The organism is Arthrobacter sp. MYb23 (assembly GCF_002979775.1).
Classification (GTDB): domain Bacteria; phylum Actinomycetota; class Actinomycetes; order Actinomycetales; family Micrococcaceae; genus Arthrobacter.
Genome location: NZ_PCPR01000025.1, coordinates 1 through 55,049 on the forward strand (window position 1 = coordinate 1; position 55,049 = coordinate 55,049).

A 55,049-nucleotide genomic window follows, 5' to 3' on the forward strand; every position below is an offset into this window, starting at 1 on the left:
CGTACTCCGCAACCTGACCAGCCAGCTCAAGAGCAGCCTCGGTAGTGAGCAAATCAATAGCAACCTGGAGTTTCATGATGGTGTCGCCTTTCAGTAAGAAGTGAGGTTCCTCATCAATCGTCCCTAAGCGGACGGGCAGGGGTAACGCTGTTTTTGGATGGTTGGAACTACCCTTTCGGACTGGGAAGCGTGAGGGCGTGGAGGCCAGTTCCCTGGATGTCATCCTGCCCACCCGAAAGGGTGGTGATAACCATCCTGAATTAGCGTTCCGCATCCTTGGCCCTGGAACGACGATGGATGGGTAGCCCCTGGATCATCCCGGAAGGCCGCTGAACAGACCCGCCCCTCCACTGGAAAGGTAGCTCCATGCAAACCTCAGATCCGTATCTTGCTGAGTGGATGGGCCGGGAGGCCCTGGCCGAAGCCATGATTCCGGTGATCGGCCGGCTCTACCGCGAATACAACGTGGTGACCACCATCCACGGACGCAGCCTGGTCAACAAGTCCACCATGAGCATCCTTAAGGCCCACCGTTTCGCCCGCCGGATCAGCAAGGAAGAGCTGCTTCTGGATGAGACCGCGCCGCTTCTGGAGGCCTTGACAAGGCTCCAGCTCGGTTCAGCCACCATAGACATCGCCCGGCTGAACCAGAAATTCAAGGAAGAGGGCAACGGAGCCGACCTTGAGGAATTCCTTCGTTCTGAACTGGCCGGAGTGGTGGGCAAGAGCGTGAGCGGTTACGGCGGGAGCACCGACGTCGTGCTTTATGGCTTTGGCCGGATCGGCCGCCTGCTGACCCGTATTCTCGTGGAACAAGCAGGTGGGGGCCACGGGCTGCGGCTTCGCGCGATCGTGGTCCGCAAGGGCGCGGACCACGATCTCACCAAACGCGCCAGCCTGCTGCGGCGAGATTCAGTCCATGGGTCCTTCGAAGGGTCCATCAAGGTGGATGCGGCGGCCAACACGATCACTGCCAACGGTGTACGGATCCAGGTCATTTATTCGGACAACCCCGCCACGATCGACTACACCGCGTTCGGAATCAAGGACGCCCTGATTGTTGACAACACAGGCCGCTGGCGGGACGCCGATGGCCTGTCTCAGCATCTCCTGAGCAAGGGGGCGGCCCGTGTTTTGCTGACTGCACCGGGCAAGGGCGATTTGAAGAACATCGTGCATGGCATCAACCACAGCAGCATCAACGACGCCGACAAGATTGTGACCGCGGCTTCCTGTACAACGAACGCCATCTCACCTGTCCTGCAAGCCATCAACGACAAGTACGGCATTATTCACGGCCACGTGGAAACGGTGCACTCGTTCACGAACGACCAGAACCTGATCGACAACTTCCACAAGGGTGACCGCCGGGGCAGGTCCGCTGCACTCAACATGGTGATCACTGAGACGGGCGCCGCCAAGGCTGTGGCCAAAGCCCTTCCTGAGTTGGAGGGAAAGCTCACCGGCAGCTCCATCCGTGTGCCCACTCCCGACGTTTCGATGGCCATCCTGAACCTGAACTTGGAAAACGACACCACCAAGGATGAGGTCAATACGTACCTGCGGGAGATGGCGCTGCACTCGGTCCTGCGGCAGCAGATCGATTACATGGATTCGCCGGAGGTGGTGTCCACCGATTTCGTGGGCTCCCGGCACACCGGAATTGTTGACGGCCTCGCCACCATTTCCAACGGCAAAAACCTGGTGCTGTACGTCTGGTACGACAACGAATTTGGCTACAGCTGCCAGGTGGTCCGCGTGATGGAGGAGATGGCCGGCGTGAACCGTCCGTCGTTCCCGGCAGCAAATGTGGTTGAGGAAGCCATGTCGGTGCTTGCTGCCGTGGGTTCCTGACCGTCACTTCCAGGCCTAACAAAGCGAGCTGAAGCATGAAAATTGGGATCCTTACCAGTGGCGGAGATTGCCCGGGACTGAACGCCGTCATCCGCGGCGCGGTTCTGAAGGGCATCGCCATCAAAGGCCATGAATTCGTCGGATTCCGCGACGGTTGGCGCGGGGTTGTCCAGGGTGACGTCATGGACATACCGCGCACCATGGTGCGCGGTATTGCCAAGCAGGGCGGTACTATCCTGGGCACCTCGCGCACCAACCCTTTTGAGAATGGTGGCGGCCCGGACGTCATCAAGGACAACCTGGATCGTCTGGGGATTGACGCGATCATCGCAATCGGCGGCGAAGGCACCCTTGCGGCTGCCAAGCGCCTCACTGATGCCGGGCTCAAAATTGTGGGCGTGCCCAAGACCGTGGATAACGACCTCGACGCTACGGACTACAGCTTCGGCTTCGACACGGCCGTCCACATCGCGACCGAGGCCATCGATCGCCTCCGGACCACCGGCGAATCCCATCACCGCTGCATGATTGCCGAGGTAATGGGACGGCACGTCGGATGGATCGCACTGCATGCCGGCATGGCTGCCGGAGCCCACGCCATCCTGATTCCCGAGCAGAAGGTCAGTATTGAGCAAGTGGCCCAATGGGTGAAGGAAGCTCACGCCCGCGGGCGGGCACCGCTTGTTGTAGTGGCGGAGGGCTTCGTTCCGGAACACATGGACTCCCCGCACTCGGAGCGTGGCCTTGACACTTTTGGCCGGCCCAGGATGGGTGGCATCGCGGACCAACTGGCACCAGAGCTGGAAGCCCGGACCGGCATCGAGACCCGGACCACGATCCTTGGCCACGTGCAGCGCGGAGGTGTGCCCACTGCCTACGATCGGGTTCTGGCAACCCGCCTTGGCATGGCCGCTGTCCACTCGGTAGCGGAGGGGCGCTGGGGCACCATGGTGGGGCTCAAGGGAACGGATATTGAGCAGGTGGATTTCCAAGAGGCCCTCGGGAAACTCAAAGTGGTCCCCCAGCGCCGGTACGACGAAGCCGCCGTCCTGTTCGGGTGAGCTGCCCCGCGCCAGCTGAGGCCACCCATGGCGCAGAAGATTCCATAAGCGCACTATGGGGGGATGAACGCCTACTCTGCGGATGGCTCGGCCCGGGGCGGTTCCGCTCGCTTCGGGGCCGGCCCGCACCCGTGGAGCCGTTATGTGGCTTTGGGCGACTCGTTCACGGAAGGTTTGGGTGATCCCGAACCGCGGAGCCCAGGCGGCCTCCGAGGCTGGGCGGACCGTGTAGCGGAAGAATTGAGCACTGGTCACGAAGATTTCGCCTACGCCAATCTGGCTGTCAGCGGAAAGCTGCTCCACCAAATACTCGACGAGCAGGTGGGCCCGGCAATCGAGCTGCACCCTGATCTGATCACCCTCAACGCCGGGGGAAACGACATCCTCTTCCACAGGAGCGATCCGGACAAACTCGCCCTCGAACTGGACGCGGGTGTGGAACGGCTGGCAGCTACCGGTGCGACCATCCTGCTCTTTGCCGGGCCGGACTTTGGCGCTACCCCTGTGCTGGGGTTAGCCCGCGGGAAGGTGGCCATCTTCAACGAGAACATGCGGGTCATTGCGGCCCGGCATGATGCCCTGATCGCCGATCTCTGGGCATTGCGCCAGCTCACGGACCCCCGCATGTGGAATGCGGACCGGCTGCACTTTTCCCCGCTTGGCCAGCACACCATCGCCATCATGGTGCTCGATGCACTCAACGTCCCACATTCCCTGGAGCCGTTGACTCCGAAGGCCCTGCCCGAGCGGAACTGGCGTGAGGCACGCACGGGCGACATAATCTGGGCCCGGGAACATCTTTTTCCGTGGGTGGTGCGCCGCTTGACGCAGCGAAACGCCGACGACGGGCGGCACGCAAAGCGGCCAGAGCCCGGGCCCGTATTCGGAGCAAGTATGCCTCCGGGGGCATATGTTGGCCGCGCCCCTGGGAGCATGCCGGATCAGTCATGAAATCCGGGGAACATCCCGCGGCATAACGATCCCTCGCTATGGAGTCCGTCACCCTTTGCCGCGCCTGTGGTGGTGTTGGCTGGATCGACGCTAAAATTTCACTTGCCGCAAGTACAAGCTCTTCGGCTTCAATCCGCGTTTCATTTTCTTGGAAGCGCCATACCGTGAGTGGGGGAACCGACCAGTCATGACGGCAGGCAGTACCCCCAGCCCACTTCCAGAGACCTCAGCAGGAGCAGCACGCCAGCCTTCCGCCACTGCTACCAAGTCCCCCAAACCGACAACACCGGCAACAAAGCCCGTAGCGTATCCCGCTATCCTGCAGGGGTTCCTTGGCTCCCTGTTCATGTTTGCCGGGTCGATTGGCATCGGCTGGATCGCCAACGGGTCCCCCATGATCCGCCACCCCATAGTCATTGCCCTGCGCACTGAGGGCTGGGGCGTAACGGTCTCCGCCGTCCTCCTGACCGTGGGTGCCATGTTGCTGGTCCGGTCCTGGCTGCGTTTGGGCCAACGGATGGGCAGCTGGGAGGGGAACTCCCTCAAACCGATCGTCGCTGCGATCGGAGCCTGGTCTCTTCCCCTGTTGTTCGCCGTGCCCGTCTATTCGCGTGACGTCTACGCCTATATAGGCCAGGGCCGGCTGATGATGGAAGGCCAGGACCCTTACGACGTCGGCATCTCGGCTTTAAACAACTGGTTTGCCTTGGGCGCGGACCCGGCATGGGCGGAAGCCCGTACTCCGTACGGGCCCTACTTCTTGTGGATGGCCCACGCGGTGGTTGCCATCACGGGCGCCCAGCCGGACGTATCAGTCCTGCTCTTCCGGCTACTGGCCGCAGGCGGGGTGCTGTTGTGCGTTATTTACGTTCCCAAGCTCGCGGAGCTCCACGGGATCAACGGTGCCCGGGCGCTCTGGATTGCGGTGGCTAATCCTCTCTTTCTCATCAGCTTTGTGGCCAGCGCGCACAACGACGCCATCATGGTGGGCTTCGCCGTAGCGGGAACTTACTTCGCGGCCACCAAGCGGCCGCTCCTGGGCATCCTGCTGGTGACACTTTCCATCGGGATCAAACCGGCCACCGTTTTGTTGCTGCCCTTCATTGGCCTGATGTGGGCTGGCGCCGGGGCGTCCTGGCCGCGTAAGTTCGGAATCTGGGCAGCAACGGCGAGCATCAGCTTCGCCATCCTGGTGGTCAGCGGTATCCCTTACGGCCTGGGACTGGGCTGGGCGTGGGCCATCACGGATCCCACTCCCGGTTTCACGGGTTACTCCCCGTCAGGCTTCATTGGCCAGCAGATTGAGTTCCTCGGCAACGCCTTGGGGCTGCCGGGCAATGCCATGGCGGACATCCTGCGGGCCGCCATGAAGTGGGGCGCCGTAGCCTTGGTCCTTGTGCTGATGTTCCGCGGCGACCATTCGCGTGTGGTGCGGAGGATGGCCCTTGCCTTCGCGGCGATCGTGCTGCTCTCCCCCATCATTCAGCCTTGGTACATCCTGTGGTTCGTGCCGTTCCTGGCCGTCACGGGGATCAGGGACGACTGGCAGATGCGGTGCCTCTACGTGGGCGTGACGTTCTTTGTGGTCTTCGGCGCGCAGGACCAACTATCGGTGTGGTCCTTTGTGGAGGTCTCTGTGGACCTGTCCTCGTTGGCTTTCGCCATTGCGCTGCTGTTCGCGTTCTACCTGGTGTTCCTGGACATTCATACACGCAGGCTGCTGGTCCAGGGCAAGTTATCGCGCTGGGTGGGGCAGACTGACCGCCGCCTGCTCCACCGACCCCCGACTATCCGTTAGGGCGAGTTGGTTCGCTAGAGCGCTTTCGGGACCACGGGGGCGCCGTCGTGCTTGACCCGCCGCCCGAGTTCGATGGTCCGCTGCACCGACCACCACAGCAGTACCACCAGCAGGACATTCCGGGTGGTAAGCACCGCAGCCATAACGGGGTGGGCGTGAATGAGCGGGGTGTAGAACAGCGGATAGATCACGAACGTTGTCATGGCAATGGCCATCAGCAAGGCCGCCGGCACCTTCCAACGGTTCCAATCGTGAGTCAGTCCGGCAATGATCACAGGGGCGAGCCAGATGATGAACTGCGGTGAGCCCACCTTGTTGAACACGATGAACGCCGTAGTCATCATCAGAGCGCCCTCGAGGAACAGTTCCTCGCGCTCCGCCCCCCGCCTCAGTGCACGGATCAGGAGGATGGCGGCTGCGATCGCAGCAACTATCAGCAACGGCTGCATCAGGAACGCGGCAACGTCGGCACCGGGCCCGTAAACCTCCGTGGAGTTGATGGCCGTGTTGTCCGCCATTTTGGATCCGGCCACGTTGAAGACACTGAGCCACACCCAGGGCGTGGAGAAGGTGGCTTCCAGTTGTATGCCCCGCTCGCCCTGGTTGATCAGGAAGTCCAGGATATGGCTGAAGCCACCGGCGAGGTACGTTCCAAGGCCTACGACGGCAGTAACGCCCACCCCGGCAGCGACCATCTGCAGCCGGTTCTTCGAAGCGATGATCATGGGTGCCAGCACAGCTGCCGGCCACACCTTGATCCACGTCGCGATGCTCAGCAGAACTGAGGCAACAACGGGCCTTTGGGCGGCACAAATCAACGCAATCAACACGATGGGGGCTGTGATGCCCTCAACGCGGGCAAAGCTGAGATAGCCCATGAACACTGTGAAGAACAGCCACCACCATGCGGGCGCGATCCCTGTGACCCGCCGTGGGCCGCGCGTCAGGTACCAGAGACCCAGCGCGTTGAGGGCCGTGATTCCCAGGTACCACATCAACAAGTAAAGATCCGGACCGGCAATGCCTGCCAGGAAGATGGGGATCTGGGCCAGCACGGGGTAGACCCAGGGGCTGATTTTCCCGCTGAGACTCTCCGGGTTGTAGCCCTCCATGGCCCACTGCCGGTATTGCTCAGTGTCGCTGAAGGTGTTGCCACTGAGGAAGAAGGACGCCATCCAGCACAGGAAGTAGAAGTGGACCGCGGCGAATCCCCACCACACGCTGGAAGGGCGGGCGAACCACCCAATAACGGCAGGAGGCAGGACCCGGCTGCGGATTCGGACCAGCCGGTCGAAGAACGTCGCTGAAATCTTAGTGCTCCTTGCCTGCAGGTGCCGTGACCACGGAGGGCTTACGGCCCAGTGAATACAAGCGACGCGCTGACCAGAAGAAGAGGACAACCAGCAGGACGTTACGGATAGTAAGGACCAGGGCCATCCATGGGTTGTTGTGGCTCAACGCATCATAAAAGAGCGGGTAAATGAAGTAGGTGGCAACCGCAATCACTATCAGCATGGTGGCCGGCACGCGCCACTCTTTCCAGTTGTGCGCAAGCCCCACAGCCACGGCCGGAGCCAGCCACACCATGAACTGCGGCGAACCCACCTTGTTGAAAACGATGAAGGCGGTCACCAAGGTGAGGGCTCCTGAAAGGAGGAGTTCCGTGCGGTCCACGCCTCCGCTGAGCTTTCCTTTGTGCAATGCCCAGAAGGTCAAAGCGGCGACCGCGGCCGCGGCCAGGAGCAGCAGCGGCTGCATCAGCACGGACATGAATGCCGTACCGGGTCCGTCAACCTGCATGGAGTTGATGTCAGTGTTCATGTACATGCGGGAATCCCCGACGCCCAGGACCGACAACCACAACCATGGCGTGGTGAAGGTCGCCTCGAGCTGCATGCCACGGTCTCCCTGTTGGGTCAGGAAGTTCAGCAACTTGGGTACGGCACCAACTGACGCAGCCAGCCCAACCACCACCGCCGTCGTCGCAATTCCTGCCGCCACAACGTGCAGGCGTTTCCTGACCACGGCGAACAGGGCCAGCATGACGGCTGCGGGCCAGACCTTCACCCAAGTGGCGACGCTCAGGAGGATCGACGCGACGAAGGGCCGCGTGACGCCGTAAACAAGGGCCACCAGGACAAGGGGGGCCGTCAACCCGTCAACGCGGGCGAAGCCCAGCCAGCCCATGAGGAAGACGAAAACCAGCCACCACCAGGCAGCGGGAATCGCTTCCTGCCGACGGCCGCGGTCAGTGAGCTTGAGCACCGCCCAACCGTTCAGCAGCGTGGTGAGCAGGACCCACAGGAAGAAGAAAGGGCCAGGGCCGGCAACTGCTGCCAAACCCATGGGAATCAGCGCCAGGATGGGATAAACCCAGGGGCTGGGTCCGCCGGTCAAGTTGGCATCGTTGAACCCCGCGAGCGCCCATTCACGGTAGATAAAGGTGTCGCTGAAGGCCTCCCCGCGCAACGACAACACGGCGGCGAAGACCAGGAACACCAGGTGAATCACCACGAAGCCCCACAAAAGGCCCCGCGGAGAGTTCATGCGTGCCGCCAACCTCGCTGGGATTGTTTTATCGCGAAGATCCGCGAGCATACTGAAAAAACTGTCCATCAACGAAGAACTTCCTGGCTAGGTGGGTCCCTGCCTTGGCAGTCCCCGATTTTCTTGGGACCGAAAAACCCCCGCATGCCACTTTACGCGAGTCACCCAAAAGCCGGGCAGTCGGCTAGCCTGCGGGCTGCGCTTCCGTCTGCGCACGGATGCTCCATGTGGACCAATCCAAGGGGTGAACGGAGGGGCGGCCCAAGAGGTATCCCTGTGCTGCCGTAACCTGCAGGGCAGTGACTTCATCAAGTTCGGCAGCTGTTTCGATGCCTTCCGCAATGATGTCCGCACCGATCTCCCGCGCGAGCTCCACGATGGCCTTGGCCCGGGTTTTTTGGCCTTCGTTGCTTTCAATTCCTTCAATCAAGTGGCGATCCAGCTTGATGATGTCCGGGCGCAGCTGTTCAATCCGTTCCATGGAAACCAAAGCGGCTCCGGACGCGCTGATGGCCACGCGCAAACCCAGGGCGCGCAGGGGGCCCAGGCCGTCGTTGCCGGTTTGTCCTCCAACGGCGTCCAAGCTGCCCGTGAGTTCAACAATGATCCGGTCCGGGGCGAGCGCCGCCGCAGCCAACAGGTTCCGCACACGGGGATCGCTTGACGTTGCGGGAGTGAGGTTCAGCGCAACAGACATCCTTTCCGGGACATCATGGGCTGCGGTCAGGGCGCAATGCAGCGCAGCAATTTCGAGTTCCGTGCCCAAGCCGGCTGCCGCAGCCTCGTTGAACCACACATCGGCTCCGGCGCCATCTTCACCGACGAACCTGGTCAACGCCTCCACACCCACCACCTCGCCACCGGGGAGCGCATGAACCGGCTGGAAGGCTGTCAGCAGGAGCTTGTCCGCAAGGATCGATTGGATGCTTTCGCGGACTTCATGGCTGACGGGCACGGATACGGTCCGCGCTATGTCCGAAGACTCCAGGTGCAGGCTGGCAGCTTCACGCTGGACCGGGACCTTGACCGGTGAGCCCGGCGTCTTGCGGGTCTCCAGCAAGTGCTCCAAAAGAACGCGCTCCGGGTTGTCGGGGCGTGCTTCAAGCAACGCGCGAAGATTGTTCCTGACGCCTTCGCTCCGGGCATCGCTATCGGCAAGGATGGATTCGATGATGTCCAGCACTTGTTCGCGCATGGTCATTTCTTCGCTGGCCGGAGATGCCACAGCATCGTCCTCCGGTGAGTTTCCGCTTTCCGGTATTGAAGAGCCCGCGTCTTGAGCCATTAATTATTCCTTTGTGTGTCCCCCCACTGGCAAAAGCCAGCCATGACCTGGCGCCACGAAAACGTGTGGGCCTTGTCACGAATCTTACAGAGGAATCGTTGCACCTGAGACACCCGGATGACTCCTGACGAGGGAAAACGTGTTGCAAAACGGGAAGCCCTGAGATGCTGGAGGAGTGACACCCATGTCAAAGGAGTTACCCCGGACCGCACTGACGTGGAAGCTGCTGCCGGCGGCACTGCTTTCTTTGTCCGGCGTGCCGCTCTATGCGTTGGGTAACGGGCTGCTCGGCTATGGCCTGCTGGTGGCGAGCATGGCGACTGCAGCGTTCATCGACCACCGACTGATGCGGCATCTCGCCTTGATTGCAGCAGGTATGACTATTTTCAGCCTGGTACCCCTCAACGCTGACCTCAGCAATGAGCACATGGCGCTCATGGGCGGTGCTTTGGCCCTGGCTGTGCTGGTGCCCTGGCTGGTGTCCCGGTTCCTCTACCGGGAAGACATCATCAGATTCCCGGTGAATACGGGCCGTAAGTGGCCGCTGGCCGCGAAGCTCTACCTCATCGGCGTGGTTGCCCTCGGGTACTTCATTCTGCCGGTGTACCTGATCAGGACGGGCGTCTACCAAAACTGGCCGGATGCCGCCGATCCCCAGATCTTCTGGCGGCTCTTCCTGGGCGTTAACGCCGTGGGAATCTGGGACGAACTGTTCTTCATCTGCACCACGTTCACCCTGCTGCGCCAACATTTTCCGGACTGGCTGGCCAACCTCCTGCAAGCTGTGGTGTTCTCGTCATTCCTGTGGGAGATCGGCTACCAGTCGTGGGGTCCGCTGTTGACGTTTCCCTTCGCCTTGCTCCAGGGCTATACGTTCAAGCTCACCAAATCCTTCACCTACGTGGTGTCCGTGCACCTGCTCTTCGACCTGGTGCTGTTCCTCGCGCTGGTTCATGCGCACAACAGGGACTGGCTGCCGATCTTCCTGTACTAGGCCAGCTTTCTTGGACTAGGCCGTCTTTCCTGTACTAGGAACCCGCGGTCCCCGCCCACGCTTCGTCCGAAACTTCGATCTCCTGCGCCATGTCGTCCAAAAAGCGCTTCACCGTTTCCCGTTCGGAAGGAGTGAGGCGGGCTGCCGCCAGGAACCGTTTGGCCTGCTGCCGGCCAACGGTCTCCATGGCGGCTTCGTGCGTTTCGGGGGTGATGGCGATTGCGAGCGCGCGCCGGTCCGAGGGGTGTGCGTGTCGCGTGACGTGTCCCGCGCGTTCCAGCCGGTCGAGCAGCTTGGTGGTGGACGCCGTCGAGATGTGCAGGCGGGACGCTATTGCGCCGGGTGTGGCAATGACGCCGTGGTTGGCGCAGACAATCAGATAGTGCAGGGCGCGCATGTCGGATTGGTTGAGCTTCATGTATCTGAGTGATGCGTCGGAGAGGCGTTCTTCTGCCTCGCGCAGTCTTCCCAGCGCTGCCATGAGTTCGCTTATTTGCTCTACGTCCGCTCCGGAAAGGCCGGAGCGACCCACCAATTCCTGATGAGGATCGTTGGCCTCCAGATGATAGATGCCGGCGGAAACCGGGGTGCCGGCTTCTTCGGGTATCTCTTCAGATCTGGACATGTTTGGTATGTTACACCCAACTTCCTACATGGTAGCCTTTCTTCTAGCTTGTCTAGCAATGTTGGGATTTAGCCAGCAGGTTCAGTCAGAAACGGCTTGGCTGGAAACAAAGGTGTGGAGGAAGGCGCAACATGAACGCGACAGAGATGGTGGTCCTCCTTGACGACGCCGGAGCGCCCATTGGGCAGGCCCCGAAAGCAGGAGTGCACACGCTGGACACTCCTCTCCATCTGGCCTTCTCCTGCTACCTGCTCAACGACGCCGGGGAAGTCCTCCTCACCCGCCGTTCACCAGAGAAGAAGACGTGGCCCGGAGTGTGGACCAACAGCTTCTGCGGCCACCCGGCCCCCGGCGAAGAATTCGAGGAAGCCGTCCAACGGCGGGCACAGTTCGAACTCGGAGTCGATGCCACCAGGATCGAACTGGCCCTCCCCCACTTCCGTTACAGGGCTGTGGACCCCACCGGGATCGTAGAAAACGAAGTCTGCCCCGTCTACGTAGCCCGCATCACCGGCGTCCTGAAGCCCAACCCCGCAGAGGTTGCGGACTGGGCCTGGATCTCACCTGCGCTGCTAGCTGACGCCCTGGACCACACACCCGCCGCTTTCAGCCCTTGGCTAGGGCTGCAATTCCCACAACTACTTGAGGCCGGCGCTTTGCCGCTCCAAGCCGGAGCTGAAGCATGACCATCACCTCAAGCACCGTCCGGAGCCGGACCGATCTCTGCACCGCGATTGAAAACGAACTCGGCGGGCTGATCGGCAAGAGGGCCAGCGCAGCGACGGTCTACGGCCCGGACTTCGCCAGGCTCTGGGAGCTCGCCGGCCAGAACGTCCTGGGCGGCAAGTTTGTCCGGCCACTCCTGCTCATGGAGACGTACGACGCCCTGAACCAAACTCAGCAGAGTCACCAGAATCATCAGGAAACTGGCACCGCGGAATCACGCCACCGCGAAACCGCCATCAGCATCGCCGCTGCCATCGAGCTCCTGCACTACGCCTTCCTCCTGCATGATGACGTGATCGACGGCGACCTCGTCCGCCGCGGGCACCCCAACCTGATCGGTTCCCTCCTGGAGGAAGCCGGCGAAACTGCTCGTGAGACGTCCGGCGCAGACGGCACCCGCGCCGGGAGCGTCCTCCACTGGGCTCAGACCGGCGGAATCCTGATGGGCGACATGCTCCTCGCAGCCACGCACCAGTCCTTTGCCCGGGCAGATCTCCCTCACGAGCTTCGCCTGCGGCTCCTGGACCTCCTGGAACACACCATTAACGAGACCGTGGCCGGCGAGCAATTGGACGTGGGCCTCGGTGACGGCGTCATTGCCCCGGATCTCCAGACCATCCTGGTGATGTGCGGCTATAAAACGGCGACGTACACCTTCGAACTCCCCCTGCGTGCCGCCGCTGCGCTGGCAGGCGCCGACTTCGCCGTCGAGAATGCGCTCGCAACAGCCGGCAGGCACCTTGGCCTCGCTTTCCAACTCCAGGACGATCTCCTGTCCACCTTCGGGGATCCTCGCCGCCACGGCAAGGATCCCTTTTCCGATCTCCGTGAGGGGAAGGAGACGGCCATCATCGCCCATGCCCGGACCACCACGGCCTGGCCGGACATTGAGCCCTTCTTTGGCAGGCCCGAGCTGAGCGTCGGAGACGGCGAGCATGTCCGCCGGCATCTCACCCGCTGCGGGGCCGAGGCTTTTGTTGAGGGCCTTATCGAGGAACAAATGCAGGCATTCAACCATCAACTGACCAGCACCATCCCGGCAAGTGTGCGCAACGTGCTGCTCGATCTCGCGGTACAGCTGGAGGGACGGCAGTCATGAGCGTCGCAACAGACACCTCGTTCACACATTTCACGCGAACGGCCGAGCGTGCCGCCAACCAGGTCATCTCCGCATACTCCACCTCGTTCGGCTTGGCCTGCAGGTTGCTGGGATCCAGGCACCGCCAGCACGTCCGCAACATCTACGCCCTGGTGCGGGTGGCCGACGAACTCGTTGACGGTGTCACGGCGGAGGCCGGCCTGAGCTACCAGGAGCAGTGCGACGCCCTGACCCACTTCATTGACGAGACACACAGGGCAGTCCAGCTCGGCTACAGCAGCGACCTCATCATCCACGCGTTCGCCCAGACAGCCCGCGCCGCAAGGATTGATCAGTCGCTCATTGACCCGTTCTTTGACTCCATGCGCATGGACCTCGGCGAGCACACTGACGTTGGCGGCCGGACGGCTCCCGCTGCCGGTCAACAGCCGGCGCCCCTGCGTTTCGACGCCGATGCCCACGATGGCTACGTCCACGGTTCCGCCGAGGTGGTGGGGCTGATGTGCCTGCGGGTCTTCATGCGGGACGAGAAAATCGACGACGCCGACGCCACGGCTTTGGAGTACGGCGCCAGCAGGTTGGGCGCTGCTTTCCAGAACATCAACTTCCTCAGGGACCTGGCCGATGACACCACGCGCCTGGGCCGCAGTTACCTTGGCACTTCGGACCATCTTGAGGACCACCAGCGCATGGAGTGGGTCAGCACCATCCGGGCGCAGCTGGCCGACGCCAACGCCGTCATTCCCTTGCTGCCCCGCGACGCCCGCGCTGCAGTCCGGAGTGCCTCTGCATTGTTCCAGGCGCTGACGGACAAAATTGAACAGACCACCGTGGACGAGCTCTACCGCTCCCGGGTCCGTGTACCGGATGCCGTCAAAGCCGGACTGGCCGCCCGCGCTGTCGCCTCAACCTGGATGGAGCTGCACCGATGACCCGGACAGTAGTGATCGGCGGTGGCATCGCTGGGCTTGCCACCGCTGCACTCCTCGCCCACGAAGGACATGAGGTCCAGCTCCTTGAGCAACGCGACCGGGTGGGTGGCCGTGCGGGCAGCCTCGAACGGGAGGGCTTCCGCTGGGACACCGGTCCCTCCTGGTACCTGATGCCCGGCGTCTTCGATCACTTCTTCAATCTGCTCGGCACCAGCACCGCCGAACAGCTGGATCTGCGCACCCTCAGTCCTGCGTACCGCATCTTCAGCGAACCAAACCACGACGGCGTACGGCCGGACCCGCTGACAATTCCCCTTGGCAGCGAGCAGGTTTTGGACACCTTCGAAAGCGTTGAGCCCGGCAGCGCCAAGGAACTCCGCTCCTACCTCGCCTCGGCGCAGCACACCACGGAGATGGCCGAACGGTTCTTCCTCTACAACCCGTTCACCAAACTGCAGGCACTGCTTCATCCGGAGGTTGTGCGCAGCCTGCCCAAGCTCGCCCAACTGCTCCTGACACCGCTGGACAAATACGTTTCCCAGCGGTTCCAGCACCCAGTGCTTCGGCAGGTGCTCGGATACCCGGCGGTATTTCTGGGTACCAGTCCGTCCGCTGCTCCAGCGATGTACCACCTGATGAGCGCCTTGGACCTCGGCGATGGCGTGCAGTACCCGATGGGCGGTTTTTGGGCCCTGGTTGAACGTCTGGAAGCCTTGGCCCTTGACGCCGGAGTCAGGATCCACACGGGGGCCGAAGCCCTCAAGATCACCACCCGCGAAGCGGCCCACCCCAAGAAACTGGGGCGCTTTGACGGCCTGGACCTCCCCGCATGGTTTACCGGCAAGGACAGCCGGGAAGTCACCGGCGTGAAATGGCGGGACAACACCGGTGTTGAGCACTACAGCGTCGCCGATCAGGTGGTCTCCGGCGCTGATCTGCATCACACAGAAACCCAACTGCTGGGCGTCCGTGACCGGAGCTACAACAAGAAGTACTGGCAGAGCCGCACCAGCGGCCCCGGTGCAGTGCTGGTGATGTTGGGAGTGAAGGGCTCCCTGCCGGACCTCCCCCACCACTCCCTGTTCTTCACCCGAGATTGGGAGGCCAACTTCGCCTCGATCTACGGTGACGATCCAAGCATTCCGGATCCCGCCTCCATCTACGTCTGCAAACCCACCGCCACTGACCCCGGCGTCGCACCGCAGGACCACGAGAATCTCTTTGTCCTGGTTCCCATCCCCGCCGACCCCTCGCTCGGAGCAGGTGGACCTGACGGCAGCGGCGATGAGCTGATCGAACGGACAGCCGACGCCGCCCTGGACCAGATTGCCCAGTGGGCCAACATCCCGGACCTCCGCGAACGCGTGGTGGTCCGGCACACCATAGGCCCGGCCGACTTCGCGCGCGACTACAACTCGTGGCGCGGCGGCATGCTGGGACCTGCACACACCCTGAGGCAAAGCGCCATGTTCCGGGCGCAGAATGCCTCCAAGCGTGTTCGCGGCCTGTACTACGCAGGCGCAACCACCGCTCCGGGCGTTGGCGTGCCCATGTGCCTCATCAGCGCCGAACTTGTTCTGAAGCGGATCCGCGGCGATCACAGCACTGGCCCTACCACTGTGAGGCCTGTAGCTAGCAGGATCGGCTAATGGGTGTTCTCTACTTGGTCTCGTTGCTCTTGGGCATCACCTGCATGCTCCTGCTCGATCACCGTTTCCGCCTGTTCTTCTGGCGGGACGCCAAAGCGGCGGCAATCGTGACCGCCGTCGGAGTCTTGTTCCTCCTCGGCTGGGACTTGGCCGGAATAGGGCTGGGAATTTTCCTGCGCGGCGAAGGAACCATCGCCACCGGGTTGCTGCTCGCACCGGAATTGCCCATCGAGGAACCCGTGTTCCTGCTTTTCCTGGTGCTCTGCACCATGGTGCTTTACACGGGCGCGCGGCGCATTATGGAGCGGATCCCTGCCAAGCGCCGTGAAAACGAGCGGGAGCGTGAGAACGTATGACCTACCTGTGGCTCGCGCTCGCGTTCATCGCAGCAGCAGTCATCGCGGGCGTGATGTTTGCCCGTGCGGGTGCCAGGCCTGGTGGAGCCCAACGAGGTGGTGCCCAACGAGGTGGTGCCCAAATCGGTGAGACAGCCAGGCATTGGAAGGCCGTTGGGTTGGCCTTCGCCGCCCTTGCTGTCCTCACGGCGGTGTTCGACTCCGTCATGATCGGCATGGAGCTCTTCCACTACGACGCCTCGCACATTCTTGGCCTCAAAATTGGTTTGGCACCCATCGAGGATTTTGCCTACCCGCTGGCCGGCGTCGTGGCGCTGCCTGGCCTGTGGATATGGCTGACGCGCAAGCGCAACGATGCCAGCCCCCGCGCTTCCCGGAACTTCAAGGGCCTCGTCCCGCAGGCTTTGCTCGCATCGCGGCCGGTCAGCTGGATCAACACCGCCTACCCGTTTGCCGCGGCCATGCTTCTTACCACGCGCGACATCGACTGGGTGTTGATCGTGGGCACCTTCTACTTCCTGATCCCCTACAACCTGGCCATGTATGGCATCAACGACGTCTTTGACTATGAGTCGGACCTCAAGAATCCGCGCAAGGGCGGCATCGAAGGCGCACTGCTCCAGCCTCATCTCCACCGGCCCATGCTGTGGCTCGCGGCGATCACCAACGTCCCGTTCCTGTTGGTGTTGGCGTTCGCGGGCGGACCGGCTGCATGGATCAGCCTGGGCGTAAGCGCATTCGCCGTGGTGGCCTACTCCGTGGCCGGTCTCCGCTTCAAGGAACGCCCTGTCCTGGACTCTCTGACGTCCAGTACGCACTTCGTGAGTCCCGCCGTCGTCGGCTTGGCGCTGGCAGGCGCTGATGTAACACCCGGGCTGCTCATCCTGCTGGCCGCGTTCTTCCTCTGGGGTATGGCCGCTCACGCTTTCGGCGCCGTCCAGGACATCGAACCCGACCGTCAGGCCGGCATCGGCTCCATAGCAACCGTCATCGGTGCCCGCCGGACGGTGCGGCTCGCCGTCGGACTCTGGCTTGTGGCGGGCCTGGCGATGCTGGCCACGCCGTGGCCCGGGCCGCTCGCGGCGATCATCGCCGTCCCGTACATCATCAATTGCGCCCCGTATTGGAACGTGACGGATACGACGGCGGCGCGCACCAACGTGGCATGGCGGCGGTTCATCTGGCTCAACTACGGTTCAGGATTCCTGGTGACGCTCATTTTCATCCTGCAGTGGAGCCTCACGTCATGACGGGGACGTCCCAGGGTTCTCGGCGTGCTCAGGCTCTTCGTCGATGGTGTCCAGGGCTTCGCGCATGTGCTGCAGGAAGTTCACCACGATCTGCGACTCGTCCGGGTTCAAGGCACAGGCCGCATCCAGCATCCGCCGGTGCATTCCACCCAGGGTATGACGCACTTCCTGGTCCGAACCCGGGGTTGCCCTCAGGATCAGCGCACGACGATCGGTGGGATGGGGTTCGCGGCGGATGTGGCCGGACTCCACCAGTCGGTCGATCAGCGTGGTCATGGACGCCGATGTTATCCCGAGCTTGTCGCCCAGATCCTTCGGCTTCATCATTTTTCCGTCGGCCTCCGCCTCGAACAGGTAGCGCAGGGCCAGCAGGTCCTTCTCACCCATCCCCATGGATGACCGGGTCCGGCGACGCATCGCTTGCTCGGAGGCGCGATAATCCCGGAGGGCGTTCAGCACGTCAATGGCAATGGCCTTCTGACCTGGGTCTTTGCCGTACCAATAGCCCTTAGCGTGGCCTTCCGTTTCCATCCGACGTTCCTTCGATAAGCGTAAAGCTTGTGTGACTAGCATTTTGATACTAAGTCACCCAGCCCACTAATGCATGACACCGCACATCCCACAAGGAAAGAGGCCCAGCATATGAAAACTCAAAGCCCGGATCTTATGCGGCAGATCGCAGTCACCGTGAGCTTGGTGGTCTGCATTGTTGGTTCCATGATCGGCGTCGGAGTCTTCGGCGGAACCCCCATTGCGCAGGCTGCCGGCGGCGCCCTGGCCGCCGACTCCACACTGCTTGCCCCGGCCACGCCCGCCTTCTCCATCTGGTCCGTGGTGTACACCGGACTTGTTGCCTACACGGTGTGGCAGTGGTTGCCTTCACAGCGGACCGGTTCCCGTCAGCGTTCCCTCGGCTGGATCGTGGCTCTGTCCATGATTCTGAATGCGGCCTGGATTTTGTCCGTTCAGGCCGGCCTTCTTGTTGTCAGCGTGCTGGTGATCCTGGCCCTGCTGGTGACTCTTGTCCTCGCGTTTCTGCGGTACAGCCAGAGCCGCGCGGCCTCGTGGGTTGAGGCTGTGGTGGTGGACGGGACCCTGGGTTTGTACCTCGGCTGGACCAGTGTGGCCGTGTGCGCCAACATCGCGGCGGCTTTGAAGGCATCTGGTTTTCAGGGCTTTGGGTTGCGTCCCGAAATCTGGTCAGTGGCTGTGCTCGTGGTGGTCGCCGTCGTCGGAATCGCCTTGGCAATCAAGGGTCACGGCCGGCTCGCCTTGGCGGCGGCTATCGCGTGGGGCCTCGTGTGGATCACCGTCGGCCGCAGCGCCGACGCACCTGAGTCATTCCCGACGGCGGTCGCCGCGGCTGTTGCTGCTGCCCTTGTTCTCGGGGCAGCCATCACGGTGCGGGCCCGGAGTGTGATGGCTGGGGCCGGAACCGGGGTTGGCGCAGGGGTTTCCGCCGGCCAGTGACGCGCTGAGGTTATGCCGGGGCTTCCGCACACCGGTGACGAGCCCGGATTGACCGGTAAGCCGCGGTTTCGGCCCACCGGTGACGAACCGGGGTGGCCGTCTTGACCACGGAAGGGCAGGCCCCCGGTTCGACGCGCTGAAGGCGCGAATCTGGGCGCTTTTCCACATAGGTCTTGGTTTCCACATACGGAAGTTGCGGTCTTATAGCGCCTGCCGCCTGCTGGAAGAGTTGAGGCATGAAGCAGATTCGGGCCACGCAAACGCCGTCAGGCGATGTGCTCGATCGAGCCGCGAAACCTCTGCCGGGCGACTCCACTCCCCCAGCCTCAGTGCCTCTGTCTGGTTCTTCAGCGCCCCGGGTTTCTGACCTGATCGCGCTCCTTGGGTCTGTCCCTCTTGGTAGCTCCAGCCGCGAGCTGATCGAACAGATCCGCGGGTTGGAGGACCTGAAGTCTGCCATCACCGCTCTGCAGGCTCGAATTGCTGTGGCGTTTGACCTTGCCCAACGCCAAGAGCAGGCCGCAGCTGGTGTTCCGAAGGCTGAGCAGGGTCAGGGCGTCGGAGCGCAGGTTGCGTTGGCTCGGCGGGAGTCCCCAAACCGGGGATCCCGGTTGTTGGGCTTCGCGAAGGCTGTGGTGGCGGAGATGCCCCGAACACTGGCCGCCCTGGAATCCGGACAGCTCAATGAATGGCGGGCCGCGCTGCTGGTGAAGGAAACAGCGTGTCTGTCGGTTGAGGACCGGTTTGCGGTGGATGAGGAACTCGCCCCCGATGCCGGGACTTTCGAAGGGAAAGGCGACCGGGCAATCATCGCTGCTGCGAAGGCTGCCGCGTACCGTCGTGATCCCCGCTCGGTGGTTCGTCGTGCCAGTCACGCAGCCACCGAACGAACAGTGAGCCTGCGACCCGCTCCGGACACCATGACCTACCTCACGGCATTGCTTCCGGTGGCTCAGGGGGTGTCTGCGTATGCGGCGTTGACCCGGGCCGCGGACTCAGCCCGTTCCAGCGGCGATTCCCGTCCCCACGGCCAGGTCATGGCCGATACCTTGGTGGAGCGGGTCACCGGAACCCCGGGCGGGTTCTCCGGGATCAACCTGGACCTTGTGATGACGGACCCTACCCTGTTCCAAGGTGACAGCGAACCAGCACGGCTCAAGGGGTACGGAATCGTCCCGGCACAGTGGGCCAGAACCCTGCTTGGTGAGCGTCAGGTTGGGGAACGTCAGGTTGGTGAACGTCAGGCAGCCGAAGCAAGTGGTTTGGCGACCGGCCAGGAAGGCGCGTCAGATCCGCACCTTGACTTCAATGTGTGGCTGCGACGGCTCTACACGGCACCCGGAACGGGCGAGCTCCTCAGCATGGACTCCAAAGCCCGGCTCTTCCCCACAAGGTTAAGACGATTCATCGAAGCCCGGGACGATACCTGCCGCACCCCCTACTGCGACGCGCCCATCCGACACATCGACCATGTGGTCCCCTGGCACTCGGGCGGAACCACCACCTTGAACAACGGCGCAGGACTCTGCGAAGCCTGCAACCACACCAAGGAAAATCCGGGCTGGACGGCGAAAACCACACCTGGCGACGTACATACCCTTCGCATGAGCACTCCCACAGGGCATAGCTACCAATCCACTGCGCCACCACTGCCGGGGTATAAGCGTGGCTCAGGACGCGAGCGCAGTGATCATTCATCACAGGCGACGGTGGCGGCAGTCGAAGCAACGCCGACGCGAGCCACGCAGGCAACAGTCCTGGCGACGACGGCAAAACAGTCCAAAGCCAAACGGGGATCACCTCAACAGGAAAGTCGGGACCTCACCCGGGTTTAGGTGCGCGTTGGAGGAAGGCAGAGGGCAGCAGCAGCTACGGTGCGCAGGCGTCCTTCAGTGCCTGAACCGACTCAGCCGGCACTTCGTCTCCTGCTTGCGCGATCTGGTTCAACGGCGTCGTAATTTCTGCGGGAACGCCGGCAGCGTCGGCGGCGGAGACCAAACCGGCAAGTACTTGCTTGTCCTGAACGCTGACCAAGCCGTCCTGGACTGCGGCGCAGACCTGCTTGGTCACTTCATCTGCGGCCGCCGTGGCCACCTTGGAGGCGGCGTCGCTGGCTGCGTTGGTAGCTGCTTCCTCCACGGCTCCGCAGCCTACGAGCAGCAGCAAAAGGGGGACGGCGGACAGTGCTGCGAGTCGACGGGTCATGATTCCAGACTAGCAATCACAGGCCAGCCCACTGACGCGCCGACTGGAGGGTGGCCGCGATGCTCCCAGTCATGCCAGGATGCTGTGCCGGCAGCACACGAGGCAACCACCGGCACAGCACGGGAGGACCTAACCGGCAATGAGCTCCTTGACGGGGCCTTCGTGCAGGGCAAGGTAGACATCATCCCGGATCTGGTTGGCTTGCTGATCCGTCATGGTCCGCGTGAGAGGACGCATCACCACCCGGATCAGGGCATTGGACTGCCCCTCGCGGATGCGGAGCCGTTCCTGCGCTGCCGGCGGAAGCGACCCGCAGGGTGTCAGGGCCAGCAGTTCCACCCTTTCAAGATCCTCGGCCAGGTCTCCCAGCGCAGTCCGGACCCTGTCCCCAAGCAATTCAGCATCCAGGCCTTCCCCAACCACAATCGAGAGATCCCGGCTGATGGATGGCATGTGAGAGACCGGCTTCCAAGGTTCCAGGTCCATCATCTGCTGTTGAATTCTTGGGTCCGCGGACCTCAGCAATCTGATGTCTGGGATGCCCTTGCGTAGCATCAACGCGCGGTCCAGCCCCATCCCTAGGGCCAGCCCTGACCACTTCACGGGATCCAAACCAGCGTCCAGGAAAAGTTGTGGCGACATCAGCCCACACTCCGCAAGTTCCAACCATTCGCCGTCCATACGGACATCGATCTGCAGGCCGTGGTCCGTGTAGGGATGGACGGCCGGAGCTGCCCTCCAGTCCGCGCCCGGAAGTACAGCTGCCACAAGGGCCTCGACCATGTCCTGCAAGTGGCGCGGGCTCAGAGCCGTGCGGGAACTGACCCTCCACAGGTCCACTTGATGGGGAGTCCCCACGTGGGTACGGTCAATGGAATCACGGCGGTAGACCAAGCCAGGGATGGCCCAGAGCTCGTCGATGGACTCTTCAGGATCCAGACCACGCAACAGTGACGGGATGGACGCTGAGGTGTGGCTGCGCAGCATGACGGTGGGGCTGATGTAGCGGGAGTACCTTTGGTCGCGCGTGACGTCCGCTGGGCTGAACCCCAGCCGATCGTAGTTGTCCGCAACGCTGACCAAGGGACTGTGGCGGATGGTTCGTTCCGGTACGTCCCCCTTGTCGCTCAGGGCACGCACTACGTCCCGCAACAGAATCTGCATGGCGTGTGGACGGTGGTCAGGATTGGAGAGGTCCCTGACATTCAGGGCGTTGTGAAGCTCGTCCGGGCTTAAATACGTGGGCATAGCTGGTCCTTACTGTGTGGAATGAGTGGGTTTCCTCCCCCGACTCACTCCGCGCCAGGACCTAGGCGCGCGCCAATAAGCCCTCGCGACCGGAGACCGGTCGGGGGCAAGTAAATCGGCGCATGGAGAGCATGGGCCGACTATACCCCGGCACAGGGCTTCGGCACAGGTGCCGGCACAGGCACGTGCGAACTTCGCGTTGCCTGCTAACCACGGGTTGCTTGGTCACTACGGATTGCTCGGAAGCCGGACAGTGTCCGCCCCGCATCGTAAAGCCAGGCCTGAAGAGTCGGAGGAGAGAGCACAGTCTCCCCCAATCGCCGCACCCAGGTCAGTGATCTCCGGTTGGCGTTGCCACTCGTAAAAGGGGCCCTGATAAGGCGTGAAGATGTCCGACCCATAGGTCTGGGTAGCCACCAGCACATGTTGTCCGTCTGGGGCTGTGTATGCGGAATAGTTCCAGACCGAGGCTAAGAGAGACAACAAGAAAATGCCGACTAACCAGCACAGTGTCGCACCAGCCAGCAACAGGCCGAGCAGTATTTTAAGGCCCCGCCTCACCCAAATCACCGCAAGTTTGTTCACTGGTGGCGGCACCAAGCAAAACCCAGCAGCGAACACCAAGAGACCACCGAGACCGAACAGGAAGAGCGACCACCAGTCCTCGTCAACAAGCAGGTAAAACAGGAGCGGCTCTCCCTGCGGCCCCTTGAAGGGGTGGGCCGCCAGCACGGCGTACGCAGCCAAACAAAGAGCCGCAAGGATCAAGGCGGCCAGGCCCCACTTCTTCCTCAACCCGTGCTACCTGTTGATCGGCTTGTTCAGGGCGAGGCTGATGGTCTGGCCGGCCGCCAGCTCCCCGGTGGAAAGTTCAGTGAATTCATACCAGGTCGCGTCAGTCCCGGCGAGAGGCCTGTTGGCAGATCTGAGGTCGACCACACTGAAACGGAAGGAGACCTGCCCCTCCGTGTCTCCCGCCGCCGTCGTGTAGGTCATGGGGATGCCATCAGCGTCGGAGGTGAAGGTGCCCCGGGCGCCGTCGATTGGGAGGTCCCCTGGAATCAGCCGCACTTTGGTGCCTGCGGGGATGGACTTGTCGGCCAGCAGAGTGGGGTTGTACATCAGCAGCTGCTCCGTGGTGGACCGGAATTTGTAACCGAGACTGTCGAAGGAATCACCGTCAACACTGGTGTAGAAGATGGTCTGGCCGAAGGAGTTGTTGATCGTGGCGCCGGAACCGGACCTGCTGTCCACCGGTTTTTTCTGCAGCTGGATGAGGTGCCCTTCACGGATGAAGTACGTATTGCCTTGCTCATACACGTAAGGGACCTTGTTCGCTTCGGCCAGCTGTTTGCTGCTGAGCCCGAACCGGTAGATGATCCCGTCCAGCGTGTCGCCGGTTTCGATCATGTAGGTCATAGGGACGCCCTGCGCGTCCTCGGTTGCCGCTCCCTTGGCGCCCGTGATCGGACCCGGTGCAGGAATCAGCCGGAGTTTGGTGCCCGGCACCAAAGACGCCCCGGCCGGCAGACCGTTGAATTGCGCGAGCTTCGCTGCGGAGAGCTTAAAGGCGTCCGCCACGCTCGCAAGGGTGTCGCCGTCGACCGTTGAATAGAAGTCCACGTTCCCGAACGAATCAGTGACCGTGGCCCCTTTGAGGGACGCATCGTCGACGGCGGTAGTTGCACCGGGCGCGCCGCTCGCCGACCGTGCCTGGTCGGGTGATGGTGCCGGGTCAGGTGATGATGCAGAGTCAGGTGATGCATCCGCGAAGGTACAGGCGGCCAGCCCTGTAGTCAGCGCTACCGCAAGCAGGACAGATCGAACCGCAAACTTCATGTTTCCCCCAAAGCACCCGTGTTACCGCGGGCGAATTCCTCCAATAAACAGTCACTAAGACCCTAGCGTTCCGTGAGCCGGTAGACGGACACGTGGCTGCGGGACTCCGCCGTGAACTCACTGCGGTCCCAGTCAGCCCACCTGGACTCCAGCTCGAACCCGGCTATCCGCGCCATGAGATCGAGTTCGCTCGGCCAGATGTAGCGGTGAGGTGTCCGACCAATCCGCGCGTCGCGGCCGTCCGAAAGGTCAGGGCCGAACCTCACGTGATGCGAGACGACATGTTGGCGCAGCACGTCGTAGGCATCCACCAGCAGATATCCGGGCTGGCTCACCTCCACTGTTCCGCCATGCCCGGGAGGCAGCGAGCGCAGTTGCGGCACCCAGAGCTCAATGACGAAGCGTCCGCCGGGCGCAAGGTGGCGTGCAGCGTTCTGGAAGCACCGGACTTGCTCGTCCTGCGTGAGCAGGTTGGAGATGGTGTTGAAGACCAGGAAGGCCAGCCTGAAGGTCCCATCCACCCTAGTTTGGGACATGTCGCCCTGGACTACTGGAATCCGGTCCTCGCCCACTTTTTCGCGGAGTCGGGCGATCATCGCGTGGGACAGTTCGATGCCGCTGACGCGCACCCCCGCTTCGGAGAGGGGAATGGCCACGCGGCCAGTACCGATCGCGAATTCAATGGCGGCCCCGTCACCGGCGAGTTCGGACAAGACTTCCACAGTGGGGTCTAGGACGTCGGGAGAGAACATGCCGTCCCCCGGGGGTGTCGTACTGCTTGGCGGCGTCGTCGTCCCAGAGCTGCTGCTGGTTGATCATCGTTCCACTATTGCACCTGGGTACCGGCCGCTTGGCGAGGCGGCCACACCTATGCTTGTCGGATGGGAGAAAAGCCAGTGGACCATGTGGCGTTGGCCGTCTGCATGATCGACATCTCGTCAGATATCCGGCGTAAGTCGCTCAATGAGACGGGCCTCCGCCCCATCTCGAACGGCGTCCTGGAGATTCTCCGTGTGGTTGAAAGCCATCCGGGGGTGACGGTTGCGGAGGTCGCAGCTCGTCTGGGCCGGCAACTCAGCAACGTGAGCGTGCAATTGCGTGAGCTCGTGGCGGCGGGCTTGGTGACCAGGGTCAAGGATGCCGCGGACAAGCGCTATGTGTCGCTTCACCCCACTGAGGAGTCCAAGAGGATCAAGGCTCTCCTTGAGGGGGAATGGGCCGAGGCGCTCACAAGAGCCAGCGAACGCCTCCTTCCCGAGGAACGGGATCAGATCGCGGCCAGCCTTCCCGCGCTGGAGCGGCTGGCGTCGTTCCTTGCGGAGCCGGAAAAGGCGCCGGAACTACATCACTAGGACGTAAGTCACTGCCTCATGGCTTACAAGAGTCACCAAAAGTACTTATACTTTCATAAGTATTACTACTTACAAGAATGGGTGACGCGTGGCATCACAACTACTCGAATCGGCGGGCGTCCAAGCCCAACCGGGCAAAGACAACAAGAAGAGCATCGGCTGGCGGGCCCTGCCCTTCCTTGCCCTCGCCCAGTTCATGGTGGTCCTGGACGGCACCATCGTGAACCTGGCGCTACCGCGCCTTCAACTGGAAATGGGCATCAGCGATTCCACCCGCTCGTGGGTAGTCACCGCCTACGCCCTCGTTTTCGGCGCCTTCCTTCTGCTGGGTGGCCGGATCTCGGATTTCTGGGGCCGGAAACGAACGTTCATCACAGCCTCTGCAGGCTTCGCGGTTGCCTCCCTCATCGGCGGACTCGCGCAGCAGCCATGGGAACTGATTGGAGCACGTGCGCTGCAGGGCATCTTCGCAGCGCTGCTCGCACCGGCGGCGCTGGCGCTCCTGACGGTTGCTTTCCCGGGCGGCAAGGATCGGGGCACGGCGTTCGCGATCTTCGGCTCCATCAGCGGAGTGGGCGCGGCGGCAGGAGTCTTGCTCGGTGGCTTCCTCACCGAGTTCGTCTCTTGGCGCTGGTGCTTCTTCGTCAACGTCCCCATCGCCATCATCGCGCTCATCGGCGTCTGGACTCTGGTGAGTGAAAGCAAAGCCGGCGGCTCCACCAAGTACGACTGGCCCGGCGTCGTACTGGCCGCCTTGGGCCTCGGCTCCCTGGTGTACGGCTTCGCCAATGCCGAACACGGCTGGGATGCTATCGAATCATGGGGCTTCATCGCCGCAGGAGTGATTTTGCTGGTTCTGTTCGTCGCCGTAGAACGCAAAGTCAAGAACCCGCTGCTTCCGCTTCGAGTTGCAACAGAACGCAACAGGGGCGCGGCCTTCCTGGCGTCATTCCTGGCCGGGGCCGTCCTGATCGGCGGCATCCTGTTCATCAACTTCTACCTCCAAATAGTCCTGGGTTTCGCGCCATTCGCCGCCGGCATCGCATCCTTGCCCATGACGGTGGTGCTGATCGTGACCGCGGGCTTGGTTGCGAAGAACCTGCCCAGGCTGGGAGCGAGGATCCCCAGCGCGCTGGGACCGGTCTTTATGGCAGCGGCAATGCTGTGGCTCACTCAAGTCACGCCGGATGGCACGTACACGGTCAACATGCTGCCGGCACTGATCCTGATGGGCGTCGGCCTGGGAATGGTCTTTGTTCCCATGCAGAATCTGGCCCTGTTCGGCGTGGACAAGGATGACGCCGGAGTGGCCAGCGCCCTGGTCAACGCGTCGCAGCAGATCGGCGGCTCACTGGGCATTGCCCTGTTCAGCACTATTGCGGCCTCAGCCACCGCCGCAGTTGGTGGCGGCACGCTGGCCGCGCTCACGTCCGGCTACTCATTGGTCTTCCTTTGGGCCGCAGCTGTGGCCATACTGATTGCCCCGATTGCGCTGCTCCTCATCAGGATCGATCGCAAAACCTTCAGCGGAACAGGCGATAAACCGCAGGTCCACTTGGGCTAGCCGCATGGGCGCCGTCACTCCATCGCAAGTGGCGGCGCCGCGGCCAGTGTCCGGCGGCCAAAGAGCCACAAGATTCAGGCCGGATCAAGGGCGATGGAGTGTACTTTTAGTGGCAAGACCGGACTGACAACAGGAACGGTCAGGCATCCCCACCGCTGCAGGGGCATTCACCAAGCAGGTAGTGCCGTCCGGGAGAGGTTTCGGTTTGACACCCGGCCAGGAACCGTCCAGCTTGAACTTCATGAGGTTGCGGGCGCCCTCGGGATCGTCAGCACTGAGCGGGATGATGACGGTGCTGTGCTGCGAGGGTGTGGAGGAAGAGGAAGCTGCTGGGCGGAGCCAGGCCGCACCCACGGCTGCGGCTGTAAGGTCGAACAGCGGCTCCCCGCCAGCAGTGCTCGCACTGATCTGGATCTGCGTGTTCGGCATGCAGCCTTCCGCAACGGCCCAAATGTTGCGGATGATGTAGTCGATCAGCAAGTCGCCGTATAAAACGATGTATCCGGGATCGATGCGGAACGCAACGACGTATCCGGTATTTCCCTTTACGTTCGGCGGCCCTCCGCCGGCAAAGTTGGTAACGGAGATTCCAGGGACGGCGTCTATGGCCTCCCGGCTTCCGCGATGGTCTATCCGGTGCCTGCGTCGTGTGGGATGGATTGGGACGCCGGCTCGGGCAATGGTGCTGGAGGGGTACATGAGATGCGCGCGAGAAGGATAACGGCAATGATGGCGGCCTGAGTGACAGGTCGGTTGGCGCGGCTCATTGTTTCAGTGTGCGTTCGCGGTTCTGCTCATTCGACTCTGACCCGCCGAGGATATCGGAGGCTTCGCCGCACACCGCACAGCGACCGCGAAAGCTGAATCCCAGTGTCCGACCGCGACGATTTTGCGTAATGATTGACATGACATAACTCACATTCTGTAAGCTGAATTCTATAGTCACGCAGCCGGCTTCCTTCGCACTTATCAGGGAGGTCCGCTTTGGCCCCCAATCCCCTCAAATCAGATCTCCTCCTCGCCCACGGGGTCGCGACTGCCGCGGCCAGCGTTGCTCGACGAAGAGCAGCCGCAAACCATGGAAATCACGGAGTATCCAACAAACCCGATGCCCTCCTTGGAGCCATAGCCGTCAGGCAACTGTTTCACCGCTGGCCGTTGGTCCCGTCCCGTGAACTGGAACGGATCCGCCACGTGCTCCTGCACTGCGACCAGCTGGGCTCCCCCGATACCCACCATTTGTCCGAGCCGGCACAAGCGCTGCTGGAGCTGATCAACTGCGAGTTGGAACGGCGTCGGCGTTTAGTGGGGAATCAGGCATCCGGTGGAAACCGGGCGACTGATGCGGATCAAGTAAGCAGCCCCGAGGCCGGCTAGGATTACGATTCCGGCTGGTCCGGCTGCTGCGGCTGGTCGATCGCCTTGGTGCGCATGGAAGCCTGAAGCTCCCGGAGTTCCGCCAGGACGGCCGAGCAATGGGTGCAGCGTTCAGTATGCTGCCGCACCCGGGCCTGGGCGTTTCCCCGCAGACCGTTCCGCACGTACCTGCCCATATACCTCAGGTATTCTCTGCACGACTGAACGGTGGCCTCGCCAACATGCTTCTGCAAGTACATCTGGCGTAGCCCTTCACGAGCCCGCATGGCCAAAGCAGAGAGGGCGTTGGGGGTCAAGCCGAGCAGCGGCCCTGCCTGGGCCGGTTTAAGTCCTTCAACGTCGACATACCAGAGCACATCCTGCCAGCGCCTGGGAAGTTCACGGAAGGCTCGGACCAAAATGATGGACTCGTGGGTACCCAGCACATGATCGTGGCCGGCAAAGGACAAGGCATCCACAGTATCGGAATCGACTACCACCAGGCGCGTTTCCTTCTGGTTCCTTCGGTGCGCCATCCGCCTGATGGTGGTCAAAAGATAGGGCCTGAACGACTCCACAGGACCTCTGCCCTCGAGGATCGCTTGGAACACGGCGGCAAACGCTTCACCCACAACGTCTGCGGCATCACTGGGATTATCGGATTCCGTGCGAGCCACGAACTCTCCCAGCCGCCGGTGCCGGAGGAACAGTTCGCCGAAGGCAGCAACGTCACCTCCACGCACCATCGCCAGCAGCTGATGGTCGCTCAAGGGTGCTGTGGAAGCGGGGTCACCGCGGCTTGGGTGGGGCAAGGCTTGGGCTGACATGACGGCCTTTCAAAGGTGGGGTATGGCGTGGACGGAAGCGCCGGGGCCTGATGTGATTCAGGCGTGTCATGGGCGCAGTCAAGTAAGGCCCCGCCTAATGCGCAGTGACATGCATCGGACGGGGCCGCCTGAGAAATTCGAGGGCTCCTGAGAATCGCTGGGGGCTTCCCGGCCAGGGCTTCCCTGACCGGGGGGATGTCGGCTACGGAATAACGGCTACGGCATCGATCTCCACCAGGAAGTCGCCCAGGAATGAACCCACGGTGGTGCGCGCCGGGTAGGGGGCCACCATGTACTTTTGGTAGACGGCGTTGAAGCCCTCAAAGTCCCGGCCCGGGTGGTGCAGGTGTACGGTGGCTTTCACTACGTGGGAGAAATCCAGACCGTGAGCGTCCAGTACCGCACTCAGGTTCTCCATGGCCTGAACGGTCTGTTCTTCGATGGTGATCCCCACGCGCGCGTCAGTGCGGGGGTCGTGGGGCGTCTGCCCCGCGGTGAAGAGGAATCCGTTGGCCACAATGGCCTGGGAGTAGGGGCCGGCCGGGCTTGGTGCGAGGTCAGTGGTGACCTGGAGGCGAGTCATGGTGGTTAAGGCCTTTCGTTGTTATTGAAAAAACAGGTTGCTAAAGAACCTTGGACAGGAACGCTTTGGTGCGCTCGTGCTGCGGGTTGCCCAACACCTGCCCGGGCGGCCCGCTTTCCACCACAACGCCACCGTCCATGAACACCACCTGGTCCGCTACCTGCCGGGCGAACCCGAGTTCGTGGGTCACCACCACCATGGTCATTCCGGCCTCGGCCAAGGACTTCATCACGTCCAAAACCTCGCCAACCAGTTCGGGGTCCAGCGCGGACGTGGGCTCGTCGAAAAGCATGAGCTTGGGTTTCATGGCCAACGCCCTGGCAATTGCGATCCGTTGCTGCTGCCCGCCGGAGAGTTCCTGCGGGTAGGAGTGGCCGCGGTCGCCCAAGCCAACCCGGTCCAGGAGTGCTTGGGCTTCCACAACAACTTCCTTGCGGGGACGGCCGAGCACATGTACCGGCGCTTCAATGATGTTCTCCAGCACAGTCATGTGCGGGAAAAGGTTGAAGCGTTGGAACACCATGCCTGCGTTGAGCCGTGAGCGGGCAGTCTGGCGTTCCTTCATCTCGTAAAGCTTTCCGTTGCGCTCCGCGTAGCCAACCAGGTGCTCGTCAACGCAGAGGCGCCCGGCGTCCACCTTTTCGAGGTGGTTGATACAGCGCAGGAAAGTGGTCTTGCCTGAACCGGACGGTCCGATCAGGCACGTCACTGATCCCTTTTCAACCCTGAGGTCTATGCCCTTCAGGATTTCGATCACGCCGAAGTTCTTCCGGACTCCCCGGGCTTCCACCATTGCGGTAGTCATCACACTGTCCTTGTCTTAGGCTTGCGCATCCGCCGCGGTGCTGAGTCGAAACCGCGCCCGTATCTGCGTTCAAGTTTGTTTTGGAAGAAGCTCAGGATGCTCGTCATGAGCAGGTACCAGAGGCTGGCCACAATCAGCAGCGGAATGGTCTGGTAGTTGTTGGCGTAGATGATTTGGGCGGAGTAGAGCAGGTCCGAGATCGCCAGGACGCTCACCAGTGATGTGCCCTTGAGCATGGAGATGACCTGGTTGCCGGTGGGCGGAAGCACTACTCGCATCGCTTGAGGCAGGATCACCCGGTTCATCAACTTGCCACCGCTCATACCCAGTGCACGGGCAGCATCGTACTGGCCCTTGTCCACTGAACCGATGCCGCCACGGATGATCTCGGCCATGTACGCAGCTTCGTTCAAGGACAAACCCAGGAGCGCTGCACCCAAGGGTGAGATCAGGACGTTCGCGGAACCCAGAACCATGGACGGTCCGCCGAAGGGCAGCCCGAAAGCGATCACCGGATAGAGGGCCGCAATGTTGTACCAAAAGATCAGCTGCACCAGCAGTGGCGTTCCCCGGAAGAACCAAATGTAGCCGCGGCTGATGGTGCTCAGGATCGGGTTGTCGGAGAGCCGCATGATGGCCAGCAAGGTACCCAGCGCTATGCCGACAGTCATGGACACTACGGTCAGCAGGAGCGTCAGTCCGGCGCCGGCCAGAATCTGAGGTGCGAACAGGTAGGACGCCACAACGTCCCATCGGTACCGCTCGTTCACTGCAACATCCCAGGCGGCACCGAGGGCCACCACAATGAGGACGATCGCCAGAGCCCAACGGACCGGGTGCCTCAGCGGGACTACGGGGATGGAGTCATTGGCCGCAGTGGCCGGCTCCTTGGTATCAGGAATTGAGGGTTGCTGCTGCATAGCCGTCACCTCTTTATTGGAGGAATTCATTACTGTGTAGTTCTCTACTGGGCAAAGTTGACGCGGGCGTCGGTGATGGCACTGGATTCAAGGCCATACTTTCCCAGGACCTTGACGTAGGACTCGCTCTTGATGACGGCGTCCAGGGCAGCGGAAACGGACTTCACCAGGCCGGACTCCTTGGGCACCCCCACGCCCACTGGAGCGAAATCGAACGTCCTGGCTACCTCGATCTGCGGGTTTTGGGAAGCTGCGTAGTCCAAGATGGGTGAATCGGCCAGCACCGTGTCCAGGCGTCCGCTGGTCAGTGCGGAAATGGCCTGCCGGGTGTCCTGGAATTCGCTCCGTTGGATGGCGTCCTTGCCGGCAGCCGCGCAGGCTTCGTCATAGGAAGGAACGTTCACGGTCAACTGGTACGAGCCCGTCAGGAACCCTACCTTCTTGCCGCACAGGGCATTCTCATCCTTGATGCCTGCGGGGTTGCCTTTGGGTACGGCGATCGCACTGCCGATCTGCAGGTAGTCAACAAAGTCCAGGACTTCCATGCGCTTCTCCGTGGGCGTCATGGAGGAAACGGTCATATCGTAACGGTCAGCCGCAAGGCCTGGAATGATCGAATCGAAGTTGGCCACCTGGATCTCCACTTTGACACCCAAGGCCTCTCCGATGAGACGGGCCACGTCCGGGTTGGTACCGGTCATGTCCTGCGTGCCTTCGCGGAAAAACTGAGTCGGCGGCTCGTTGGTGGGAATGGCAACCCGCAGCACTTTGGAGGCCTTGATGGACTCCGGAAGGAGGTCGGCTGCAGCCTGGTTGACTTCCAGCCCCGGGACGCCGGTACCCCCAGCAGCATCACCGGACGGGTTCGACGGCGAGGCGTTGCCGGTGGGGCTGCACGCCGTGACGGATAGCATCAGTGCTGCCGTGACAAGCAACGCGGGTAACGCAGGCTTGAGTGAAAAGCTCTTCATCAGGGGGTCCTCATTTCTTCAAGGCTCACAGTGGCCTCAGGGGTGATGTCTGGTTGGGTGCGGGTGAAAGCTTCATTGCGGTGCCGGATCAAATCCCGGCCTTCGGTACGCAGTTCCTCTATGGTGGACACTCCGAGGAGCATCATGGTGCGGGTCATTTCGGCTCGGAACATCTTCAGGACGTGAGCCACGCCGGACTCGCCCGCGGCAGCCAGGCCGTACAGGTAGGGGCGTCCGATGGAGCAGGCATCGGCGCCCAGGGCAAGAGCCTTGACGACGTCGGAGCCCCGGCGGATGCCGCCGTCGACGATGATTTCCATCTGCCCGGCAGTCCTCTCAACGATGTCCGCCAGGACATCCAGCGGTGCAGCCATGTGGTCCAGCTGCCGTCCGCCGTGGTTACTGACCTGGATGGCGTCGATTCCCATGGCAGCTGCCAGTGCGGCGTCGTTCGGGTTAACCACTCCCTTCAGGACGATCGGCCCGTTCCAACGCTCCCGCAGGTCCCGGATGTCGTCCCAGTCGGTGGGCTCGTAGGAACCGGCCAGCAGTGTCCGCCACATGTCCGGCGAGCTGGCCAGAGGTCCCTCGGGAACGTCGGCGTCCAGGTTGGGGAAAGCGATTGCGTCGTTGGCCAGGAATCCCAGCGCCCATGCCGGGTGCAACATTCCCTCCACAACGGTCTTCGGCTTGATGGAAGGCGGGGCGGTGAACCCGTTGCGGTAGTCGCGCTCGCGGTGTCCGATGGCCCGGCAGTCAACGTTGACCAACAGGGCTTCGTAGCCTGCGTTGGATACCCGGTCCAGCACGGCCTGCAGGAGGCCCTTGTCCGGGGTGGGTTCCAGGTTGAACCACCGGCGAAGTCCCGGCGCCGCAGCGCTGACATCTTCCATGGTGGTGGTGCTCAGATGGGCCAGTCCATAGGGAACGCCTGCGGCAAGCGCAGCACGGGCCACGGCGGACTCACCCTGGGGGTGGAACAGCCTGGTCCCACCGGTGGGAGAGAGTGTCACCGGCATGGAAACCGGGCTGCCGAAGAGGTTTGAAGCGAGGTCCAGGTTGTCCACGGAGCCCCACTTGGGGAGGAAGGACCATTCATCGAACGAGGACCGGTTGCGGCGCAGTGAGACCTCGTCTTCCCCTCCGCCTTCGATGTATTCAAAGATGCTCTTGGGCAGGCGCCTGGCGGCCAGCTTCCGCATATCCTCCACGCTGTAGCACGTGCGCTGCAGCCGTTCGGAGACTGTCCGGGCAGGCGCCTGCACCGAGGCGAGCGCCCTGATGTCCTTGAGTTTCATGGTGTTTCCTTTACATTCCTGCTGGGGTAACCCGTCCAGCTCCTTTCCCAATAGTGACGTAGATCTCCCCCGCTCTATATGTGAATTAGTCCACAAGATGCTCATCGAGCTTGTGATAACGTCCAGCTATGGAGAATGCAGCGTCGCTTCCAGGTCCTCAGCAGTCAGAACGTTCCGGGATGCAGCCATCCCCAGTGCGGCTGTCCGACTGCATCCAACTCATGCAGGCCGATCTGGTGCACGCCAACCCCACGCCGAAGAACCTCGGGCATCCGGTATCTGACGTGTTGATGTACGACCCCCTGGACCATTGGTCCAGCGTGGACGGCCGCATCATCCTGGCGGTGGGATGCACTTACGGCTCACCTGATTTTGATCAACTCCTCCACAGGGCAGCCAACAGCAACGCGGCGGCGGTAATCGTCAAGGCCCACGGCGCCAAAATGGAGCAACTGCGTTCTGCGGCGATCGGGTACAGCCTGTCCGTGTTGGTGGCACCCGATGACGCGGACTGGACGCGCCTGGTGGCTTTGGCCAGGGCTTCAGTGATGGGCGCGGCGGCCGATTCGGTGTCCGGCGTGCGTCTGGGAGACCTTTACGCTTTTGCCAATGCGGCGGCTTCCATCACCAATGGCGCCGCGAGCATTGTGGACCCGATGGGCCGCATCATTGGGTACTCCACCCTCCCCGGCCAGCCCATTGATGAGCTCCGGCGCATCACCACGCTCACCCTGGAGGAGACCACCCCGCCGGCCTTTGACCAGGACTTCAAAATTGTCTACGCCTCCCCGGGCGCGGTGCTGGTGCCGGCGCCCGACGACGGCATGGCCCGCCTTGCGCTGGCCGTCCGGGCCGGTGGCGAGCTGCTCGGTTCAATCTGGATCATCGATCCCGGCGAGGAAAATCGGGCCACTGCGTTGAATGCGCTGGACCGCATGGCCCCGTTGGCCGGACTGCACATGCTGCATGCCCGCTCTGCCTCGGACTTTGGCGAACGGCGCAATGCCGATCTTCTCCGGACGCTCATGGACGACACTCCGCATGCTGCGTTCGCGGCAGCCCAATTGGGGCTTGATACCGTCAACGGCCTGGCCGTGGCGGCCTTTTCCATAGTCCGTCCGGAGACCGGGAGCCTGGAATCCGTGCGGGACATCCACCGGCTGCTGCACTTGGTGACCACGGTATGCACTGTGCAGTTCGGGACCAGCCACAGTGCTCTGATCGGATCAGTGGTCTATGCGCTTCTGCCCTGTAACGGGACCGCGCCGCGTGCGGCGCACGGCCGCATCATCCAGGAAATTGAGGCGTATTCGCACACCATCAGTTCCTTCCCTGTCATTGCAACAGTGGGTGGCATCGCTCACGAGATCGAGGATCTGCCCCGTTCCAGGTCCGAGGCCATCCAAACCCTGCACTATCTGCTGAACCTGCAGTCGCGCGAGGGCAAGGCACGCGATGGGAAGGCCCTCGGTAAGGAAAAAACGCAGGGTGTGGCACTCTACGAAGACTTCCAGATTCCGCTGAACCTGCTCAAGATCGGGGCGTTCATTGAGGACAACGGGCTGGCTGGCGCGGATGAGATCGCCAGGATCCAAGCCCACGACGCCGCGCAGCAAACAGATTACCTGGACACACTCCGCGCCTATTTGGCCTTCAACGGAAACATCTCCGCCATGGCCGCCGAACTCCACGTGCACAACAACACCGTCCGGTACCGCGTGGCCCGCCTGGCCGAGGACTTCAACCTGGACCTGGCGGACCCGCAGAAACGGTTATGGCTGTGGTTGCGCGTGACCACCATGGACCTCGCCGCGAAGTAGCCCCGCGAAAAGCCGAAACTACCGGATGATGGGCAGTCCCGCCGTCGGGAAGACGCTGGGGAAGATCGACGGCGGCGGGACCGGCACGGTGTCCAACGGCACCGTGACAGTGCTGGTCCCAACGGCGACGTCTTGTCCCCGCACATCAAGGTGGAGCGGCTCGTCGCTGTAATCCTCGCCGGAAACGAGCGTCAGCGCGATGGAGCCTTGCGAGAGGTCAACGGCCAGCAAACGCCCATGCACCTTGAGCCTGAACGACAGTCCTTCCCACTCCACAGGCAGGCGCGGATCGAAGCGCAACACTTCGCCTTGGTCCCGCATACCGGCGAAACCACACACCAAGGAGCTCCAGATGCCGCCGGTTGAGGCGATGTGGACGCCGTCGATGGTGTTGCCGTGTGAATTGTCGAGGTCGATGAACAGTGCCTCGGTGAAGTGCTGCAACGCGACGTCCCCGTACCCGACTTCGGCCGCCATGATGCCCTGCACGCAGGCGGACAGGGTGGAGTCGCCGGTGGTGATGGGATCGTAGAAATCGAAGGCGCGCTGCTTCTCCTCTGCAGTGAAGTCCTGCCACTGCAGGAACATTGCCAGCACAGTATCGGCCTGCTTGAGGACTTGGTGGCGGTAGATCACCAAAGGATGGAAATTCAACAGCAGCGGGTACTTGGACTTGGGCGTGTTCCAGTCCCAGGGCTCCAGGGTCATGAAGTCGTTGTCCTGGCTGAACACCTGCAGGTGCGGATCGTACGGAAGGGACATTCGCTCGGCCGCCTGCCGCCACACCATGCGCTCGGTGTCGGCGATGCCATCGTGCTCCAACGCGGCCGCTGCACGCAGGTTAAAGCGGGCCATGACGTTGGTGTACAGGTTGTCATTGACCACGGCCGTGTACTCATCCGGGCCGGTGACACCGTGGATGTGGAACATGCCGTCCTTGCCGAAGAACCCCAGCGAAGCCCACATGCGTGCCGTTTCAATGAGCAGATCGGCACCCAACTCACCACGGAAGGTAGAGTCGCCGCTGGCCCATTCGTAACGGTTGGCCGCGAAAGCGATGGCAGCCGCGATGTGGAACTGGGCAGTTCCTGCAGCGTAGTAGGCGCTGGCTTCCAGACCATTAATGGTCCGCCAAGGGAACAGCGCACCATCAACACTGAGCTCCTTGGCCCGCACGCGGGCGTCCGGCAGCATGGCGTGCCGTGATTCCAACACCTTCCTGGCGCCAGATGGGTTGGTGTAGGTCAGGTAGGGCAGGAGGTAGACCTCCTGGTCCCAGAAATAGTGGCCCTCGTAACCGGACCCGCTCACTCCCTTGGCCGGGATGCCCGCCACACCGGCACGCGCAGTGGCTTGAGCCAATTGGAACAAACCCCACCGCACAGCCTGTTGCATTTCCGGCTGCCCGCCGATGGAGATGTCCGCAGTGGTCCAGTACTCGGCGTAGTGCGCCTTGCTCTGGTCCAGGATTTCAGCGAAGGACACCAGGTTGGCCTCGGCTTCGGTTGCGAGGCTTTCGCCGCGGTCTTCTGCGTCGCTGGAGCCGGCCACCACGTAGCTGACGGTTTTCTCCACACGGAAAGTGTCGCCGTCGTGAATGGCCAAAACGTAGCGGACGGACGAGTCGTCTTCCGCCACCAGCGTCTCAAACGGCTGGCCCTCGGCGGAGATCCAGTGATCCACGGCCATGGCCACGCGCTGACGCGATTCGGAGGTCTCCCACGCGAGGCGGAGCGAACCGTCGGCACCCTGGAGGTGCAGCGGCAACAGGACACGGCCGGCGTGCCGGCCCGAGCGGCGCGGGTCATGGACCGAGTGGTCCTCCACAGGCTGGTCCTGACGGTTCACGACGCCGGAGGTGATGTCCGCGGACACGTCCCGGTCAGCTGTCAGCGACAGTTCCAGGCCAAGACATCCGCGGGCATCGAAGCCCACCGCGCGTCGCTCAGCCGTGGTGACAGTAGCGCCGGAGCGGCACGCCCACGTAATGGTTTCCTCGTAGATACCCGTGGCAAAGTCCACGCTGCGGTGGTAGTCCAGCACGGTGGACTCGGCCAGGCTCAAGGCCTCGCCATCAATGGAAACGGTGAAATTGTTGGCGTCCGGCACGTAGACGATCCTCTGGCCGGTGCGGGCAAAGCCGTAGGCATTCTCGGCGTGCTTGATGTCCCAGATCTCATGGAAACCGTTAACGAACGTGCCAGGAAGCTCGCCGTCGCCCGCCGTGGAATGCGAGCCACGGATGCCGAGGTGTCCGTTGCCAAGCGCGAACAGCGTTTCCAGCGTTCCCTCGTCACCAGGGACGTGGATGTTTTCCACGAGCTTCCAGGGCTCGCAGGGGAAGCGGAGCCGATCGGAGCTGATGAGTGCCATGAGCTGATGAAATCCTTCGAAAAAGTAGGGTTAGAGAAGATCGTTGAGGTCGTCGACCACCAGCGTGGCGCCGGCGTCCAGCAGGGTTTGGCGGCCCGCTCCGCGGTCCACGCCGATCACGGCGTAAAAGTTGGCGCCCGCCCCGGCCTGCACGCCGGACACCGCATCTTCAACCACGATGCATTGCTCCACAGGCACCTCCAACAGTCCCGCTGCGTACACATACGTGGCCGGGTCCGGCTTACCGGGAAGTCCGACGCCGGCAGCCACCTGGCCGTCCACCACCACCTCGAAGTGGTGGTCAAGTCCGGCGGCCTTCAGTACCGCGGGTGCGTTGCGGGATGAGGACACCACCGCCACTTTCAATCCCAGCTCCACCGCGGCATTGATGAACTTGACCGAACCCTCATATGGCTCAACACCACGGGAGTTCACAATCTCGTTGAAGATGGCGTTCTTCCGGTTGCCCAAGCCCTGCACGGTCTGGTTGTCAGGGTGGTCATGGACCGGCCCCTCAGGCAGGGTGATGCCGCGTGACGCCAGGAAATCCCGGACCCCATCGAAGCGCGGCTTCCCATCAATGTGGTCGAAATAGTCGCTCTCCTGGTAACCCTGGGGGTGGCCGGCCTCGGACAGGTAGCTATCGAACAGTTCCTGCCACGCATGCTCATGCACCACGGCGGTGGGCGTCAGCACGCCGTCGAGATCGAACAACAGCGCCGAAGCGCCAGTCCAGGCATTACGAAGATCAGTCATGTGCATAGTTCCGTTCAGCGCTTGTGGCGCGTGGTTTTGCGTTCGATGAGCTTGGTATCGAGCAGGTGGTTGGAGGGTTGATGGGAGGCTTCAGTATTCAGCAGGCGTTCACACAGCAGGTTCGCTGCGAAGGCACCTTGATCGGCAACGGGCTGCGCCACTGTGCTCAGCCCAAGGAACCAACTCATGGGGTGGTCGTCGATGCCGATCACGGAGACGTGCTTCGGGACGGACAGTCCGTGTTCGCGGAGCGCCGTCAAGGCCCCGAAGGCGGCTTCGTCACAGTGGGCGAAAACTGCAGTGGGTTTTGCGCCCCGGGCGATGAGTTCAGTCATCGCCCGCCTGCCGTCGTCGATACTTGGCCCGGTGCCCACCACGAAGTCCGGATGGACGGTGAGGTGGTGTTCATCCAGTGCACGCTTGAAGCCACGGAACCGAGGGGTCTCAGTCACAACGGAGTGTTCATTGCTCGAGAGAACGGCCAAGTCCCAATGGCCCAGCCTCAGCAGGTGTTGGGTTGCCTGCCAGGCCGCATGCTCGTCATCGATACCTACATTGTCCCACGGAACATTTCCCATACCCACGCTGGCTACGGCCATCCCGCAGGCTTCCAACGCTTCCACTTCCTGGGACGTGAGGTCAACATTGAGCAGGAGCAGTCCATCCACACGCTGCGCAAGTTCCTCGAGGTCCGCAAAGAACTGCCGCCGAACACTGGCCTTGTTTCGGAGGCTGATCAGAACGGTGTCGTAACCGCTGTCGCCAAAGACTTCCTCTGCTGCTTCCACAGCCTGGGCGAAGAACCAAGCCGTGGCGGTCGGGGCAACGATGGCCACCGAACCCGTCGTGCCGCCCGCCAATCTGGACGCCGCGGCTGAGGCTTTGTAGCCAAGTTTGCTGGCGGCTTCCGCCACCTGTCGTTGTGCTTTTTCAGAAACATTGGGGAGATTCCTGAGAGCCCGCGACACCGTGCAAATGGACAATCCGGAGAGAACGGCAACGTCCTGGATTGTCACTCTATGAGTTCTAACCATGCAACACGGCCTCAGCCCTTTCCATCCTCGCCTGACGCCTTGGCGTGGGACCCGGTCCGGGCCACAAGCCAAAAGTGTAAGCGCTTACAATTTCGTCATTCAATAGAGTGCAGTCGAATGCGATTTTGTGACGCGAATCTCACCACGGGGTTGATTCCAGAGGCTGAATGCCTTCTAATCCCGGGGCCTACCTCAGGACGTAGTACTTCAGGAAGGCGCTCACGTCCACCAACTCGGGCGGCTCGATCCTGTGCCCCATTCCCGGATAGGTCCGTGCCGTCAGGGCCACATTGGCGTTCAACCACTCCTCCGTGTGCTCTATGGCGTCCTCATTGATCACGGGATCGGCTTTGTCCCGCCCCCAGAAGAAGGGTGGCGGGGTGTCAAAGGATTCACTCAGGGCCAGGAGATCGTTGTCCAGGACGAACCCGGACAGGCCCACGGTTGCCTTGAACGCGGTGGGCCGCAGACGGAGGAGCGTACTGGCCATGGCCATGCCCTGCGAGTAGCCCAAGAGGCTGACGCTGCTGTGATTGTCCTTGACGGAATTGATCCAATCGAACACCGAGTTGGTGGACACGATGACATCCGAGAAGTCGTTGGTCAGGAAGTAGTCCAGCAGGAACCAGCCGTAATCGTCGCCAATGACCTTGGGGCCGCGCAGCGCGGCACAGCTGAACTCACCGGGAAGGTGCGGGAAGAGATTGACCATGCGCTGCTCGCTGGTGCCATAACCGTGCATCATCACCAGCAACGGCGTGCCCTTGCGCTGGTTTTCGGGCTTCGACCACACCACTGATTCCATGGGCACGAGCCTAGTGGACTGCGCCCTCCTGGAAGACTGTGCCTCACCGAGTAGACTGTGCCCATGACTCCGCAGGAACTGGCCAACCTGGCCCATCTGCGGCGCGCCCGCGACTTCATCGATCGCGAATACGCCCGTCCCTTGGATGTGCCCACCATGGCCGCCGGCGCACTGATGTCCCCCGCGCATTTCTCCCGCCAGTTCAAGGCTGCCTACGGCGAATCGCCGTATAACTACCTCATGACCAGGCGGATCGAACGGGCCATGGCTCTGCTCCGGGCGGGAACATCCGTCACCGACGCCTGCATGGAGGTCGGTTGTACATCATTGGGGTCCTTCAGCACGCGCTTCACCGAAATCGTCGGCATCAACCCCAGCGAATACCGCGCCCGGGAGCACCACGGCGTCAAGGCCATGCCCAGCTGCATTGCCAAGCAGCACACACGTCCGGAAAGAACCGGTAGCAAGAAAACCAGTAGCAAGAACCTGAGCAGGATTGAAGAAGCGCCCGCGTCGTAGCTGCAATAGCGTGTGATTCATGAACATTTCATTGAAATACGCACACGTCACCGTCAACGATCTCGACGAGTCACTTGCCTTCTACCGCGACGCCCTGGGCTTCGACGTCCGGAACGACGTCGGCTCCGACGGCCAGCGTTGGGTCACGCTGGGCAGCGATGCCCAGCCGGACCTGGAACTGGTCTTGTCCCCTCCGCATGCCGGCCGCTCCCAGGCCGACGGCGACGCGATCCAGGAACTCCTGACCAAGGGCGTCATGCCCATGCTCGTGTTCACCACGGACGATCTGGATGGCACCTTCGAGAAGCTCCGTGCATCCGGCGCCGAAGTCCTCCAGGAACCGATCGACCAGCCGTGGGGCCCGCGGGACTGCGCCTTCCGCGACCCGTCCGGCAACATGATCCGCATTAACCAGGGCTGAGTTACCAGCCGCCGGCCCGCTAATGACTCAGCAGGCCGGCGTCGGAAAGCTCTCCGCCCTGATGGGTGGTCGCGATGGCGGCGGACACGACGTCGGACAACCGCAGCCGCCGGCTGTAGGCCTGCCGCTGCAGCCTCTCTCCGGTGCCGCGGCGCAGGATAGTGGCCACGCCGGTGCGGGCGAGCGCCAAGTCACCGGCAGCAATGAGGGCCGGGCTGACGTGCCGGAGCAGCGCAGCCGCCACGTCCGACGTCGAACGGGGCTGTTGCTCCAGCGGGTGCAGCAGCTGGTGGTTGACGCCAAAGCGGCTGGCCTTCCAGTTGGCCATGCGCAGGACCGGCGTCACCATGCTCGACGCCGGAACCCCCTTCCGCCATTCCTCCGCCGAGGTTTCCACCAGTGCGCGGGCGATGACCGCGATGGTCAGAGCATCTTCGGCGTAAAGGCAGACGTCCGCAATCCTGACTTCGACAGTGGGCTGCCCCCTGGACAGGCGGGCATCGAAGTAGATCATGCCCTCATCCAGCGGCACTCCCGTCCCCAGAAGCGCGGACAGCACCGCACGGTAGCCGTCCGCGGAACCGAAAACATCCATGGGACCAGCCGTTGGCCACCTGTTCCAGATCTGCGTCCGGTAGCTCGCAAAACCGGTATCCGATCCCATCCAATACGGAGAATTGGCGCTGAGGGCCAGGAGTACGGGCAGCCAGTGGCGCATGCGGTCCAGAACCGCAACGCCTTCCTCGGGCGAATCGATGGATACGTGGACATGGAAGCCGCAAGTGAGTTGTTCACGCGCTATCAGCCCAAACTCGTTGCCCATGGTGGCGTACCGCAGGTTGCCCACTGTAGGCGTGGCATGAAACACCGGAGGCGTGGCCAGCGCGGCAACCCGCGCACCCAACGACCTGGCTGCGGCATCAGCCGCTGCGCGGCCGTTGCGAATCTCGGACCGCAACTCCCCTGCCGTGCTGCACGGGCGCGAGTTGACCTCAACCTGTTCCTGTTTGAACTCGGATTTCAGCGCCGGACCACCGGAGCCCAACCCACCTTCTTCAGCCAACACACCGTCGGAGGCTTCTACATTCAGGATGTCGGGGGCCAATGCCATGGGTGAGCCGTCCAAAGGATCGGCAATCAGCAGTTCCTCTTCAACTCCAAACGTACGCATTGCCACCCCTCCCGCGATATATGAATTAGAGACGGCGGTCATCCAACGTGGCGCGGAACCTCCATTTGGAAACCACAACGGCAGTGCAGCACTTGGGTCTGCAGGTAGACCTCAAGGAGGCTGGGACCATCCGGATTATCTGTGGTCCGCGGCGCCTCGATTATTCGTTCCGCAGGGCGCCCCAAGGTCATGGGGTCACCGCAATGGGTGCAACTGAACCAGAGCCCGGCAGCGGATGTGGCGAGAAATTCACTCTGGATCGCGGGCACCAAGGCATCCAGCCGGACAGAGTGGGCGTAAAACGTATCGCATTCGCTACAGGTGTAGCTGACTTCAACAATCTCCGACTGATTCGGGGTTGCTTCCACCACAGTCTCTACGAAAATGTGGGAATCAGTATCGCAAACAGTGCACCAAGGGCGCGCTCCGGTATCGACAGTGGCAGCTGCCCGTCGGCTTGCAGGCTTCGGGGCGGGAATCGGGGAGCCAAGCGTCATTGCCATTCTCCTTTTGCTCCTTCAAGGAACCTGCATGGAGGCACGCTGTGGGCCGGCCGAAAAGGGCCTCGGCTATAGAGGTGCAGTTTTTGGACCATCTCGGATGGCTCCAACTCATGAGGTTCCAAGGGCTATCTGCTTAACCCATGTATGAATGTAGTTCACCAGTGGCGGCCGTCACAAGTGGTGGAGCCGCCAGGAACCCGCTGGCGCGCCTTAAGCTTCGAAGTGGGCCACGGGAGCTTGCTTGGCCACACTCTTGACGAGGGATTCCGCGACGTCCCGCAACTTCTGGTTGCGGGTACTGGATGCTTTCTTCAGGATCTGGAACGCTTCCTCCTGCGTACAGCGGTTTTGACCCATGATGATTCCGCTGGCCAAGTCGATCACCGTTCGCGTCCTCATGGCATCCTGGAGGTCCTCAGCATGCTGCTGCTTGACACCGATCCGAACAGCCAACCGCAACGACCGCTCCGCCTGGCTCGCATACAGTTCGCAATTACGAATGGTTGCTTCGTCAAAAGCGTGGGCTTGCGGAGCGAAGAAGTTCAAGGCCGCCGTGGCTCCTTCATCCAATTCCAAGGGCACGCAAAGCGCCGAAAGATGCCCCCGTTCGGCAATGACGGTGCAGTACTCGGACCACCGGTCCTCGGCGGACGTGTCAGGAACATGCTGGGTCCCATGGCTGCGCATGGCCTCCAAGCACGGGCCATCCCCGTACGCCTGCTGAACTTCATCGATCAGCCTGGCCTCGTGGGTGCTTCCCGCCACCGTGGCGGTGCGGCGGCGACGGCTGAGGGTGATGCCGCAGAGCACATCCAAGCCAACGGCCTGCGACACAGCGGAAGCCGAAAAAACGGCGAGCTCATGCAGGAATCCGCCCACATCCTCGCTGTCTATCACCAAGTCCTGTAGTCGTTCAGGCACCGAAACATCGTCGGGCGCAGAGACAGCATCAGGCACCGCAAAATCAACGTTCATTTCGTCCATGCCTCATTTTACGGTCGCTCCGCACCAACTGCTCACCCTTTCGGCAACGGATACAGAATCCTTGCATCTCAGGTGCACCTATGTGCACAATCGACGTAGTCCACATCACAGGACCCACGCTTTCCAGCTCATGCAGACGGGCACCCCGCATTTTTTGATGCAGAGGTTTAGACCCATGCCGGCTCAGCCAGCGTCCAGAGTCCCGGACGAAGCACATCAACCACCTGACGAACCGTTGTGGTGCTCACGTTGCGATACGGACCAGCACCTCCTGGTGAACTCGATTCAATCGCACTATCCACCCGCACCCAACATGGTGGAAGTTTCGTACGAATGCCATACCTGCAAGTACTCCTATGAACACGTTGCCTCCGTCGGGCGGGTGGCAGCGGTCCTGAACCGCCCGGGCGTCCCGCAAGGCGTGCTGCAGTTCGGCGGACAGTACCTGCATTGCGGTGAACCGATGAAGACCAAAAGCTGCGAGTTGCGCAGGATCCAGGCCCCCTTGGCGCTGACTCCGGGAGCTCAGCTGCGGATTTACGAGGTACTTATCAACACCCGCATTCTTGGGTGTCATTGCGGTTTCCGCATGGAAATCCCCGACTAATGGCGGGGGCACCATGGGGAGCGATGCCGTGAGAATCCGAGCCACACCAACAGTTCTGGAGCCACCGGGAGGGGCAGCATGCACGCAGATTCGCAAAGAAAAGAGCCTTCGACGACGGGTGGGAAGCCCGGGCAGGCCGGCAAACGCAGCCTTCCCGATCCCCCCGACCCGGACAATCTGCCCATCGACTATCCCGGCTCGGGGTGGGACTCCAGCAGGTACCCATCCACTGTTCCGGGAAGCCTCCGGCCGCAACGCTCCACTCACCGGCGGAGCGCCTGATCATGAGCGGATTCCCACCTAACCCCTCATATCCGGACCCCACCCATCCTGACCCCACCCGCGAACCCGGCCCTACACCTGAGCCAGTTCCGCTGCCGGAGCCGGGCCCGCCGCCCGTTCCGGAGCCGACCCCAGGGCCTCCAACGCCCGGCGAACCGCCGGGAACGTTGACTTAGCCCTATTTCCCAGTCGGGATCCGAACGAGGGCGTGCCGCGCTACAGGGAGCGCGGCACGCCCTTTTCGCGTACTCGGGGAACCTGCGCCGTCATTGAATCTGTGTTTATGTTGATTTCCCTTGACTTGCCAACATAAACACAGATAGAGTCAAGCAATTCCACATCGTTGTGACAGTAGTCACTGATGTGGCTGCACCGCTAAGCAGCTTGACCAATGGAGGGTAAGTGTTCGCCGAAGAGCGCCAGCATCTGATCTCCGCACTCGTCGCAGAGCGCGGACGGGTGAGTGTCACAGACCTCGCCGACCGTTTCAGCATCACCACTGAGACAATCCGCCGCGACCTCGCGGCCCTTGAAGTCTCCGGTAATCTACGACGCGTACACGGCGGCGCCGTTCCCTCGGATCGCCTGAGCACCCGCGAAGAGAGCATCCTGGAGCGCGCCATTCAGCGTCAGGTGGAAAAACACCGCATCGCCGAGGCAGCACTCGCCCTGATCCCCCAGCTCACCACCGGGAGCATTCTCCTGGACGCTGGCTCCACCACGGAAATACTCGCAGACCTGCTGGCCCAGCAGACGTCCTCGGCCAAGGGAACCGATGAGCTCGTGGTCATCACCCACGCCATTCCCATCGCCGGCAAGCTGTCCTCCACGCAAGGGATAGCACTCCAAATCCTTGGTGGCCGCGTCCGCGGACTGACCCAGGCCGCCGTCGGGCAGTCCACCGTGGAGGCGGCGTACAAACTTCGCCCGGACATCGCCTTCGTCGGAGCCAACGGAATCCACGCAACGTTCGGGCTCAGCACCCCCGATCCAGAGGAAGCCGCGGTCAAAGCCGCCTTCGTCACCTCAGCCCGCCGCGTAGTGGCCCTTGCCGACTCTTCCAAGCTGGACGCCGAAACCCTGGTCCAGTTCGCCAACCTGAAGGATGTTGACACCTTGATTACAGACGGCGAACCGTCCCCGGAACTCGCGGCAGCCCTGGCCGATGCCGGCGTCGACGTGGTGATCGCATGATCGTCACCTTGACCGCCAATCCCAGCCTGGACCGCACTGTTGAGCTTTCCGCTGCTTTGGCCCGCGGCGAAGTGCAGCGCGCTGTGGCCGTCCACCAGGAATCCGGCGGAAAGGGCGTCAATGTTTCCCGGGCACTCGTGGCCTCCGGCCTGGACACCCTGGCCGTCCTTCCGGGCGCCGACTCGGACCCGGTTCTTTCAGGGCTGCACGACGGCGGCGTACCGTTCGCGGCGCTGCCTATTGGTCAGGCGCTGCGCAGCAATGTCACGCTCACCGAACCCGATGGCGTCACCACCAAGATCAACGAACCCGGCCCGGAGCTGAGCGGTGAACAGCAGGAAGCCCTGATCGGGCTGCTGCTGGAACGCTCCCGTGGCGCCAGCTGGGTGGTTCTCGCCGGATCTCTCCCACCAGGAGTGCCCGCGGATTTCTACGCCACCATCGCTCGTCGGCTCCGGTCGAGAGCGGACGGAACGGCCTCCCCAAGTATCGCCATTGACTCCTCCGGGGCGCCGCTCGCGGCCGCTTTGGCAGGCGACGCCGCAGGGAAGCCGGACCTCCTCAAGCCGAACGCGGAAGAGCTTGCAGAACTTGCTGCCGCGGCCGGTTTCACCAACGTCTCCACTGCTGACGAACTGGAAGCGGATCCGGCCAAAGCCGCCGAAGCTGCAGCCGCCGTCGTCGCCAGCGGTGTAGGCGCCGTTCTAGCAACACTCGGGTCCAAAGGAGCAGTCCTGGTGACGGCGGACGGAGCATGGCTCGCCACGCATCCGCCCATCAAAGCCGTCAGCACGGTGGGCGCCGGGGACTCTTCACTGGCCGGCTACTTGCTGGCTGCAACCCAAGGCGGCTCCGCGCAGGACTGCCTTCGTCAAGCCGTGGCACATGGTGCCGCTGCTGCTTCGCTGCCGGGCTCCACTGTCCCGGCAGTCCACCAGACAACCCCCGATGCCGTAACCATCACGGCCCTCCAGAAGGACTCACAGTGACCCAGCTGATCACAACCCAATTGGTCACCCTCGACCAAAACCTGGGCGACTCCCCCGCCGACGTCATCCGCGTACTGGCCGGCAAAGTTGCCGCCAGCGGCCGTGCTTCCGAGGTTGAAGGGCTCTTCGCCGACGCCTTCGCCCGTGAGCAGAAGACCGCAACCGGCGTCCCTGGTGGCATCGCCATTCCACACTGCCGCTCCGCGGCGGTCCAGGAGCCTGCCTTAGCCATGGCCCGCCTGTCCCACAAGGTGGACTTCGGCGCCAAAGACGGTCCCGCTGACCTGATCTTCTTCATCGCAGCCCCGGACGGCGCGGACCAAGAGCACCTGAAGCTGCTCTCCAAGCTGGCCCGCTCGCTGATCAAAAAGGACTTCACTGCAGCGCTGCGTGCGGCCGCCACCGAGCAGGACATTGTTGACCTCGTGGACGGCGCCCTGGCTGATAGGCCTGCTGCTGCACCTGCGGAGGCTGCACCTGCCGCTGCCGCAGGTCCTGATGAAAGCACGACGACGGCTGCCGCCCCCAAGCGCATCGTGGCCGTGACGGCCTGCCCCACCGGCATTGCGCACACTTACATGGCGGCTGATTCGTTGGTTGCCGCTGCCAAGGAGATGGGTGTTGACCTCCAAGTGGAGACCCAGGGTTCCTCCGGCGCCAAGCCTCTTGACCCGGCAGTGATCGCAGCGGCGGACGCAGTGATCTTCGCCGTCGACGTCGATGTTCGCGGCAAGGAGCGCTTCGCCGGCAAGCCGGTCATCAACGCACCGGTCAAGCGTGGCATTGACGAGCCGGAGAAGATGGTCCGGGAAGCACTTGCAGCTGCCGAAGACCCGCACGCCCGCCGCGTGCCGCACTCCGGTGCTGAAGAGCAGGCAGAGCGCGCCGAGGATGAGAAGGGCGAGCACATCGGCCAGAAGCTGAAGCGCGCACTCCTCACCGGCGTCTCATACATGATCCCGTTCGTGGCTGGCGGCGGTCTGCTGATTGCCCTGGGCTTCCTGCTGGGCGGCTACGAAATCACTGAGGTTGCGGACAAGGTGGTGTTGGAGAACAACTTCGGCAACCTGCCTGAAGGCGGGCTCACCATTTACCTCGGTGCGGTCCTGTTCAAGATCGGCGCCCTATCCATGGGCTTCCTGGTCCCGGCGCTGGCCGGTTACATTGCCTACGCCATCGCCGACCGTCCGGGCATTGCGCCGGGCTTCGTCGCCGGTGCGGTATCAGGCTTCATGGGCGCCGGGTTCCTCGGCGGCATCGTGGGCGGTCTTCTGGCCGGCTACATCGCACATCTGATCGGGACCTGGCAGGTACCCCGCTGGCTCCGCGGCTTGATGCCGGTTGTCATCATCCCGCTCCTGGCCTCCATCGTCGCTTCAGGCCTGATGTTCCTGGTCCTCGGCGGTCCCATCGCCGGTCTCACCGTGGCTCTCAACACCTGGCTCACAGGCATGAGCGGCGCCTCTGCCGTAGTCCTCGGCATCATCCTTGGCCTCATGATGTGCTTCGACCTCGGCGGCCCGGTCAACAAAGTTGCCTACGCCTTCGCAGTCGCCGGGCTCAGCGCCGGCAGCGCTGACAATCAGGCACCGTGGCTCATCATGGGCACCGTCATGGCAGCGGGCATGGTTCCGCCGCTGGCCATGGCCCTCGCAACGGTCCTGAACAAGAAGCTCTTCAGCCTCGCAGAGCGCGAAAACGGCAAGGCCGCCTGGTTGCTCGGCGCATCCTTCATCTCCGAAGGCGCCATTCCCTTTGCCGCAGCCGACCCGCTGCGTGTCATCCCGGCCAGCATGGTGGGCGGCGCACTGACAGGCGCACTCTGCATGGCTACCGGGGTCACCTCCCAAGCTCCCCACGGTGGGCTCTTCGTCTTCTTCGCCATTGGCAACCTGCCGATGTTCCTCATCTCCATCGTGGCCGGAATGGTGGTCAGCGCGCTGGCCGTCATCGCCCTGAAGCGCTTCGCAGTCAAGAAGCCAGTAGAAGCGGAAGCCACCCCGGCCACCGTCAGCGTCTAGGGTCCACACGGCCTAGCTCCCCCGGGTCCAGGCTCCGCACGGTCTAGACTTCCCACAAAGCCACTCACCTAACCGCCACCCTTCAAAAAGGAGCACCAATGCCAGAACGTACAGCAACCATCGCAAGCCGTGTGGGCCTCCACGCCCGCCCGGCAGCCATCTTCGCCGAGGCAGCCGGAGACCTGGACATCGACGTCACCATCGCACGTCAGGGTGAGCCCGCCGATGACGCCATGGACGCAGCCAGCATCCTGTCCCTGATGAGCCTGGGCGCCTCCCACGGCGACGTTGTGGTGCTGCGCGCCGAGGGCGAAGGTGCGGACGCCGCGCTGGACAGCCTGGTAAAAATCCTCGAAACGGACCACGACGCCGAGTAAGAAACCTTTCAGCGACACGGAAAGAGCCTGGCGATACCCGGAAAGGGGTATCGCCAGGCTCTTTGCGTCTTTCCTTACGGTTCGGCGAGCTGGTCGAGGTGGCGTGCGAGCACAGTGGGCAGCTCACTGGACGCCGGCAGCTCCCCGCTCCACAACCCGCCCATCGCGATTCCATCAAGGAGAGCGCGTAACCGCTGTGCTTCATACTCGGGATCGCGGCCCCGGTGGAACTGACCCGCTTCCGTCAGGATCTGGATAGCGGCGTGGCTTGCGCGAGCGACGCCGTCGCTCAGCCGGACCGCAGCAGGACGCAGCTCGCTGTCGGTGAGGGAAAGCACGCCGAGCTGGACTTGCGCCACCAGTTCCAGGCGCCGCTCTTTGTCGAGAGGTAGCAACTGCAACAGCAACTCATCAACCAGAGCTCGCCCGGTGACCTCGAGTGCCATCACCCTGGCGATGACGCGATTCTCAATGAGCTGCAGGCAGTACTCCCTGAGGGCATGTTGCGTGGCGAACGCACGCCGCAGCGAGGCCGCGGCGATGCCGGCTTCCGCTGCGACCCCCCGCACGGACAGGCCAGACAATCCATCACGTTCGAGGACACGCAGGGAAGCATCAGCAATTGCTGCGGTACGTGCCTCTGCGTCGATTCTGCGGGGCATGGTCTCAGCGTGAAGGAGTAGCAGCCGGCAGTGCCCGGGCGGACTTCTTCGGCCAGATCGTGTAGCTCACAGCCCACAGGAAATCGATGGCAAAGATGAGGCCCAGAATACGAAAGAACTCGGACAGGGCAGCGGTTCGTTCTGCGTCATCTACGAGAAGGATGATCGCTCCCAGCGTCGCCGCTGCGATAACCACCGCCAACGCGGTGAGAAGTACATCCCGCCAGCATTTGACCGTGTAACGGGTTCCTGTGAGCCGTTCAGGCGCGGGTCCGCCGGCGAACCGGTGCTGGAAATGCGCGTCGGCCCATGACACCATGCGTTTTCCGTAAGCGATTGAGACGCCAATGTAGATTGCCGCTAATCCGTGGTGCCACGAGGCCGTCCCTCCGCCCAGCAGATCCACAGCGACCAAGGCAAGCAGAACGGCATCGATCACCGGAGCAAGGAGCAGGAGAGCTCCACCAAGGCGAGGCATCCGCAGCAGGTACCGTGCTCCCAGTCCGGCGACAATCGCCACCCAGAACGCAACTTCGCACACCACTATTGCGATCAGAATCATTCACTGCTCCCCAAGGCTCGTTCATGCCGATCTTTATTAGTACGAGTGTACTCACAAAGTTTGCAGGAGCCAGGGGTGCTACAGCGTGGCGATGTGGCCTCCGGGTCGCGTCCTTACATTTCGCCGTTCAGGTAAGCCGCAATTGACGCCTCGGTGGGCTTCACGTCCTTGAGTTCGTCGGACAGGTAGCCCTCAATGATCCGTGGGTCCACGTAGGAGGACCGGGCCACGGAAGGGGTGTTGCCCAGCAGCTCCGAGGTCTCCTTGATGGCCCGCACAATCGCTTGGCGGGGCGTTCCTTTGTGGCCGGATTTGATCAGGGAGAGCGCAGCCGCGGCCGTCCCCTTCCACGTCCGGAAATCCTTGGATGTGTAGGCCTCGCCGGCGATCCCGCGCAGGTATTCGTTGATCATGGACGCGTCTACGAACACCCATGTTCCGTTGGCTTGGTAGGCCAGCAGACGTTCCTTGCCTGGACGCTCCGCCAACGGTTCCAGGAACGCTGCCAGCGCGGGATCATGGATGGACGTGTCCCAGAGCTGGCCGCTCTTGCCGGGAAACTTGAGGAAGACGTCCGGCCCGTCCACCCTCGCGTGGCGGCAACGGAGAGTGGTGAGCCCGTAAGAGCCGTTCTGCTTCATATAGATCTCTGAGCCGACACGCAGGGCGCCCAGATCCATGAACCGCACTGCGGCTGCAAGCGTCTGCTGCCGGGGGTCGGCAGCGTCTTGCAGGTGGACCGTGACGTTGCGGCGAACCGCGGGCAGGACCGATCCCAACTTGGCGGCACGGATGAATTTCTCGGTGTCCTTCCGCTCCCGCCAACCAGGATGGTAGATGTACTGGCTGCGCCCCGCAGCATCCACCCCTGTGGCGAGGATGTGCCCGTGGTCAAAGGGGCTGATCCATACATCGGTCCACGCAGGCGGGATCGCCAGCGCATTAATGCGCTGGCGGTCCTCTTTGCTGACCAAGCTCCCGTCCGGGTGGCGGTAGCTGAATCCCTTCCCTACCTTGCGTCTAACGATGCCGGGCTTGGAGAGGTCACTCCGCTTCAACCTGGGCATGGTCTATCGGCCCTGTCCGCGATCAGCTGCGTCCGGGGGCCGGCTAGGCCTCGTCCGGATCCGTCACGGCAGCGCCGGCGTTCATGATTTCCGCATTGATCATCCACACCAGTTGTTCCAGGCGGGAGATGAAGGCGTGCAGCAGGTCCGCCGTCGTGGGATCTTCCTCATCCACTTCGTCGTGTACGTCGCGCATGGTCTGAACTGCGCGTTCCACGCGGTCGGTGACCAGTTTGACGGCGTTCTTGGTGTTCACCAGACCTGCCGGGAATTCCTCCAGGCGTGTGCCCTTGGCGATGGTCGCACTGCGGCCGTCCGGAAGGGCGTGGAGTGCCCGCATACGTTCGGCGGTGTCATCAGCGAACTCCCGCGTGGCCACTACCAGCTCGTCCAGCTGGAGGTGAAGGTCGCGGAAGTTGGGCCCTACAATATTCCAGTGCGCCTGCTTTCCTTGAAGCTGCAGCTCAATAAGGTCTGTCAGGACGATCTGAAGGTTGTCTGCAAGCTGCTGTGACGCTTTCATGTGTTCCTCTCATAGACATTCATGTGAGCCTAAAACGTGCCGCAAAAGGTTCTGCGGCAACTGCCCCATCATCAAATGACGACTTCCATAAGCCTTTCATAAGGGTGCTTAGTAGTACAATGAAGAGTGTTGCTGTTCACGACTGGCGAACTTCTTCTCAGGGCGAAGGCCGGCACGTGATACATGAAAAGGCACTTTGAGGCCGTGGAACGCCTCCAAGTACCGGCATAACTAAATCGAAGTAAGTAGGAATGCATAGTTGGGAATCCACGACGATCATCAAAGATTCCCTTGAAAGGAACGTGCTGACCATGAATACGCTTCTGATCATTGCTGGTGTAGTAGCAATTGTTCTTCTTATTGTGGGTGGCTTCACCCAGGCCCTCAACTGGTTGCTGTGGGTAGGCGTCATCTTGCTCGTTGTCGCAGCCATCGGCTGGTTGCTGAGCTTCATGTCGGGCCGCAGAGGCCACACGGTATAAAGCAGCCGGACCTGCTCCGCCCGGACCCATCGGGCTGACACCGAGCCCTAGAAGACACCGAGCACTTACAGACAGTGAGGGCTGTTCCCGGCATTGCACGTGCGGCCGGAACAGCCCTCCGGCATCATCAATTGCCGTCCGTGCCTTCTCCTGTGGCCGAGGGTGGTGGTGCCGCATCCGGATCCTGAGGCGTGGGAAACTCGTCAGCCGGGGCGTCAGGTATTCCCGGGGCGTCAGGTACTCCTTGGGCGGGCCGTTCCGGCGTCTCGCGTTCATCACCCTGACCGGGCATTTCCTGTTCCGGCGTGGGCGTTCCGTAACCGCCGGGCTCGTTGTCCGGGTCTACGCGGTGTTCGTCCTGGTTCATTGCTTCCTCCTTGGAAATCCGATGAGGCCCCGATAAAAAAGATCGAGGAATGCTGACAGTTCGACCGTAGTCCCACGTATGGTCGGCGTCCATCAAAACCACCCTGGAGGTGTACGAATGGTAGAGCCGGAGCAGGCCCCCAGATTCGGCAGGAACGAATCCACCGAAGAACGGATGGACCGCAACTGGATGGAACTGATCCAGGAATTGCGGGTGCTCCAGACCGGCGTGCAGATTCTGGGCGGCTTCCTGCTGACGCTGCCCTTCCAGGAGCGATTTGGAGAGTTGGATGACTGGCAAAGGAGCCTCTATCTCTTCAACGTGATGGTGGCAGCGCTGACCACCGTCCTCATTGTGCTTCCTGTCAGCGTGCACCGCCGGCTCTTCCGACGAGGTCTCAAATCTGTACTCGTCTCCAGCGCCGACACCATCACCAAGTGGGCGCTAGCCGGTGTAACTATCCTGATTACCGGCTCGGCATCGCTGGTCTTCGATGTCACTGCAGGCAGGACCGCCGGATTGGTGGCGGGCAGCTTCATCATCTTGGTGCTGCTGGTTTTGGTGGTCGGAATGCCGCTGTGGCTGCAGCGGCAGGGAATGCGCAGCAACGGCGATTCGCGGGAAGAGTGAGCAATGCTGCGCCCCAACAAAGACCATGAGGACTCTGCGAAAAGAGGGCCAGTGGCTCAGTGGACTAAGAACCACGGGCTTTTGCTGGCCAACGTGGGTCTGTTCGTGGTGTTCTTCGGCGGCATGATCATCTCCGGGACAGCGAGTTACAGCGAGGAGCAGCAGAGCCACGGCGGGCCACCCCTCGGCATCCTGGAGTACCTGACCACAGGACATTTCGTAGAAGCTCTCTTTGAGAACTGGGAGTCGGAGTTCCTTCAAATGGCCATGTACGTGGTCCTTACCGTCTTCCTGTTCCAAAGAGGCTCCTCCGAGTCAAAGCCCGTAGACAAGGACGCGCCCCAAGACGAAGATCCCCGTGATGCCAAGAAGTCAGCCAAGACCCCTTGGCCGGTGAGGCGCGGCGGTTGGGTGCTGAAGGTCTATGAGCACTCACTCTCCGGCCTGCTGGGCCTGTTGTTCCTGGCCTCCTTCACCTTGCACGCAGTAGGTGGCGCGGCCGCTTACAACGAAGAGCAGCTCAGCCATGGCCTGCCCGAAGTCTCCACCTGGCAATACATGGGTTCAAGCCAGTTCTGGTTCGAATCCTTCCAGAACTGGCAAAGCGAGTTCCTGGCCGTGGCGGTCCTGGTGGGCGCCTCCGTGTACCTCCGCGAACGTGGTTCACCGGAATCCAAGCCGGTGGCCGAACCCCATTACGAAACCGGCGCCTAGCCCAATAGAGAAAGGAAACACATCATGCCAGGGAAGAAGAATTCCAGTTTGAAGGACCCCAAGCTCTATGAAGAGCTCCGCGATGATGGTGCATCCAAGGAAAAGGCTGCCCGCGTGTCGAATGCCGCTGCTGCCCGTGGCCGCAAAGAGGTGGGCCGCAAGGGAGGAAAGTCCGGTGACTACGACGAATGGACAGTGGACAAATTAAAAACCCGCGCCAAGGAACTTGGCTTGAAGGGTTATTCAGATAAGAAAAAGTCCGAACTAATCTCCATGCTGCGCGATCATTAGCCTCGCCGGGAACCCAGGTAGCGGCCGTCCGACGGGGCGGCCGCTACCTCCGTTGACGTCGAGGCAGTGAAAATGTCGACGCCGGTTCACGCCTTTTTCTTGGCCCGCGCCTTCGGTTTGCTGGCCGTTTTGCTGGCGGCAGCGTCGTCGTCGTCCGCTTTTTCCTTGCCGCGCTTCTTGTCCAGGCTGCGCTTCAGCGCTTCCATGAGGTCGATGACGTCGCCGCCTTCACCCTCGCCTTCCACCACACCAAAGGTGGCCTCGGTGTCCAGGGCTTCGCCCTTCTCCAGCTTGGCCTCGATCAATGTTTTCAGCTGAGCCTGATAGTCA

57 protein-coding genes and 2 pseudogenes (1 of these 59 running past the window's edge) are annotated in these 55,049 nt (G+C 62.3%); 28 read left to right on the top strand and 31 right to left on the bottom strand.

The annotated features are described in order from the left end of the window. Positions 1-76: pseudogene (locus CQ020_RS24665) on the bottom strand (3-hexulose-6-phosphate synthase); the annotation flags it as partial. Positions 77-366: 290 nt separating this feature from the next. Between CQ020_RS24665 and CQ020_RS19795 the strand changes: the two are divergent. The 4 genes from CQ020_RS19795 (at position 367) to mptB (ending at position 5,664) form a co-directional block, all read left to right on the top strand. Next, positions 367-1,854, top strand: a complete 1,488-nt coding sequence (locus CQ020_RS19795) for a glyceraldehyde-3-phosphate dehydrogenase (protein WP_105693418.1) — start codon at positions 367-369, stop codon at positions 1,852-1,854. 35 nt (positions 1,855-1,889) lie between these two features. Continuing rightward, on the top strand, positions 1,890-2,915 hold the full coding sequence (locus tag CQ020_RS19800) for an ATP-dependent 6-phosphofructokinase (RefSeq protein WP_062071164.1): 1,026 nt from the start codon (positions 1,890-1,892) through the stop codon (positions 2,913-2,915). A gap of 63 nt (positions 2,916-2,978) precedes the next feature. Beyond that, on the top strand, positions 2,979-3,866 hold the full coding sequence (locus tag CQ020_RS19805; RefSeq protein WP_105693419.1) for an SGNH/GDSL hydrolase family protein: 888 nt from the start codon (positions 2,979-2,981) through the stop codon (positions 3,864-3,866). 187 nt (positions 3,867-4,053) lie between these two features. Beyond that, entirely contained in the window at positions 4,054-5,664 is a 1,611-nt protein-coding gene (mptB, locus tag CQ020_RS19810) for a polyprenol phosphomannose-dependent alpha 1,6 mannosyltransferase MptB (protein WP_105693421.1), read from the top strand. A 14-nt stretch (positions 5,665-5,678) separates the two neighbouring features. Here the strand turns inward: mptB and CQ020_RS19815 are convergent, their stop codons facing one another. The 3 genes from CQ020_RS19815 to CQ020_RS19825 all read right to left on the bottom strand — a co-directional run bounded on the left by CQ020_RS19815 (position 5,679) and on the right by CQ020_RS19825 (position 9,496). After that, positions 5,679-6,941, bottom strand: a complete 1,263-nt coding sequence (locus CQ020_RS19815; RefSeq protein WP_374955205.1) for a glycosyltransferase 87 family protein — start codon at positions 6,939-6,941, stop codon at positions 5,679-5,681. Between the two features lie 34 nt (positions 6,942-6,975). Then, on the bottom strand, positions 6,976-8,280 hold the full coding sequence (locus tag CQ020_RS19820; RefSeq protein WP_105693423.1) for a glycosyltransferase family 87 protein: 1,305 nt from the start codon (positions 8,278-8,280) through the stop codon (positions 6,976-6,978). 115 nt (positions 8,281-8,395) lie between these two features. After that, on the bottom strand, positions 8,396-9,496 hold the full coding sequence (locus CQ020_RS19825; RefSeq protein WP_105693425.1) for an EAL domain-containing protein: 1,101 nt from the start codon (positions 9,494-9,496) through the stop codon (positions 8,396-8,398). A 184-nt stretch (positions 9,497-9,680) separates the two neighbouring features. Here CQ020_RS19825 and CQ020_RS19830 point away from each other — a divergent pair, with 184 nt between their 5' ends. Continuing rightward, positions 9,681-10,490, top strand: a complete 810-nt coding sequence (locus CQ020_RS19830) for a CPBP family intramembrane glutamic endopeptidase (RefSeq protein ID WP_374955204.1) — start codon at positions 9,681-9,683, stop codon at positions 10,488-10,490. A 34-nt stretch (positions 10,491-10,524) separates the two neighbouring features. Here CQ020_RS19830 and CQ020_RS19835 read toward each other — a convergent pair whose 3' ends face one another. Beyond that, positions 10,525-11,115: a MarR family winged helix-turn-helix transcriptional regulator gene (locus CQ020_RS19835; protein ID WP_105693429.1), complete on the bottom strand. Its 591-nt coding sequence runs from the start codon at positions 11,113-11,115 to the stop codon at positions 10,525-10,527. A 131-nt stretch (positions 11,116-11,246) separates the two neighbouring features. On the opposite strand from CQ020_RS19835, the gene idi reads away from it, so the two are divergent. The 6 genes from idi to CQ020_RS19865 are packed head-to-tail and all read left to right on the top strand — an operon-like array spanning position 11,247 to position 17,127. Beyond that, positions 11,247-11,801: an isopentenyl-diphosphate Delta-isomerase gene (idi, locus tag CQ020_RS19840; protein ID WP_105693432.1), complete on the top strand. Its 555-nt coding sequence runs from the start codon at positions 11,247-11,249 to the stop codon at positions 11,799-11,801. Then, positions 11,798-12,940: a polyprenyl synthetase family protein gene (locus CQ020_RS19845; RefSeq protein ID WP_105693434.1), complete on the top strand. Its 1,143-nt coding sequence runs from the start codon at positions 11,798-11,800 to the stop codon at positions 12,938-12,940. Before idi ends, CQ020_RS19845 begins: the two co-directional genes overlap by 4 nt. Then, positions 12,937-13,872: a squalene/phytoene synthase family protein gene (locus CQ020_RS19850; protein WP_105693436.1), complete on the top strand. Its 936-nt coding sequence runs from the start codon at positions 12,937-12,939 to the stop codon at positions 13,870-13,872. The genes CQ020_RS19845 and CQ020_RS19850 overlap by 4 nt, the downstream gene beginning before the upstream one ends. Beyond that, a complete protein-coding gene (gene crtI / locus CQ020_RS19855; protein ID WP_105693438.1) occupies positions 13,869-15,521 on the top strand; it encodes a phytoene desaturase family protein in 1,653 nt (550 codons plus the stop codon). The genes CQ020_RS19850 and crtI overlap by 4 nt, the downstream gene beginning before the upstream one ends. Continuing rightward, positions 15,521-15,877, top strand: coding sequence for a lycopene cyclase domain-containing protein (locus tag CQ020_RS19860; RefSeq protein WP_105693439.1), 357 nt, complete (start codon positions 15,521-15,523; stop codon positions 15,875-15,877). The genes crtI and CQ020_RS19860 overlap by 1 nt, the downstream gene beginning before the upstream one ends. Then, positions 15,874-17,127 (top strand): prenyltransferase, encoded by a 1,254-nt coding sequence (locus CQ020_RS19865; RefSeq protein WP_105693441.1) that lies wholly within the window; start codon positions 15,874-15,876, stop codon positions 17,125-17,127. Before CQ020_RS19860 ends, CQ020_RS19865 begins: the two co-directional genes overlap by 4 nt. Here the strand turns inward: CQ020_RS19865 and CQ020_RS19870 are convergent. Further along, positions 17,122-17,658 carry a MarR family winged helix-turn-helix transcriptional regulator gene (locus CQ020_RS19870; RefSeq protein WP_181151966.1) on the bottom strand — a complete coding sequence of 179 codons (537 nt, stop codon included), beginning with the start codon at positions 17,656-17,658 and terminating at the stop codon, positions 17,122-17,124. The two genes, CQ020_RS19865 and CQ020_RS19870, sit on opposite strands and share 6 nt — an antisense overlap. A 111-nt stretch (positions 17,659-17,769) precedes the next feature. Between CQ020_RS19870 and CQ020_RS19875 the strand changes: the two genes are divergently transcribed. Continuing rightward, positions 17,770-18,597 carry a tryptophan-rich sensory protein gene (locus CQ020_RS19875; RefSeq protein ID WP_105693445.1) on the top strand — a complete coding sequence of 276 codons (828 nt, stop codon included), beginning with the start codon at positions 17,770-17,772 and terminating at the stop codon, positions 18,595-18,597. A 236-nt stretch (positions 18,598-18,833) separates the two neighbouring features. Continuing rightward, positions 18,834-20,432: an HNH endonuclease signature motif containing protein gene (locus CQ020_RS19880; protein WP_105693447.1), complete on the top strand. Its 1,599-nt coding sequence runs from the start codon at positions 18,834-18,836 to the stop codon at positions 20,430-20,432. Between the two features lie 34 nt (positions 20,433-20,466). Here CQ020_RS19880 and CQ020_RS19885 read toward each other — a convergent pair whose 3' ends face one another. From CQ020_RS19885 to CQ020_RS19905, 5 genes and pseudogenes are all read right to left on the bottom strand, one after another. Continuing rightward, a complete protein-coding gene (locus tag CQ020_RS19885; RefSeq protein WP_024819150.1) occupies positions 20,467-20,802 on the bottom strand; it encodes a hypothetical protein in 336 nt (111 codons plus the stop codon). A gap of 129 nt (positions 20,803-20,931) precedes the next feature. Next, a complete protein-coding gene (locus CQ020_RS19890) occupies positions 20,932-22,050 on the bottom strand; it encodes a hypothetical protein (protein WP_105693449.1) in 1,119 nt (372 codons plus the stop codon). 228 nt (positions 22,051-22,278) lie between these two features. Further along, positions 22,279-22,845: a hypothetical protein gene (locus CQ020_RS19895; protein ID WP_105693450.1), complete on the bottom strand. Its 567-nt coding sequence runs from the start codon at positions 22,843-22,845 to the stop codon at positions 22,279-22,281. 6 nt (positions 22,846-22,851) lie between these two features. After that, positions 22,852-23,889: a LysM peptidoglycan-binding domain-containing protein gene (locus CQ020_RS19900; protein ID WP_105693451.1), complete on the bottom strand. Its 1,038-nt coding sequence runs from the start codon at positions 23,887-23,889 to the stop codon at positions 22,852-22,854. Between the two features lie 62 nt (positions 23,890-23,951). Continuing rightward, a pseudogene (locus CQ020_RS19905) lies at positions 23,952-24,708 on the bottom strand (class I SAM-dependent DNA methyltransferase). Between the two features lie 62 nt (positions 24,709-24,770). On the opposite strand from CQ020_RS19905, the gene CQ020_RS19910 reads away from it, so the two are divergent. Together CQ020_RS19910 and CQ020_RS19915 are read left to right on the top strand one after the other, a co-directional pair. Further along, positions 24,771-25,241 carry a MarR family winged helix-turn-helix transcriptional regulator gene (locus CQ020_RS19910; RefSeq protein WP_105693453.1) on the top strand — a complete coding sequence of 157 codons (471 nt, stop codon included), beginning with the start codon at positions 24,771-24,773 and terminating at the stop codon, positions 25,239-25,241. Between the two features lie 88 nt (positions 25,242-25,329). Beyond that, positions 25,330-26,805, top strand: coding sequence for an MFS transporter (locus CQ020_RS19915; RefSeq protein WP_105693455.1), 1,476 nt, complete (start codon positions 25,330-25,332; stop codon positions 26,803-26,805). Between the two features lie 84 nt (positions 26,806-26,889). Here CQ020_RS19915 and CQ020_RS19920 read toward each other — a convergent pair whose 3' ends face one another. Beyond that, the gene (locus CQ020_RS19920) at positions 26,890-27,504 is read right to left on the bottom strand and encodes a hypothetical protein (protein ID WP_105693457.1); all 615 of its coding nucleotides are present in this window, start codon (positions 27,502-27,504) and stop codon (positions 26,890-26,892) included. Between the two features lie 285 nt (positions 27,505-27,789). Here CQ020_RS19920 and CQ020_RS19925 point away from each other — a divergent pair, with 285 nt between their 5' ends. Next, a complete protein-coding gene (locus CQ020_RS19925) occupies positions 27,790-28,182 on the top strand; it encodes a hypothetical protein (protein WP_258142113.1) in 393 nt (130 codons plus the stop codon). A 2-nt stretch (positions 28,183-28,184) separates the two neighbouring features. Here CQ020_RS19925 and CQ020_RS19930 read toward each other — a convergent pair whose 3' ends face one another. The 6 genes from CQ020_RS19930 to CQ020_RS19955 form a co-directional block, all read right to left on the bottom strand. Continuing rightward, positions 28,185-28,988 carry a sigma-70 family RNA polymerase sigma factor gene (locus CQ020_RS19930; RefSeq protein ID WP_105693459.1) on the bottom strand — a complete coding sequence of 268 codons (804 nt, stop codon included), beginning with the start codon at positions 28,986-28,988 and terminating at the stop codon, positions 28,185-28,187. Between the two features lie 202 nt (positions 28,989-29,190). After that, positions 29,191-29,571, bottom strand: coding sequence for a RidA family protein (locus CQ020_RS19935; protein WP_105693461.1), 381 nt, complete (start codon positions 29,569-29,571; stop codon positions 29,191-29,193). 40 nt (positions 29,572-29,611) lie between these two features. After that, complete coding sequence (locus CQ020_RS19940) at positions 29,612-30,376, bottom strand: amino acid ABC transporter ATP-binding protein (protein ID WP_105693463.1); 765 nt, start codon at positions 30,374-30,376, stop codon at positions 29,612-29,614. Then, positions 30,376-31,296, bottom strand: coding sequence for an amino acid ABC transporter permease (locus tag CQ020_RS19945; RefSeq protein WP_105693464.1), 921 nt, complete (start codon positions 31,294-31,296; stop codon positions 30,376-30,378). The genes CQ020_RS19940 and CQ020_RS19945 overlap by 1 nt, the downstream gene beginning before the upstream one ends. 44 nt (positions 31,297-31,340) lie before the next feature. Further along, positions 31,341-32,267 (bottom strand): ABC transporter substrate-binding protein, encoded by a 927-nt coding sequence (locus tag CQ020_RS19950; protein WP_105693465.1) that lies wholly within the window; start codon positions 32,265-32,267, stop codon positions 31,341-31,343. Further along, on the bottom strand, positions 32,267-33,565 hold the full coding sequence (locus CQ020_RS19955; protein WP_181151967.1) for an alpha-hydroxy acid oxidase: 1,299 nt from the start codon (positions 33,563-33,565) through the stop codon (positions 32,267-32,269). Before CQ020_RS19955 ends, CQ020_RS19950 begins: the two co-directional genes overlap by 1 nt. Positions 33,566-33,744: 179 nt before the next feature. Between CQ020_RS19955 and CQ020_RS19960 the strand changes: the two genes are divergently transcribed. Beyond that, positions 33,745-35,385 carry a CdaR family transcriptional regulator gene (locus tag CQ020_RS19960; RefSeq protein WP_105693467.1) on the top strand — a complete coding sequence of 547 codons (1,641 nt, stop codon included), beginning with the start codon at positions 33,745-33,747 and terminating at the stop codon, positions 35,383-35,385. An 18-nt stretch (positions 35,386-35,403) separates the two neighbouring features. On the opposite strand, the gene CQ020_RS19965 is transcribed toward CQ020_RS19960, so the two are convergent. The 4 genes from CQ020_RS19965 to CQ020_RS19980 form a co-directional block, all read right to left on the bottom strand. Then, positions 35,404-37,758 (bottom strand): glycoside hydrolase family 65 protein, encoded by a 2,355-nt coding sequence (locus tag CQ020_RS19965; RefSeq protein ID WP_105693469.1) that lies wholly within the window; start codon positions 37,756-37,758, stop codon positions 35,404-35,406. 30 nt (positions 37,759-37,788) lie between these two features. Next, positions 37,789-38,520, bottom strand: coding sequence for an HAD family phosphatase (locus tag CQ020_RS19970; protein ID WP_105693471.1), 732 nt, complete (start codon positions 38,518-38,520; stop codon positions 37,789-37,791). An 8-nt stretch (positions 38,521-38,528) separates the two neighbouring features. Continuing rightward, positions 38,529-39,530: a LacI family DNA-binding transcriptional regulator gene (locus CQ020_RS19975; protein ID WP_258142114.1), complete on the bottom strand. Its 1,002-nt coding sequence runs from the start codon at positions 39,528-39,530 to the stop codon at positions 38,529-38,531. Positions 39,531-39,735: 205 nt separating this feature from the next. Beyond that, a complete protein-coding gene (locus CQ020_RS19980) occupies positions 39,736-40,353 on the bottom strand; it encodes an alpha/beta hydrolase (RefSeq protein ID WP_105693475.1) in 618 nt (205 codons plus the stop codon). 63 nt (positions 40,354-40,416) lie between these two features. On the opposite strand from CQ020_RS19980, the gene CQ020_RS19985 reads away from it, so the two are divergent. Then, the gene (locus CQ020_RS19985) at positions 40,417-40,872 is read left to right on the top strand and encodes a helix-turn-helix transcriptional regulator (RefSeq protein WP_105693478.1); all 456 of its coding nucleotides are present in this window, start codon (positions 40,417-40,419) and stop codon (positions 40,870-40,872) included. A 19-nt stretch (positions 40,873-40,891) separates the two neighbouring features. Continuing rightward, positions 40,892-41,293: a VOC family protein gene (locus tag CQ020_RS19990; RefSeq protein ID WP_105693480.1), complete on the top strand. Its 402-nt coding sequence runs from the start codon at positions 40,892-40,894 to the stop codon at positions 41,291-41,293. A gap of 19 nt (positions 41,294-41,312) precedes the next feature. Here the strand turns inward: CQ020_RS19990 and CQ020_RS19995 are convergent, their stop codons facing one another. The 3 genes from CQ020_RS19995 to CQ020_RS20005 form a co-directional block, all read right to left on the bottom strand. Beyond that, positions 41,313-42,464 carry a glutamate--cysteine ligase gene (locus CQ020_RS19995; protein ID WP_105693482.1) on the bottom strand — a complete coding sequence of 384 codons (1,152 nt, stop codon included), beginning with the start codon at positions 42,462-42,464 and terminating at the stop codon, positions 41,313-41,315. Between the two features lie 38 nt (positions 42,465-42,502). Continuing rightward, a complete protein-coding gene (locus CQ020_RS20000; protein ID WP_105693484.1) occupies positions 42,503-42,961 on the bottom strand; it encodes a hypothetical protein in 459 nt (152 codons plus the stop codon). Between the two features lie 216 nt (positions 42,962-43,177). Then, positions 43,178-43,951 carry a GAF and ANTAR domain-containing protein gene (locus CQ020_RS20005; RefSeq protein ID WP_105693486.1) on the bottom strand — a complete coding sequence of 258 codons (774 nt, stop codon included), beginning with the start codon at positions 43,949-43,951 and terminating at the stop codon, positions 43,178-43,180. Between the two features lie 175 nt (positions 43,952-44,126). Between CQ020_RS20005 and CQ020_RS20010 the strand changes: the two genes are divergently transcribed. The 5 genes from CQ020_RS20010 to CQ020_RS20035 all read left to right on the top strand — a co-directional run bounded on the left by CQ020_RS20010 (position 44,127) and on the right by CQ020_RS20035 (position 49,421). Beyond that, a complete protein-coding gene (locus tag CQ020_RS20010) occupies positions 44,127-44,558 on the top strand; it encodes a hypothetical protein (protein WP_258142117.1) in 432 nt (143 codons plus the stop codon). A gap of 684 nt (positions 44,559-45,242) precedes the next feature. Beyond that, on the top strand, positions 45,243-46,034 hold the full coding sequence (locus tag CQ020_RS20020; RefSeq protein ID WP_105693492.1) for a DeoR/GlpR family DNA-binding transcription regulator: 792 nt from the start codon (positions 45,243-45,245) through the stop codon (positions 46,032-46,034). Next, a complete protein-coding gene (locus tag CQ020_RS20025) occupies positions 46,031-47,023 on the top strand; it encodes a 1-phosphofructokinase family hexose kinase (protein WP_105693494.1) in 993 nt (330 codons plus the stop codon). The genes CQ020_RS20020 and CQ020_RS20025 overlap by 4 nt, the downstream gene beginning before the upstream one ends. Next, positions 47,020-49,044 carry a fructose-specific PTS transporter subunit EIIC gene (locus CQ020_RS20030; RefSeq protein WP_105693496.1) on the top strand — a complete coding sequence of 675 codons (2,025 nt, stop codon included), beginning with the start codon at positions 47,020-47,022 and terminating at the stop codon, positions 49,042-49,044. The genes CQ020_RS20025 and CQ020_RS20030 overlap by 4 nt, the downstream gene beginning before the upstream one ends. A 98-nt stretch (positions 49,045-49,142) precedes the next feature. Next, positions 49,143-49,421 (top strand): HPr family phosphocarrier protein, encoded by a 279-nt coding sequence (locus CQ020_RS20035; protein ID WP_024819123.1) that lies wholly within the window; start codon positions 49,143-49,145, stop codon positions 49,419-49,421. Positions 49,422-49,495: 74 nt separating this feature from the next. Here CQ020_RS20035 and CQ020_RS20040 read toward each other — a convergent pair whose 3' ends face one another. From CQ020_RS20040 to CQ020_RS20055, 4 genes are all read right to left on the bottom strand, one after another. After that, positions 49,496-50,083 (bottom strand): TetR/AcrR family transcriptional regulator, encoded by a 588-nt coding sequence (locus tag CQ020_RS20040; RefSeq protein WP_105693498.1) that lies wholly within the window; start codon positions 50,081-50,083, stop codon positions 49,496-49,498. A 4-nt stretch (positions 50,084-50,087) separates the two neighbouring features. After that, positions 50,088-50,645, bottom strand: a complete 558-nt coding sequence (locus tag CQ020_RS20045; RefSeq protein ID WP_105693501.1) for a hypothetical protein — start codon at positions 50,643-50,645, stop codon at positions 50,088-50,090. A gap of 113 nt (positions 50,646-50,758) precedes the next feature. Beyond that, positions 50,759-51,712, bottom strand: a complete 954-nt coding sequence (locus CQ020_RS20050; protein ID WP_105693505.1) for a DNA topoisomerase IB — start codon at positions 51,710-51,712, stop codon at positions 50,759-50,761. Between the two features lie 43 nt (positions 51,713-51,755). Further along, positions 51,756-52,235: a Dps family protein gene (locus tag CQ020_RS20055; protein ID WP_024819119.1), complete on the bottom strand. Its 480-nt coding sequence runs from the start codon at positions 52,233-52,235 to the stop codon at positions 51,756-51,758. Between the two features lie 311 nt (positions 52,236-52,546). Between CQ020_RS20055 and CQ020_RS20060 the strand changes: the two genes are divergently transcribed. Next, a complete protein-coding gene (locus CQ020_RS20060) occupies positions 52,547-52,717 on the top strand; it encodes a DUF4175 domain-containing protein (protein WP_146116672.1) in 171 nt (56 codons plus the stop codon). A 127-nt stretch (positions 52,718-52,844) separates the two neighbouring features. Here the strand turns inward: CQ020_RS20060 and CQ020_RS20065 are convergent, their stop codons facing one another. Next, a complete protein-coding gene (locus CQ020_RS20065) occupies positions 52,845-53,084 on the bottom strand; it encodes a hypothetical protein (protein ID WP_105693509.1) in 240 nt (79 codons plus the stop codon). 117 nt (positions 53,085-53,201) lie between these two features. On the opposite strand from CQ020_RS20065, the gene CQ020_RS20070 reads away from it, so the two are divergent. Genes CQ020_RS20070 through CQ020_RS20080 form a run of 3 tightly spaced genes read left to right on the top strand, consistent with a single transcriptional unit; the run spans position 53,202 to position 54,719 of the window. After that, a complete protein-coding gene (locus CQ020_RS20070) occupies positions 53,202-53,714 on the top strand; it encodes a DUF6328 family protein (RefSeq protein WP_105693512.1) in 513 nt (170 codons plus the stop codon). A 51-nt stretch (positions 53,715-53,765) separates the two neighbouring features. Next, a complete protein-coding gene (locus tag CQ020_RS20075; protein WP_181151968.1) occupies positions 53,766-54,428 on the top strand; it encodes a DUF6766 family protein in 663 nt (220 codons plus the stop codon). Between the two features lie 24 nt (positions 54,429-54,452). Beyond that, positions 54,453-54,719, top strand: coding sequence for a Rho termination factor N-terminal domain-containing protein (locus tag CQ020_RS20080; protein WP_105693517.1), 267 nt, complete (start codon positions 54,453-54,455; stop codon positions 54,717-54,719). A gap of 86 nt (positions 54,720-54,805) precedes the next feature. Here the strand turns inward: CQ020_RS20080 and CQ020_RS20085 are convergent, their stop codons facing one another. Then, positions 54,806-55,049, bottom strand: partial view of a Ku protein gene (locus tag CQ020_RS20085; protein WP_105693519.1) — the 3' portion only. Its footprint extends 623 nt past the window's final position; the window shows 244 of its 867 coding nt (coding positions 624-867); the start codon falls outside the window, past its right edge; its stop codon occupies positions 54,806-54,808.

Excerpts from the sequence above, each read along its gene's own strand:
- CQ020_RS19795 (WP_105693418.1), top strand. The coding sequence starts at position 367 with ATGCAAACCTCAGATCCGTATCTTGCTGAGTGGATGGGCCGGGAGGCC.
- CQ020_RS19800 (WP_062071164.1), top strand. The coding sequence starts at position 1,890 with ATGAAAATTGGGATCCTTACCAGTGGCGGAGATTGCCCGGGACTGAAC.
- CQ020_RS19805 (WP_105693419.1), top strand. The coding sequence starts at position 2,979 with ATGAACGCCTACTCTGCGGATGGCTCGGCCCGGGGCGGTTCCGCTCGC.
- mptB (WP_105693421.1), top strand. The coding sequence starts at position 4,054 with ATGACGGCAGGCAGTACCCCCAGCCCACTTCCAGAGACCTCAGCAGGA.
- CQ020_RS19820 (WP_105693423.1), bottom strand. The coding sequence starts at position 8,280 with ATGGACAGTTTTTTCAGTATGCTCGCGGATCTTCGCGATAAAACAATC.
- CQ020_RS19825 (WP_105693425.1), bottom strand. The coding sequence starts at position 9,496 with ATGGCTCAAGACGCGGGCTCTTCAATACCGGAAAGCGGAAACTCACCG.
- CQ020_RS19830 (WP_374955204.1), top strand. The coding sequence starts at position 9,681 with ATGTCAAAGGAGTTACCCCGGACCGCACTGACGTGGAAGCTGCTGCCG.
- CQ020_RS19835 (WP_105693429.1), bottom strand. The coding sequence starts at position 11,115 with ATGTCCAGATCTGAAGAGATACCCGAAGAAGCCGGCACCCCGGTTTCC.
- idi (WP_105693432.1), top strand. The coding sequence starts at position 11,247 with ATGAACGCGACAGAGATGGTGGTCCTCCTTGACGACGCCGGAGCGCCC.
- CQ020_RS19845 (WP_105693434.1), top strand. The coding sequence starts at position 11,798 with ATGACCATCACCTCAAGCACCGTCCGGAGCCGGACCGATCTCTGCACC.
- CQ020_RS19850 (WP_105693436.1), top strand. The coding sequence starts at position 12,937 with ATGAGCGTCGCAACAGACACCTCGTTCACACATTTCACGCGAACGGCC.
- crtI (WP_105693438.1), top strand. The coding sequence starts at position 13,869 with ATGACCCGGACAGTAGTGATCGGCGGTGGCATCGCTGGGCTTGCCACC.
- CQ020_RS19860 (WP_105693439.1), top strand. The coding sequence starts at position 15,521 with ATGGGTGTTCTCTACTTGGTCTCGTTGCTCTTGGGCATCACCTGCATG.
- CQ020_RS19865 (WP_105693441.1), top strand. The coding sequence starts at position 15,874 with ATGACCTACCTGTGGCTCGCGCTCGCGTTCATCGCAGCAGCAGTCATC.
- CQ020_RS19870 (WP_181151966.1), bottom strand. The coding sequence starts at position 17,658 with ATGGAAACGGAAGGCCACGCTAAGGGCTATTGGTACGGCAAAGACCCA.
- CQ020_RS19875 (WP_105693445.1), top strand. The coding sequence starts at position 17,770 with ATGAAAACTCAAAGCCCGGATCTTATGCGGCAGATCGCAGTCACCGTG.
- CQ020_RS19880 (WP_105693447.1), top strand. The coding sequence starts at position 18,834 with ATGAAGCAGATTCGGGCCACGCAAACGCCGTCAGGCGATGTGCTCGAT.
- CQ020_RS19885 (WP_024819150.1), bottom strand. The coding sequence starts at position 20,802 with ATGACCCGTCGACTCGCAGCACTGTCCGCCGTCCCCCTTTTGCTGCTG.
- CQ020_RS19890 (WP_105693449.1), bottom strand. The coding sequence starts at position 22,050 with ATGCCCACGTATTTAAGCCCGGACGAGCTTCACAACGCCCTGAATGTC.
- CQ020_RS19900 (WP_105693451.1), bottom strand. The coding sequence starts at position 23,889 with ATGAAGTTTGCGGTTCGATCTGTCCTGCTTGCGGTAGCGCTGACTACA.
- CQ020_RS19910 (WP_105693453.1), top strand. The coding sequence starts at position 24,771 with ATGGGAGAAAAGCCAGTGGACCATGTGGCGTTGGCCGTCTGCATGATC.
- CQ020_RS19920 (WP_105693457.1), bottom strand. The coding sequence starts at position 27,504 with ATGTACCCCTCCAGCACCATTGCCCGAGCCGGCGTCCCAATCCATCCC.
- CQ020_RS19930 (WP_105693459.1), bottom strand. The coding sequence starts at position 28,988 with ATGTCAGCCCAAGCCTTGCCCCACCCAAGCCGCGGTGACCCCGCTTCC.
- CQ020_RS19935 (WP_105693461.1), bottom strand. The coding sequence starts at position 29,571 with ATGACTCGCCTCCAGGTCACCACTGACCTCGCACCAAGCCCGGCCGGC.
- CQ020_RS19940 (WP_105693463.1), bottom strand. The coding sequence starts at position 30,376 with ATGACTACCGCAATGGTGGAAGCCCGGGGAGTCCGGAAGAACTTCGGC.
- CQ020_RS19945 (WP_105693464.1), bottom strand. The coding sequence starts at position 31,296 with ATGCAGCAGCAACCCTCAATTCCTGATACCAAGGAGCCGGCCACTGCG.
- CQ020_RS19950 (WP_105693465.1), bottom strand. The coding sequence starts at position 32,267 with ATGAAGAGCTTTTCACTCAAGCCTGCGTTACCCGCGTTGCTTGTCACG.
- CQ020_RS19955 (WP_181151967.1), bottom strand. The coding sequence starts at position 33,565 with ATGAAACTCAAGGACATCAGGGCGCTCGCCTCGGTGCAGGCGCCTGCC.
- CQ020_RS19960 (WP_105693467.1), top strand. The coding sequence starts at position 33,745 with ATGCAGCCATCCCCAGTGCGGCTGTCCGACTGCATCCAACTCATGCAG.
- CQ020_RS19965 (WP_105693469.1), bottom strand. The coding sequence starts at position 37,758 with ATGGCACTCATCAGCTCCGATCGGCTCCGCTTCCCCTGCGAGCCCTGG.
- CQ020_RS19970 (WP_105693471.1), bottom strand. The coding sequence starts at position 38,520 with ATGCACATGACTGATCTTCGTAATGCCTGGACTGGCGCTTCGGCGCTG.
- CQ020_RS19980 (WP_105693475.1), bottom strand. The coding sequence starts at position 40,353 with ATGGAATCAGTGGTGTGGTCGAAGCCCGAAAACCAGCGCAAGGGCACG.
- CQ020_RS19985 (WP_105693478.1), top strand. The coding sequence starts at position 40,417 with ATGACTCCGCAGGAACTGGCCAACCTGGCCCATCTGCGGCGCGCCCGC.
- CQ020_RS19990 (WP_105693480.1), top strand. The coding sequence starts at position 40,892 with ATGAACATTTCATTGAAATACGCACACGTCACCGTCAACGATCTCGAC.
- CQ020_RS19995 (WP_105693482.1), bottom strand. The coding sequence starts at position 42,464 with ATGCGTACGTTTGGAGTTGAAGAGGAACTGCTGATTGCCGATCCTTTG.
- CQ020_RS20000 (WP_105693484.1), bottom strand. The coding sequence starts at position 42,961 with ATGACGCTTGGCTCCCCGATTCCCGCCCCGAAGCCTGCAAGCCGACGG.
- CQ020_RS20005 (WP_105693486.1), bottom strand. The coding sequence starts at position 43,951 with ATGGACGAAATGAACGTTGATTTTGCGGTGCCTGATGCTGTCTCTGCG.
- CQ020_RS20010 (WP_258142117.1), top strand. The coding sequence starts at position 44,127 with ATGCCGGCTCAGCCAGCGTCCAGAGTCCCGGACGAAGCACATCAACCA.
- CQ020_RS20025 (WP_105693494.1), top strand. The coding sequence starts at position 46,031 with ATGATCGTCACCTTGACCGCCAATCCCAGCCTGGACCGCACTGTTGAG.
- CQ020_RS20035 (WP_024819123.1), top strand. The coding sequence starts at position 49,143 with ATGCCAGAACGTACAGCAACCATCGCAAGCCGTGTGGGCCTCCACGCC.
- CQ020_RS20040 (WP_105693498.1), bottom strand. The coding sequence starts at position 50,083 with ATGCCCCGCAGAATCGACGCAGAGGCACGTACCGCAGCAATTGCTGAT.
- CQ020_RS20045 (WP_105693501.1), bottom strand. The coding sequence starts at position 50,645 with ATGATTCTGATCGCAATAGTGGTGTGCGAAGTTGCGTTCTGGGTGGCG.
- CQ020_RS20050 (WP_105693505.1), bottom strand. The coding sequence starts at position 51,712 with ATGCCCAGGTTGAAGCGGAGTGACCTCTCCAAGCCCGGCATCGTTAGA.
- CQ020_RS20055 (WP_024819119.1), bottom strand. The coding sequence starts at position 52,235 with ATGAAAGCGTCACAGCAGCTTGCAGACAACCTTCAGATCGTCCTGACA.
- CQ020_RS20060 (WP_146116672.1), top strand. The coding sequence starts at position 52,547 with ATGAATACGCTTCTGATCATTGCTGGTGTAGTAGCAATTGTTCTTCTT.
- CQ020_RS20065 (WP_105693509.1), bottom strand. The coding sequence starts at position 53,084 with ATGAACCAGGACGAACACCGCGTAGACCCGGACAACGAGCCCGGCGGT.
- CQ020_RS20070 (WP_105693512.1), top strand. The coding sequence starts at position 53,202 with ATGGTAGAGCCGGAGCAGGCCCCCAGATTCGGCAGGAACGAATCCACC.
- CQ020_RS20080 (WP_105693517.1), top strand. The coding sequence starts at position 54,453 with ATGCCAGGGAAGAAGAATTCCAGTTTGAAGGACCCCAAGCTCTATGAA.